The 57,671-nt window shown below is 44.9% G+C and carries 52 protein-coding genes, 1 pseudogene and 1 other annotated feature (1 of these 54 running past the window's edge); of the genes and pseudogenes, 8 read left to right on the top strand and 45 right to left on the bottom strand.

All coding sequences use genetic code 11. The features are described 5' to 3' along the window. Positions 1-156 precede the first annotated feature (156 nt). Positions 157-2,571: a phenylalanine--tRNA ligase subunit beta gene (gene pheT / locus Q3W56_RS15770; protein ID WP_302896136.1), complete on the bottom strand. Its 2,415-nt coding sequence runs from the start codon at positions 2,569-2,571 to the stop codon at positions 157-159. Between the two features lie 15 nt (positions 2,572-2,586). Next, entirely contained in the window at positions 2,587-3,621 is a 1,035-nt protein-coding gene (gene pheS / locus Q3W56_RS15775; RefSeq protein WP_019715311.1) for a phenylalanine--tRNA ligase subunit alpha, read from the bottom strand. A gap of 80 nt (positions 3,622-3,701) precedes the next feature. On the opposite strand from pheS, the gene Q3W56_RS15780 reads away from it, so the two are divergent. Beyond that, positions 3,702-3,950 (top strand): hypothetical protein, encoded by a 249-nt coding sequence (locus Q3W56_RS15780; protein WP_302896137.1) that lies wholly within the window; start codon positions 3,702-3,704, stop codon positions 3,948-3,950. A 24-nt stretch (positions 3,951-3,974) separates the two neighbouring features. On the opposite strand, the gene Q3W56_RS15785 is transcribed toward Q3W56_RS15780, so the two are convergent. Next, positions 3,975-4,721 carry a TrmH family RNA methyltransferase gene (locus Q3W56_RS15785; protein ID WP_302896138.1) on the bottom strand — a complete coding sequence of 249 codons (747 nt, stop codon included), beginning with the start codon at positions 4,719-4,721 and terminating at the stop codon, positions 3,975-3,977. A gap of 118 nt (positions 4,722-4,839) precedes the next feature. Here Q3W56_RS15785 and sspI point away from each other — a divergent pair, with 118 nt between their 5' ends. The 4 genes from sspI to Q3W56_RS15810 all read left to right on the top strand — a co-directional run bounded on the left by sspI (position 4,840) and on the right by Q3W56_RS15810 (position 9,630). Then, positions 4,840-5,055, top strand: a complete 216-nt coding sequence (sspI, locus tag Q3W56_RS15790) for a small acid-soluble spore protein SspI (protein WP_302896139.1) — start codon at positions 4,840-4,842, stop codon at positions 5,053-5,055. A gap of 456 nt (positions 5,056-5,511) precedes the next feature. Then, positions 5,512-6,372, top strand: coding sequence for a glycerophosphodiester phosphodiesterase (locus Q3W56_RS15795; RefSeq protein ID WP_302896140.1), 861 nt, complete (start codon positions 5,512-5,514; stop codon positions 6,370-6,372). Positions 6,373-6,886: 514 nt separating this feature from the next. After that, positions 6,887-8,299, top strand: coding sequence for a glycolate oxidase subunit GlcD (gene glcD / locus Q3W56_RS15805; RefSeq protein WP_019715316.1), 1,413 nt, complete (start codon positions 6,887-6,889; stop codon positions 8,297-8,299). Beyond that, the gene (locus tag Q3W56_RS15810) at positions 8,296-9,630 is read left to right on the top strand and encodes a (Fe-S)-binding protein (protein ID WP_302896141.1); all 1,335 of its coding nucleotides are present in this window, start codon (positions 8,296-8,298) and stop codon (positions 9,628-9,630) included. Before glcD ends, Q3W56_RS15810 begins: the two co-directional genes overlap by 4 nt. Positions 9,631-9,666: 36 nt before the next feature. Here Q3W56_RS15810 and Q3W56_RS15815 read toward each other — a convergent pair whose 3' ends face one another. The 14 genes from Q3W56_RS15815 to Q3W56_RS15880 form a co-directional block, all read right to left on the bottom strand. Continuing rightward, complete coding sequence (locus Q3W56_RS15815; RefSeq protein ID WP_302896142.1) at positions 9,667-10,047, bottom strand: VOC family protein; 381 nt, start codon at positions 10,045-10,047, stop codon at positions 9,667-9,669. Positions 10,048-10,080: 33 nt separating this feature from the next. Then, on the bottom strand, positions 10,081-11,877 hold the full coding sequence (gene cstA / locus Q3W56_RS15820; RefSeq protein WP_302896143.1) for a carbon starvation protein CstA: 1,797 nt from the start codon (positions 11,875-11,877) through the stop codon (positions 10,081-10,083). A gap of 111 nt (positions 11,878-11,988) precedes the next feature. Continuing rightward, positions 11,989-12,273, bottom strand: coding sequence for a DUF4097 family beta strand repeat-containing protein (locus Q3W56_RS15825; RefSeq protein WP_483298535.1), 285 nt, complete (start codon positions 12,271-12,273; stop codon positions 11,989-11,991). Positions 12,274-12,496: 223 nt separating this feature from the next. After that, on the bottom strand, positions 12,497-13,999 hold the full coding sequence (abfA, locus tag Q3W56_RS15830) for an alpha-L-arabinofuranosidase AbfA (RefSeq protein WP_302896144.1): 1,503 nt from the start codon (positions 13,997-13,999) through the stop codon (positions 12,497-12,499). 18 nt (positions 14,000-14,017) lie between these two features. Further along, the gene (gene araQ, locus Q3W56_RS15835) at positions 14,018-14,863 is read right to left on the bottom strand and encodes an arabinooligosaccharides ABC transporter permease AraQ (protein WP_026014494.1); all 846 of its coding nucleotides are present in this window, start codon (positions 14,861-14,863) and stop codon (positions 14,018-14,020) included. Beyond that, positions 14,864-15,805, bottom strand: coding sequence for an arabinooligosaccharides ABC transporter permease AraP (gene araP / locus Q3W56_RS15840; RefSeq protein ID WP_302896145.1), 942 nt, complete (start codon positions 15,803-15,805; stop codon positions 14,864-14,866). Between the two features lie 35 nt (positions 15,806-15,840). Further along, a complete protein-coding gene (araN, locus tag Q3W56_RS15845; protein WP_302896146.1) occupies positions 15,841-17,142 on the bottom strand; it encodes an arabinooligosaccharides ABC transporter substrate-binding protein AraN in 1,302 nt (433 codons plus the stop codon). A 30-nt stretch (positions 17,143-17,172) separates the two neighbouring features. Beyond that, a complete protein-coding gene (gene egsA / locus Q3W56_RS15850) occupies positions 17,173-18,357 on the bottom strand; it encodes a sn-glycerol-1-phosphate dehydrogenase (protein ID WP_302896147.1) in 1,185 nt (394 codons plus the stop codon). Then, on the bottom strand, positions 18,354-19,172 hold the full coding sequence (araL, locus tag Q3W56_RS15855; protein WP_302896181.1) for a sugar-phosphatase AraL: 819 nt from the start codon (positions 19,170-19,172) through the stop codon (positions 18,354-18,356). The genes egsA and araL overlap by 4 nt, the downstream gene beginning before the upstream one ends. After that, on the bottom strand, positions 19,150-19,839 hold the full coding sequence (gene araD, locus Q3W56_RS15860; protein ID WP_302896148.1) for an L-ribulose-5-phosphate 4-epimerase: 690 nt from the start codon (positions 19,837-19,839) through the stop codon (positions 19,150-19,152). The genes araL and araD overlap by 23 nt, the downstream gene beginning before the upstream one ends. Before the next feature lie 13 nt (positions 19,840-19,852). Continuing rightward, positions 19,853-21,538, bottom strand: coding sequence for a ribulokinase (gene araB / locus Q3W56_RS15865; RefSeq protein ID WP_302896149.1), 1,686 nt, complete (start codon positions 21,536-21,538; stop codon positions 19,853-19,855). A gap of 15 nt (positions 21,539-21,553) precedes the next feature. Then, on the bottom strand, positions 21,554-23,044 hold the full coding sequence (gene araA / locus Q3W56_RS15870) for an L-arabinose isomerase (RefSeq protein WP_302896150.1): 1,491 nt from the start codon (positions 23,042-23,044) through the stop codon (positions 21,554-21,556). Positions 23,045-23,360: 316 nt separating this feature from the next. Then, the gene (gene abnA / locus Q3W56_RS15875) at positions 23,361-24,329 is read right to left on the bottom strand and encodes an arabinan endo-1,5-alpha-L-arabinosidase AbnA (RefSeq protein ID WP_302896182.1); all 969 of its coding nucleotides are present in this window, start codon (positions 24,327-24,329) and stop codon (positions 23,361-23,363) included. 155 nt (positions 24,330-24,484) lie between these two features. Then, the gene (locus Q3W56_RS15880; RefSeq protein ID WP_302896151.1) at positions 24,485-25,570 is read right to left on the bottom strand and encodes a M42 family metallopeptidase; all 1,086 of its coding nucleotides are present in this window, start codon (positions 25,568-25,570) and stop codon (positions 24,485-24,487) included. A gap of 183 nt (positions 25,571-25,753) precedes the next feature. Here Q3W56_RS15880 and ysdB point away from each other — a divergent pair, with 183 nt between their 5' ends. Next, a complete protein-coding gene (gene ysdB, locus Q3W56_RS15885; protein ID WP_302896152.1) occupies positions 25,754-26,146 on the top strand; it encodes a sigma W pathway protein YsdB in 393 nt (130 codons plus the stop codon). Positions 26,147-26,162: 16 nt separating this feature from the next. On the opposite strand, the gene Q3W56_RS15890 is transcribed toward ysdB, so the two are convergent. The 8 genes from Q3W56_RS15890 to lytS all read right to left on the bottom strand — a co-directional run bounded on the left by Q3W56_RS15890 (position 26,163) and on the right by lytS (position 32,070). Then, positions 26,163-26,432, bottom strand: a complete 270-nt coding sequence (locus Q3W56_RS15890) for a DUF1294 domain-containing protein (protein WP_302896153.1) — start codon at positions 26,430-26,432, stop codon at positions 26,163-26,165. A gap of 55 nt (positions 26,433-26,487) precedes the next feature. Further along, the gene (rplT, locus tag Q3W56_RS15895; protein WP_003222420.1) at positions 26,488-26,847 is read right to left on the bottom strand and encodes a 50S ribosomal protein L20; all 360 of its coding nucleotides are present in this window, start codon (positions 26,845-26,847) and stop codon (positions 26,488-26,490) included. A 31-nt stretch (positions 26,848-26,878) separates the two neighbouring features. After that, on the bottom strand, positions 26,879-27,079 hold the full coding sequence (gene rpmI, locus Q3W56_RS15900; RefSeq protein ID WP_003222418.1) for a 50S ribosomal protein L35: 201 nt from the start codon (positions 27,077-27,079) through the stop codon (positions 26,879-26,881). 12 nt (positions 27,080-27,091) lie between these two features. Then, positions 27,092-27,613, bottom strand: coding sequence for a translation initiation factor IF-3 (infC, locus tag Q3W56_RS15905; protein WP_010886591.1), 522 nt, complete (start codon positions 27,611-27,613; stop codon positions 27,092-27,094). 58 nt (positions 27,614-27,671) lie between these two features. Further along, positions 27,672-27,802 (bottom strand) — a sequence feature (ribosomal protein L20 leader region). Positions 27,803-28,295: 493 nt separating this feature from the next. Next, a complete protein-coding gene (lrgB, locus tag Q3W56_RS15910) occupies positions 28,296-28,991 on the bottom strand; it encodes an antiholin-like protein LrgB (protein ID WP_302896154.1) in 696 nt (231 codons plus the stop codon). A gap of 20 nt (positions 28,992-29,011) precedes the next feature. Next, on the bottom strand, positions 29,012-29,452 hold the full coding sequence (lrgA, locus tag Q3W56_RS15915; RefSeq protein ID WP_302896155.1) for an antiholin-like murein hydrolase modulator LrgA: 441 nt from the start codon (positions 29,450-29,452) through the stop codon (positions 29,012-29,014). A 133-nt stretch (positions 29,453-29,585) separates the two neighbouring features. Next, positions 29,586-30,311: a two-component system response regulator LytT gene (gene lytT / locus Q3W56_RS15920; RefSeq protein ID WP_302896156.1), complete on the bottom strand. Its 726-nt coding sequence runs from the start codon at positions 30,309-30,311 to the stop codon at positions 29,586-29,588. After that, a complete protein-coding gene (gene lytS, locus Q3W56_RS15925) occupies positions 30,289-32,070 on the bottom strand; it encodes a two-component system sensor histidine kinase LytS (RefSeq protein ID WP_302896157.1) in 1,782 nt (593 codons plus the stop codon). Before lytS ends, lytT begins: the two co-directional genes overlap by 23 nt. Before the next feature lie 165 nt (positions 32,071-32,235). Between lytS and Q3W56_RS15930 the strand changes: the two genes are divergently transcribed. Continuing rightward, positions 32,236-33,018: an HAD family hydrolase gene (locus Q3W56_RS15930; protein WP_302896158.1), complete on the top strand. Its 783-nt coding sequence runs from the start codon at positions 32,236-32,238 to the stop codon at positions 33,016-33,018. 39 nt (positions 33,019-33,057) lie between these two features. Here Q3W56_RS15930 and thrS read toward each other — a convergent pair whose 3' ends face one another. The 18 genes and pseudogenes from thrS to Q3W56_RS16020 all read right to left on the bottom strand — a co-directional run bounded on the left by thrS (position 33,058) and on the right by Q3W56_RS16020 (position 54,267). Continuing rightward, a complete protein-coding gene (gene thrS / locus Q3W56_RS15935) occupies positions 33,058-34,989 on the bottom strand; it encodes a threonine--tRNA ligase (protein WP_302896159.1) in 1,932 nt (643 codons plus the stop codon). A gap of 398 nt (positions 34,990-35,387) precedes the next feature. After that, positions 35,388-36,233, bottom strand: coding sequence for a putative sporulation protein YtxC (gene ytxC / locus Q3W56_RS15940; protein ID WP_302896160.1), 846 nt, complete (start codon positions 36,231-36,233; stop codon positions 35,388-35,390). Positions 36,234-36,311: 78 nt separating this feature from the next. Beyond that, positions 36,312-36,953 carry a TVP38/TMEM64 family protein gene (locus Q3W56_RS15945; protein ID WP_302896161.1) on the bottom strand — a complete coding sequence of 214 codons (642 nt, stop codon included), beginning with the start codon at positions 36,951-36,953 and terminating at the stop codon, positions 36,312-36,314. A gap of 34 nt (positions 36,954-36,987) precedes the next feature. Then, on the bottom strand, positions 36,988-37,923 hold the full coding sequence (gene dnaI, locus Q3W56_RS15950) for a primosomal protein DnaI (protein ID WP_302896162.1): 936 nt from the start codon (positions 37,921-37,923) through the stop codon (positions 36,988-36,990). Positions 37,924-37,950: 27 nt separating this feature from the next. Next, positions 37,951-39,372 (bottom strand): replicative helicase loading/DNA remodeling protein DnaB, encoded by a 1,422-nt coding sequence (dnaB, locus tag Q3W56_RS15955; protein WP_302896163.1) that lies wholly within the window; start codon positions 39,370-39,372, stop codon positions 37,951-37,953. Positions 39,373-39,486: 114 nt separating this feature from the next. Further along, on the bottom strand, positions 39,487-39,945 hold the full coding sequence (gene nrdR, locus Q3W56_RS15960; protein WP_019715345.1) for a transcriptional regulator NrdR: 459 nt from the start codon (positions 39,943-39,945) through the stop codon (positions 39,487-39,489). A gap of 272 nt (positions 39,946-40,217) precedes the next feature. Beyond that, positions 40,218-40,598: an adenosylmethionine decarboxylase gene (gene speD / locus Q3W56_RS15965; RefSeq protein WP_003223584.1), complete on the bottom strand. Its 381-nt coding sequence runs from the start codon at positions 40,596-40,598 to the stop codon at positions 40,218-40,220. Positions 40,599-40,835: 237 nt separating this feature from the next. Further along, positions 40,836-41,858, bottom strand: a complete 1,023-nt coding sequence (locus Q3W56_RS15970) for a glyceraldehyde-3-phosphate dehydrogenase (protein ID WP_302896164.1) — start codon at positions 41,856-41,858, stop codon at positions 40,836-40,838. 266 nt (positions 41,859-42,124) lie between these two features. Further along, positions 42,125-42,718 carry a dephospho-CoA kinase gene (gene coaE, locus Q3W56_RS15975; protein WP_302896165.1) on the bottom strand — a complete coding sequence of 198 codons (594 nt, stop codon included), beginning with the start codon at positions 42,716-42,718 and terminating at the stop codon, positions 42,125-42,127. A gap of 21 nt (positions 42,719-42,739) precedes the next feature. Further along, positions 42,740-43,390, bottom strand: a pseudogene (gene ytaF, locus Q3W56_RS15980) (sporulation membrane protein YtaF); the annotation flags it as partial. Between the two features lie 148 nt (positions 43,391-43,538). Further along, positions 43,539-44,369: a DNA-formamidopyrimidine glycosylase gene (mutM, locus tag Q3W56_RS15985; protein ID WP_019715348.1), complete on the bottom strand. Its 831-nt coding sequence runs from the start codon at positions 44,367-44,369 to the stop codon at positions 43,539-43,541. A 22-nt stretch (positions 44,370-44,391) separates the two neighbouring features. Further along, positions 44,392-47,034, bottom strand: coding sequence for a DNA polymerase I (gene polA / locus Q3W56_RS15990; protein WP_302896166.1), 2,643 nt, complete (start codon positions 47,032-47,034; stop codon positions 44,392-44,394). A 242-nt stretch (positions 47,035-47,276) separates the two neighbouring features. Beyond that, entirely contained in the window at positions 47,277-49,016 is a 1,740-nt protein-coding gene (phoR, locus tag Q3W56_RS15995; protein ID WP_302896167.1) for a sensory box histidine kinase PhoR, read from the bottom strand. Further along, positions 49,009-49,731 (bottom strand): two-component system response regulator PhoP, encoded by a 723-nt coding sequence (phoP, locus tag Q3W56_RS16000; RefSeq protein ID WP_019715351.1) that lies wholly within the window; start codon positions 49,729-49,731, stop codon positions 49,009-49,011. Before phoP ends, phoR begins: the two co-directional genes overlap by 8 nt. Before the next feature lie 205 nt (positions 49,732-49,936). After that, entirely contained in the window at positions 49,937-50,875 is a 939-nt protein-coding gene (gene mdh, locus Q3W56_RS16005; protein ID WP_003237775.1) for a malate dehydrogenase, read from the bottom strand. A gap of 43 nt (positions 50,876-50,918) precedes the next feature. After that, entirely contained in the window at positions 50,919-52,190 is a 1,272-nt protein-coding gene (gene icd / locus Q3W56_RS16010; protein ID WP_003223557.1) for an NADP-dependent isocitrate dehydrogenase, read from the bottom strand. Positions 52,191-52,354: 164 nt separating this feature from the next. Then, complete coding sequence (gene citZ / locus Q3W56_RS16015; RefSeq protein ID WP_019715352.1) at positions 52,355-53,473, bottom strand: citrate synthase; 1,119 nt, start codon at positions 53,471-53,473, stop codon at positions 52,355-52,357. Positions 53,474-53,802: 329 nt separating this feature from the next. Continuing rightward, a complete protein-coding gene (locus tag Q3W56_RS16020; protein WP_302896168.1) occupies positions 53,803-54,267 on the bottom strand; it encodes a DUF441 domain-containing protein in 465 nt (154 codons plus the stop codon). Positions 54,268-54,361: 94 nt separating this feature from the next. Here Q3W56_RS16020 and ytvI point away from each other — a divergent pair, with 94 nt between their 5' ends. Further along, positions 54,362-55,477 (top strand): sporulation integral membrane protein YtvI, encoded by a 1,116-nt coding sequence (gene ytvI, locus Q3W56_RS16025; protein ID WP_302896169.1) that lies wholly within the window; start codon positions 54,362-54,364, stop codon positions 55,475-55,477. Between the two features lie 32 nt (positions 55,478-55,509). Here ytvI and Q3W56_RS16030 read toward each other — a convergent pair whose 3' ends face one another. Together Q3W56_RS16030 and pyk are read right to left on the bottom strand one after the other, a co-directional pair. Further along, complete coding sequence (locus Q3W56_RS16030) at positions 55,510-55,893, bottom strand: FxsA family protein (protein ID WP_302896170.1); 384 nt, start codon at positions 55,891-55,893, stop codon at positions 55,510-55,512. A gap of 94 nt (positions 55,894-55,987) precedes the next feature. Further along, positions 55,988-57,671 carry the 3' portion of a pyruvate kinase gene (pyk, locus tag Q3W56_RS16035; RefSeq protein WP_302896171.1) on the bottom strand. The gene runs 74 nt beyond the window's last position, so 1,684 of the gene's 1,758 nt are visible here — the last part of the coding sequence; its start codon lies beyond the right edge, outside the window — the gene reads right to left on this strand; its stop codon occupies positions 55,988-55,990.

Consider the following 57,671-nt stretch of genomic DNA (forward strand, 5'->3'; position numbering starts at 1 on the left):
CTGTTCACGCTGATCTTTTGAGTGTTTGGACAACATGGTAAAACCTCCAAAATCTAGATTCACTCATATTTTAACAAAAAAAGCGTGTCGATGAAGCCACTTATTGTGACTTTGTCGACACGCTGAAGCTTGCAGAGAAATCTGCAAGCTTTTTTATTAGCCTCTCAAAACAGCCTGATATGTGTCTTCTAACGCTTTCAGCACTTTGCTGTGCGCCTTTGTCACTTCTTCTTCAGTCAGTGTCTGTTCAGGGTTGACATATTGAAGTGAGAAAGCGACTGACTTTTTGCCTTCCTCCATATGCTCGCCTTCGTATACGTCAAAGACGGATACTTCTTTCAGAAGCTTGCCGCCAGCCTCTTTAATCACGCTCTCGAGCTGGCCGCTTGTGACGGATTGATCTGTTACAAGCGCGATATCACGTGTCACAGACGGATATTTTGGAATCGCCGTGTAAACAAGCGGCGCTGTATCCGCTGCGAGCAGTGCATGAAGGTCAATCTCAAACACATATGTCTCTTTTATATCCAATTCTTTTTCCACAGAAGGATGGACTTGGCCGATAAAGCCAATAAGTGAACCATTCAATAGAATGTTCGCTGTTCTGCCCGGGTGCAGCTGTTTGCGTTCAGATTGGACAAATTCAATGCTGTCGAGGACGTTCAGTTTGTCTAACAGCCCTTCCACAATTCCTTTGGCGACAAAGAAATCAACCGGTTTTTTCTCGCCCTGCCACAGCTGCTTGCGCCATAATCCGGTAACAGCTCCTGCCACGCGTTCTGTTTCAACAGGTTTTGTATCCTCTTCCTTCGTCAGGAAAACGGAGCCGACTTCGTACAGTGCGACTGAGTCAGTCTGTCTCGCCAGGTTGTAAGAAACGGACTCAAGCAGATTAGGAACAAGACTGTGTCTGAGAATGCTTCTTTCTTCACTCATTGGAAGCGCAAGCACAGTGTTCAATGATTTTTCAATCGCAAACGCTGCCGCTTTCTTCTCGTTTGTCAGTGAGTACGTGATGGCTTGTGACAAGCCTGCGCCTTCAAGAAAACGTCTGACCTTACGGCGTTTTGCCTGATATGGCGTTAATCCGCCTGTTGTTCCCGCTGTCTCAGGAAGCGTGGACGGAATGTTATCGTAGCCGTACAGTCGTGCCGCTTCTTCAATTAAATCCTCTTCGATTGTAATGTCACCGCGGCGTGATGGTACTGTTACAACGAGAAGTTCATTCGCTTCACCGACAGTAAAACCGAGACGCTTATAAATGCTGATGAGTTCTTCTTTGCTGATTGTCAGGCCGAGAACGCTGCTCACTTTGTCAGCAGATACATGAATGTTATTTGCTTCGATTGTCAGGTGATCATCCTCAACCGTGCCAGTGAGCACTTCACCGCCAGCATACAGATGGATCAGCTGTGCAGCCCGTTCTGCTGCAAGACGTACACGAGCCGGATCAATGCCTTTTTCAAATCTTACACTTGATTCACTTCTCAAACCAAGGTCTTTGGAAGCCTTGCGAACTGTCTGTCCATTGAAATACGCAGCCTCCAGCAAAATCGTTTTCGTGTCTTCCTGAACTTCTGACTCTGCTCCTCCCATGACACCGGCAACGGCTTGCGCTTTCGTTCCGTTCGTAATGACAAGGTGATCGGCAGAAAGCTTTCGTTCTTGATCATCAAGGGTTACGATCGTTTCATTTTCAGCTGCTTTTCTTACTACAACTTCCTTCGAGCCGAATCTGTCATAATCAAACGCGTGAAGCGGCTGTCCGTATTCCAGCAGGACAAAGTTTGTGATGTCGACGACGTTGTTGTGCGGGCGAATGCCTGCATTCATCAGCTTTGTCTGCATCCAAAGCGGTGATGGAGCGATCGTAACGTTTTTAATGATTTTTGCAGTGTACAGCGGGTTCGCTTCTTGATCTTCGACTTTGACAGCGATGTAATCAGACGCTTGTTCTGAAGCAGCCGGATAATCCGTTTTCGGAAGTTTTACTTCTGTATCTAAAATCGCTGCAACCTCGTAAGCAACACCAAGCATGTTCATGGCATCCGCGCGGTTTGGCGTTAAACCAAGCTCAAGAATCGCATCGTCAAGCTGTAAAGCCGCTAAAGCATCGCTTCCTGTTTCAGCGTCATTCGGGAATACGAAAATACCTTCCGCATACTCTTTCGCCACAAGCTTGCTTTCAATGCCAAGCTCTTGTAAAGAACAGATCATGCCGTTAGATTCTTCACCGCGAAGCTTTGCTTTTTTGATTTTAAAATTGCCCGGAAGCACCGCTCCAACTGTTGCAACTGCGACTTTTTGCCCTTTATCCACATTCGGCGCGCCGCAAATGATTTGTACAGGTGCTTCCGCTCCGATATCCACAAGGCACTTATTCAGCTTATCAGCATTCGGATGCTGCTCGCGCTCCAGCACGTGGCCGATGACAACGCCTTTGATGCCTTCCCCTTTGTATTCAATTCCTTCAACTTCGATACCGGCTCTAGTAATTTTCTCAGCAAGAACAGCCGGGTCCATGCCTTTTATATCAACATAATCCTCTAACCATTTATAAGAAACAAACATCCTAGCATCCTCCTCTTACGCCTGTTTAAACTGCGAAATAAATCTGACATCATTTGTATAGAAGTGGCGGATATCATCAATGCCGTATTTCAGCATCGCGATGCGCTCAACACCCATTCCGAATGCGAAGCCCTGATATTCCTCCGGATCAAAGCCTGCCATTCTCAGTACGTTCGGGTGAACCATGCCAGCGCCGAGGATCTCGATCCAGCCTGTTCCTTTACATACTGAGCAGCCGTTTCCTCCGCACTTAAAGCATGTCACGTCTACTTCTACTGAAGGTTCAGTAAACGGGAAGAAACTTGGGCGGAGTCTGATTTCACGGTCTTGCCCGAACATTTTTTTCGCAACAAGTTCAAGCGTTCCTTTTAAATCACTCATGCTGATATTTTTGTCAACAACAAGCCCTTCAATTTGCATAAATTGGTGAGAGTGCGTCGCATCATCGTTATCGCGGCGGTATACTTTACCCGGACAAATGATTTTAACCGGCCCTTTGCCTCCATGCTTTTCCATGGTTCGTGTTTGCACAGGGGATGTTTGCGTTCTCATCAAAGTTTCCTCTGTGATGTAAAAGCTATCCTGCATATCGCGCGCAGGGTGTTCTTTCGGCAGGTTAAGCGATTCGAAGTTGTAGTAATCCGTTTCAACCTCAGGTCCTTCCTCAACTGTGTAGCCCATACCGATAAATAAATCTTCAATTTCTTCTATGACAACAGTGAGCGGATGGCGGCCTCCGACTGCGACAGGGTTCCCCGGCAGCGTGACGTCGATTGTCTGTCCAGCAAGCTTCTGCTTCATTTCCTCTTCCTCAAGCTTCTCATTTTTGACAGCAATTGCATTGGCGATACGCTCTCTTACTTCATTCGCGAGCGCGCCCATTTTCGGACGTTCCTCAGCAGAAAGTTTGCCCATTCCGCGCAGCACTTCTGTAATCGGCCCTTTTTTTCCGAGATATTGCACCCGAATATCATTGACAACCTTTAATGAGCTTGCCGCTTCTACTTGTTCTAAAGCTTCTTGTTCCAGCTGTTTTAGCTTTTCTTCCATTTTGCATCCTCCTTTTATGTAAACAAACCGTTATATGTCTTTGGAAAACAAAAAAACCCGTCCCTTATACAAGGGACGAGTTGTGGCCGCGGTACCACCCTTATTTCAGACAGACTGATGCTGTCGTCAGCTTCATTGACATAACGGAATCAGATTCCGGTTCACCTTTACGCGCAGTGTGCGCGGTCCCGGCGACAACTCAAGAGGTGAAGACAATTTCCGGCTGCGTTAAAAATGCTCTCAGTCTGCGGCATTTTCTCCCTGGAAGGCAGTTGATCAGAAATCGTGATCCTCTGTCACGGTTTTTCAAATATTATGTTCTATTATAGAGAAATCCAACGCTTCGCGCAACACTATCCTCGCAAGTGATACACGAGGATGGCAGCCGCAATCGCAACGTTCAGTGATTCAGCCTGTCCGTAAAGCGGCACGTACAGGTTCAAATCCGTTTTTTCCAGCAAGGTGGCATCCACCCCTGCCCCTTCATTTCCTACAATGAGCGCAAAGGATTCTGCCTGAGGCATATCCCGGTAAGGCGCTCCGTTTTGCAGCGCCGTACCGTACACTTTTACCCCCTCTGCTTTCAATTCATCCACATACGTATGCAGGTTTCTTCTCACAACAGGAATATGAAAGTGAGAACCTTGCGCGGAGCGAAGCGTTTTTCCGTTAAAGGCGTCCGCAGTCCCGTCGCCGAGCACAACCGCATCCAACCCGGCCGCATCAGCCGTCCGAATCATCGTGCCGAGGTTTCCCGGATCTTGAACAGCGTCAATCAGCAGCACCCGCTGAGGCGACGCCAGTTTTTCCTCAGGCATATGGCACACAGCGGCAATCTGCTGCGGCGTTTCGGTTTCAGTAACAGCTGAAAACGCATCTTCACTCAGCACGTAGCACTGGATGCTCACATCAAGATCTGAGGGAATTTTCGTCTCATCCTTTACAAGGATTTCTTTTACTGTTCCCGGGCTCTTGAGCGCCTCTTCAACAAGATGTTCTCCCTCTATCAGGAATGTATTCGTTTTTGTTCGTTCTTTTTTCGTGTGAAGCTTTTTCCAATCCTTCACTTTTTGGTTTTTTGCCGATTCTATTTGTTTCACTGTCTGTGTGGCTCTCCTTTTTTTAACATGATGTTATTATATCGCAAGAACAGCACATAATAAACCAGGTGCAAGGTTAGAATATACGTATAACTTTTTAGAAAAAGGAGCGTTTCACATGGATTTTAATTTACGTCACGCCGTCATTGCCAATGTAACCGGCAATAATCAGGAGCAGCTTGAACATACAATTGTGGATGCGATTCAAAGCGGTGAAGAAAAAATGCTTCCAGGCCTCGGCGTTTTATTCGAAGTTATCTGGCAGCACGCATCCGAAAGTGAGAAAAACGAAATGCTAAAAACGCTTGAAGGCGGATTAAAACCCGTCCAATAAGACTCATGAAACCGGGTGACAGCGCCCGGTTTTTTCTTTTAAAACTGATGAGAAAGTTTTTCATGTTTTTACACATGTTATCAAAGACTTTTATTCGATATATACTTTTCACTAAAAAATGTCAACCTAATGAAGGAAATAGATGATACATAAAAAATAGACGAAAGGTTTCTAACCGGATGATCACCGTTTCTTTGAAGTGCCTGCGATAAGACATACAAAAACGAAGGCGGAAAACGAATTATACGCCTTATATTATAAATCTATATGACGCCTGGACCGAGCAATAGACAAAATTGCTTGTACACGCTGATATATCCAAAAAAGATCTCTGCTAAAGGGTCTTTTTTGTTTATCAGGAAATTTTATGAAAATAAAAGACTGCTGAAACATAATCTTAACAAAGCAACCCTATAATTTGGCAAGAGAGAAGCAAATAAAAGGGGAGTGGATGATGTGTCAGCTTTATTAAAGAAATTAATGTTCTCTTCATTGATCGGGATTTCCATCGGATCAGCTCTGTTTGCACCGAATGCGGAGGCAGCAGAGCCGGCGGCCAAGCCTAAAAAAGCCGATATCATTGCTCACAGAGGCGCTTCAGGATATGCGCCGGAAAACACGATGGCCGCCTTTGAAAAGGCGCTTCAGATGAAAGCAGATTATATCGAACTGGATGTTCAAATGTCCAAGGATGGAGAGCTTGTCATCATCCATGATACAACCGTAAACCGTACGACAGATATTAACTCAGTGCTGCCGGTTTCCGTAAAGAACTTGACGCTTGCCGAGCTGCGCAAGCTTGATGCAGGCAGCTTTTTCGCTCCGCAGTTCACTGGGGAACGCATTCCGACATTTGAAGAAGTGCTTGACCGGTATAAAGGCAAGATCGGACTGCTGATCGAATTGAAAGAGCCTGCACGCTATCCGGGAATCGAGGAAAAAGTATCAGCAGCATTGAAAGAGCGGAGTATGGATAAGCCTAAAAACGGTAAAATCATTGTGCAATCGTTTGATTTTAACTCTGTTTACAAAATTCATCAGCTTCTTCCATCGATGCCGACAGGTGTTCTAACGTCAAAAGCTGCGGACTTAACAGATGCAAAACTCAAAGAATTTTCAGGTTACGCCAAATACGTGAACACCAACTTAAAGAATGTGACCGCTGATCCTACGCTTGTGCCGAGAATTCATGCGCTCGGCATGAAAATTACCCCTTGGACCGTCCGCTCCCGTGATGAAGTGTCTCCGCTTTTAAAAGCTGGCGTGGACGGAATTGTGACAGACTTTCCTGATTATGTTCCGAAAAAAGTACGCTAGAGACTAAAAAATAAAGCCCGCAGTTCCCTCTGCAGGCTTTTTCATTCATTAATGAAACTGAGCTAATAGCTGCTGCAACGCGGTTATCATTCCATCGGTTAGTGGACACCTGGGCAAATTGTATGAGATTGAGGAGGTGCTCTGCGGTACTGAGAATGGATGATGTTCCCCGTTCCGCTCTAACCTGAATGGTTGGCATTGATAACAGCAGTTCCGTTCGAATACATGTTCAGCCACTCCCCTGTAACAAAGCCGACGACTATCATAGTGATCTACGATGTATACGGATTGGCGATATAAACGATAAGTCCTTGAAACAAACAACAAAAAGACATGCATTATTGCGTTACCAAAGTCGTCTAAGGCTGTCACAGTAAATGGCGCTTTATTTTTTAGATCAAGATACAAAATAGAGAGAGTTTTCGTTTCTTTTTTGTATGTTACTCTATGGAAGCTTTTCTATTATTCTTTTACAATAGAATGAAAGCGCTTTTTTGAAAGAGGGGTGGGTAAAATGATTACCAAAAGTGTAAAAGAACAGCTGATCCGAATTGTCGGACCGGAAAACCTTGATGACTCCAATGCCGGCCGTCTCGTCTATTCATATGATGCGACGCCTCAGTTTCAGTCTATGCCTGATGCCGTGATTGCACCGAGGAATACAGATGAAGTATCAAGAATTTTAGCAATTTGCAGCGAACATCAAGTGCCGATCGTTCCAAGAGGATCAGGGACAAACCTGTGCGGCGGCACGTGCCCGACTGAAGGCGGACTAGTTCTTCTCTTTAAGCATATGAACCGGATTCTTGAGATTGATGAAGAAAATTTGACCGCCACAGTCCAGCCGGGCGTCATTACGCTGGATATGATCCGCGCAGTTGAAAGCAAAGGTTTGTTTTATCCTCCTGATCCGAGTTCTATGAAAATATCGACCATAGGCGGAAACATCAATGAAAATTCTGGTGGGCTCCGCGGATTAAAATACGGCGTCACCCGCGACTATGTTATTGGACTGGAGATTGTGCTCGCAAACGGAGACATCATCCGCACAGGCGGAAAACTCGCAAAGGATGTGGCCGGATATGATCTCACCCGCCTTTTTGTCGGCTCAGAAGGAACACTCGGCATCGTGACAGAAGCCATTGTCAAACTCGTTCCAAAGCCGGAAACAAAGAAGACGCTGCTTGCTCTTTATGAAAATATCGATGCAGCTGCTCAAACAGTATCTGACATTATTGCCGCAAAAATTATACCCGCCACACTGGAATTCCTCGACCAGCCTACACTCTTGGTCATTGAGGATTATGCCAACATCGGACTTCCGACAAACGCAAAGGCCGTTCTGTTAATTGAGCAAGACGGGCCTCTTGAAACCGTTGCACGAGATATGGAAAAGATTGAGGAGATCTGCAAAAAAGGCGATGCTGTTTCCGTTCAGGCCGCCCAAACCGAGGAGGAAGCATTTGCCCTGACTGAAGCCCGGCGTTCTGCACTTTCTGCCCTTGCCCGTCTCAAACCGACAACCATATTAGAAGACGCGACTGTTCCTCGCTCAGAAATCGCCAATATGGTTAAAGCGATTAATGTTATTGCTGCTAAATATAATATTTCCATTTGTACCTTTGGCCACGCTGGAGATGGGAACCTTCACCCGACGTGCACGACAGACATAAGAAATAAGGATGAGATGGAACGTGTCGAACAGGCTTTTGCCGAGATTTTTGAGAAAGCGATTGAACTTGGCGGCACGATTACCGGAGAGCATGGGGTCGGGGCCATGAAAGCGCCCTACTTGGAGATGAAGCTAAAAAAAGAAGGGATTGCCGCGATGAAAGCGATGAAATCGGCATTTGATCCCCGTAACATATTAAATCCGGGCAAAGTGTTTGCGAAAGACGCCAGAAAACGTGTGGTGACGGAAAGTTGACAACAAATAAAGAAAAGAAACAGATCCAAGATGAGTTCAAAGAGCGTATGGATGAAGGCGAGCTTTTGAATTGTATACGCTGTGGCTTCTGTCTTCCTTCCTGCCCGACCTATATTGAATCGGGGTTTCAGGAAACTCACTCTCCGCGCGGGCGCATCGCCTTAATGAAAGCCGTAGCTGACGGTATGATTGAACCGGATGAAGATGTCGAACGTTCGCTGTCACTTTGTCTCGGCTGCCGCGCCTGTGAACCTGTATGCCCGTCAGGCGTGAAATACGGACAGCTGCTTGAGGAAGCCAGAGATATTATCCACCAAAATAAAAAACACCCGCTCGGCGCACGTGTCTTGCGAAAGGCGGCTTTTCATGAGCTGTTTCCGTATCATAATCGTATGCGCTCAGCAGTAAGCCTTATCGGTTTGTATCAGCGGTCAGGACTGCAAACCGCCGTGCGTAAAACTGGTATGCTTCGCGTCCTGCCTGAGCACTTGCGGACGATGGAAGCTGTTCTACCTAATGTTCCTAAAAGTAAAGACATGAAGCATCGGCCGCGTTTACTGCCGTCAATTAGCCCCATGAAAAAACGGGTCGCCTTTTTTTCTGGCTGCTTAATGGATACAATGTTTTTACCGACCAACAATGCCACACTGAAGCTGCTGCAGTTGGCAGGCTGCGACATTGTCATCCCGCCTGAACAGGTTTGCTGTGGGGCACTGCATGGGCACAGCGGTGAAAAAAACGCGGGGAAGGAGCTCGCGAAACAAAATATCGCTGCTTTTGAAGCGTTAGACGTTGATGCTGTCATTACAAACGCAGGAGGTTGCGGAGCCTTTCTCACTGAATATGATCATTTGCTGAAGGATGACCCTGAGTGGTCGGAGCGGGCCGCTGCATTTGTTCAAAAGCTGAAAGATTTTTCATCCGTATTGGTCGAACTCGATTTTCATCAAATGGACTTAGCGCTCGAGGCGCCGCAGATCATTACCTATCAAGATTCATGCCATCTAAGAAATGTGATGCATACGTCACTTGAGCCCCGACAGCTTCTTCAAAGCATTAAGGGGGCTGAATTTAGAGAAATGAAGAAAGCAGACAGCTGCTGCGGATCAGCGGGAATTTATAACATCGTAGAAGCTGAAATGTCTATGAAAATACTGGACAGTAAAATGGCTGCCGTCAAAGAAACTGAAGCGATCGTCATTGTGACAGCAAATCCCGGTTGCCTGCTGCAGATGAAGCTCGGCATTGAGCGTGAAGGACTAAGCGGTAAAGTCAAAGCCGTTCATCTAGCTGATTTGCTGCTGGAAGCAACAGGACACAAAACATCATAAGAAAGCCCAAAACAGAAATTGTTTTGGGCTTGTTCTTTATTCCATCGGACTGCAAATCTCAATATAATGTCCATCCGGGTCAGCGATATAGGCGACTGTCTGCCCCCATGGCTTCACTTTTGGCTCCCCAATAATCGCGACACCTTTTTCTCTTACCCTTTTCATAACCTCTTCTACGTTTTCAGTGACAAATCCGATCTCAAATGTGTTTGAAGCAGATGTATCTGGAATGTCTAGCCGCGTGATTTCTCTGGCACTTTCTCGCGTATTAAGCGCCAATATCGTAGATCCTGTTTCAAATTCGACATACGTTCCATGTTCAGCACGAATCGGCAGTCCTAAAATATCCCGATAAAAATGAATGGCCCGCTTGCTGTCTGATACATATAGAATAAGATATTTCATTGATAGATTCATTCCCAATCCTCCTCAACATTTTCATTAGCTTTTCTATCCCGGGATTGAGGCTTCCATTCTTAAGCTCGGATCTCTCCACATCTGCACCCATTTTTTCACAGCCGCCACGATAATGATGAAGCCTAACAGCAGCATGAGGATCGATAATACGCCATTCAATACACTGTAGCCTGCTGCTTCAGGATTGAGATACACATTGCGCACCATCCAATAGCCTGCATAATTGACAGTGACATATAAATACGCAAGCGGGATAAGGCAGGTAAGAATGTAACGGCGTTTATCAGCGATTTTCAGCACGATAGTCGCTCCGATAATCAGCCCAACTGAAGCCATCAGCTGGTTGGACACACCAAACAGCGCCCAAATGGAACCAATATCCCCTGAATACAGCAAATAGCCCCACATCAAGCAGGCAAGCGCGCTGGCAAATACAGATCCCGGAATCCAGTCTGTTTTCTTCAGCGGTTTATACACCTCTCCGAAGAAATCCTGGATCAAATAACGTGCGACCCGTGTGCCGGCGTCAATTGCTGTTAAAATAAATACCGCTTCAAACATAATGACAAATTGGAAAAAATATGAGGCCAAATGGCTGAAAAACGGCATTCCGGTAAAAATATAAGTCATTCCCACCGCAAGTGTGACAGCTCCCCCTGTTCTTCCTTCTAAGTCCAAACCGATTTCCCTGCTTAATTCAGGCAAATGGACGACATCCATCCCAAGCGTACGGAAAACCTCAGGTGTACTGTTAATCGCAAAGTAATCTGCAGGCTGCAAGGCGGTCGCTGCAATCAGCGCCATGATGCCGACAAGACACTCGACAAGCATTGCACCAAACGCAACCGGCTTCATATCACTCCATTTATTCAGCATTTTCGGCGTCGTACCTGAACCGACAAAGGCATGGAACCCCGAGATCGCACCGCAGGCGATGGTTATTGATATGAACGGCCAAACAGGCCCTGCCAGCACCGGTCCGCCGCCTTTTACGAATTCCGTAAACGCAGGAAACGGGATGGACGGATTGACCACAAACACTCCTGCAATCAAAGCGATAAAAACACCGATTTTCATAAAGCTGCTTAAATAATCACGCGGTGCTAGCAGCAGCCAAACGGGAAGCGCCGCTGCAAAGAACGCATATACAGGGAGCGTTATTGCAAGCGTTTTCGTATCTAGCGTTAAAAAGTCACCGAGCGTGGTAGTCTGCACCCATGGGCCGATAAAAACTCCTGCCATTAAAAAGAGAAAGCCGATCGTTGACGCAAGCTTTAAATTTCCTGTTTTCTTATAAAATAAGCCCACGCCCATCGCAATCGGAATCGTAATCCCTACCGCAAAGGTTCCCCATGGATTGCGTTCAAGCGCGTGCAGCACAACCATTGACAGGCCCGCCATCGTAATCGTGATAATAAACAGCATGGACAGTCCCGTGCAAAAGCCGGCAACAGGGCCGAGCTCGTCCTTCGCTACTTCTGACAGTGATTTACCATTTTTACGCATCGAGGCAAACAGCACAACAATATCATGGACGGCTCCCCCTATTACCGCCCCGATTAACAGCCATAACGACCCCGGCAAATAGCCGAACTGCGCCGCCAGGATCGGTCCGACCAACGGCCCAGCCGCTGCGATTGCCGCGAAATGATGGCCGAACGAAACCCATTTATTTGTAGGCACATAATCTTTTCCATCCTCAAGCGCGTGAGCAGGCGTCGGCTCGTCATCATTCACTTTGAGTACCTTCACCATCATAAATGTTCCGTATAAACGATAGGCGATAGCCAAAATACACATTGACGCTATCACAATTGTAACCGCATTCATTTTCTCCCAACCCCTTTGCTGTTTTTCATAAATATATCATAATTTCATGGTGAAAAGCGGTCATTTTTTCCTATACAAAAAAGCCGGCTGGAATGGGCCGGCTTGAGACAGTTAGTTTAGTTCAATGTCTCCAGATGTTGTACGAACTTTTAAACGGTTTGAGGTCCCGCTATCACCTACATAACCTACAATACGGTTCTCTGATTTTTCTTTATACAGGATTTGATCGAGATTGACCGCGGCATCACCTGAGTCAGCCTGAAAATCCACTGCCAAAGATGCAGGTTCTTTCTGATACTCTACTGACACACTTCCGCTCGTAGTGACGAAGCCGATCTCTTCGTTCTGGTGATCCTGAAGAAGATCAATATCCTCGGAAGTTGTCTTATAGGTCACCTTATTAACTGTTGTGTGGCTGCTTTTTATTGATCCGCTCGTTGTCTTTACCTTACCTTGGCCGAAGGAATTTAATCAGCTTGAACATCTTGCTCGTTGTTGATAGCGTCAGCTCGTTTTCAATGCATGTATGCTTCGGCTGCTACTGAACATTACAAGGTACTGAATCATATCTACCGAGAAAAAAACCGGAGAGAGCTCTCCGGTCCGGTTTTGTTTCGCTTTATGACTGTTTTTTCAGGCGGATCACATTCCAGGAAAGCGGCGTGAAATGCGCGGTTAAGCCGTTTTCGCTGACAGACGATGTTCCGTTCGAATGCGGGACGACATTTTTTCTGTTATGCTGGTTTGTCGCTTTGATATCCTGATGCTCGAGTACAATGTGCTCTGCGATTTGATAAGATTCAAAACCTCTGAGCGAAATCTCTGTCTCCATCTGCTCCTCAGCTTTGTTTACCGCAAAAATCGTGAGGGTTTCTTCCTCTTCGGAATACACAACAGCGGCATCAACATATGGCACATCCGTAAAATCAGTGCAGTCGTACTTCGGCGAAGAAATAAGCGGCTTCAGTGACTCACCTCTTCCGTAAACAGAAGCATGCATGTACGGATAGAAAATCGGCTGTCTCCAGGCTTCTCCGCCTTTTTCCGTCATGATCGGCGCGATGACATTTACAAGCTGTGCAAGACACGCGATTTTCACACGGTCTGCGTGCTGCAGCATCGTAATGAGGAGGGAACCGACCAGTAAGGCATCTTCAAAATTATAAATATCCTCTAAAATCGGACGCGCAGTTATCCACGGCTCAACTTTTTTATCCGCCTCATTTGAATGATACCAGACGTTCCATTCATCGAGAGAGAGATTGATGGTTTTCTTGCTGCGTGTTTTTGCTTTTACATAATCACATGTTGCAGCGACAGATTTAATAAAATGATCCAGATCCATGGAACGGGCCAAGTAGTTTGGCAGATTGTTATCCCGGTTTCCGTAATACGTGTGGAGAGAAATATAGTCGACATGCTCATACGTATGCTCCAGTACCTTTGCTTCCCAATCGATAAAGGTTGGCATGCCGCTGTTTGAGCTGCCGCAGGCAACAAGTTCAATTGATGGGTCAACCCATTTCATGACCTTTGCCGTCTCCGCGGCAAGCCGCCCGTATTCGTCAGCTGTTTTGTGGCCGATCTGCCACGGGCCGTCCATTTCGTTACCCAGACACCATGTCTTAATTCCATATGGCTGTTCATAGCCATGTGATCTTCTTAAATCACTCCAGTAAGAGCCTTTCGGGTGGTTGCAGTATTCAACGAGATTGCGGGCTGCGTCTATGCCTCTTGTGCCAAGGTTTACGGCCATGTTGACCTCAGTGTTCACCTTTTTTGCCCAAGATAAAAATTCATTTGTTCCCACTTCATTCGTTTCTGTCGTTTGCCATGCCAAGTCAAGGCGTCTCGGGCGGTTTTCGACAGGTCCGACACCGTCCTCCCAGTTATATCCGGATAAAAAGTTTCCGCCCGGATAGCGGATAATCGGAACCTGTAATTCTTTGATCAGCGACTGGACATCCTTTCTAAACCCGTCTTTATCTGCTTCAGGGTGGTCAGGCTCATAGATGCCTTCATATACCGCTCGCCCCATATGTTCGATAAACGAGCCGTAAATCCGCTTGTCTACTTCACCGATTTTATATTCTTTGTCTACAATCATTCGCGCTTTTTTCATCACACGTTTCCTCCTCTATTAACCTTTGACTCCTCCTACCGTTAGGCCGGAGATAAAGTATTTTTGGAAAAACAAGAAAATGATAATGACTGGCAAAATTGCAAATACTGAGCCGGATATCAGCATGTCATAGTTGTTGCCGTAAGGGCTCAACAAGCTGGACAGCCCAATTGGAAGCGTAAACATTTCTTTCGAACGAAGCACAATCAACGGCCACAAGAAGTTGTTCCAGCTGTTTAAGGACTGGAGGATAATCATTGCGCCGAAAGCCGGTTTCATCAGCGGCGCCATAATCCGGAAAAAGATGCCGAATTCCGTACAGCCGTCCATCCTTGCAGAGTCCAGCAAATCTTTTGGAAGACCGAGGGCATACTGCCTGAAAAAGAAAACAGCTACCGGCGAAACGATGAATGGCAGGATGACACCCGTATACGAATCGATCAAGTTCAATCCGACGGTCAGCTTAAACAACGGAAGCATCATTACTTCAAGCGGGACCATCATAATAATCAGCACAAGAACAAAGATGATATTTCTGCCCTTGAATTCATAAACCGCAAGTCCGTACCCAATCATCGAAGAAAAAAACAGAGTGAGCACGGTCGTGAAAATCCCAAGCACAAGACTGTTAAAAAACCATTTGAAATAAATACTGCCGCCATTAAACAGAAATGTGTAGTTATCTAAACTCATCACTTTTGGATCAATATCAACATTCAGCCCTATACGCAAAAGCTCAGATGACGGCTTTAATGATCCTAAAAGCAAACAGAAAATCGGAAAAATATACAATAGGCTCAGCATGATAAAAAACAGGGTAAGCGCGATTTTGTAAACGCTGTACTGAGGACTGTGCCGCAACATTTATCCCTCCCCCTTAAACGAGCCTGACAGCTTTAACGAAATCAGGCTGACAACAAGTATCACAATCAAAAGCACTATGCCGATGGCCGCTCCGTATCCCATTTCGTTGTAGGCAAGCCCCTGTTGGTACAAATATCCGACAAGCGTCAAGCCGATATTACCCGGGGAATTATTTTGCCAAAGGACGTAGCTTTCCTCAAACATCCTGAATCCGCCGATGATGCTGATGGTGAGCACATAAACCGATACAGGCTTGAGAAATGGCAGCGTAATGTGCCGGAATTTTTTCATCGTATTCGCGCCGTCAATATCGGCGGCTTCGTACAGCTCTTTCGGCACATTTTGCAAACCGGCCATAAAGTAAAGGATGTTGATTCCCATCCATCTCCACGAAGCAAGCAGCACCATTAAAAACATGCCGGTATGTTCATTGTTCATCCAGTTCTGAGGTGAAAAGCCGAGTTTGATTAAGATGGAATTGGCCAGCGACGTTTCCATTTCCCCGAAGATCAGCCGAAAAATGATCCCCGCCACAATGGTAGAAGTCAATGCCGGAATGAATAGCGCTGATTTGAAAATATTTCTGAATTTGACCAGTTTTGAATTCAGGAATATAGCCAGCAGCAATGGGACTGGAATCAGCACAATCAGTGTCCAAAAGGTGTATTCCAATGTATTCCAAAGGGCGGTATAGAACGTCGGATTGTTTAGCGCAGTGTAATTGGACAATCCGACAAACGTCACCTCTCCCGGCAATATTCTTTGAAAGCTCATGATGAAGACGCTAATGATGGGGTATAAAAAAAATACGAGAAAGGATAAAACAAATGGCGCAGTAAACAAATAGGGCGCCGCTTTTTTCGAATAAAATAAATCTCGCCAGCCTGATTGTTTCTCAGCTGAAGGAACGGGATGAACCGTTCCCGTTTTCACAGGTTTCATGAGAACCTCCCCGCTTTCACTTTTTGAATGAGATTCTATTTCTGTTTCAGTTCACCTGCCGCTCTGTCCAAGGCTTGCTTAGGCGTTTTCTGCTGAGATTTAAGTGCGTCGAATAATACACTTCTGTTGACAAGGTCTGAAGCCTTGGCAAAATCCTCATGCAAATAAATTGGATTGATTTCATCCTTGATATCGAGCAGCATAGTAAAAATGCCTGTACCGTTTTGGAAGTAATCCGTGTATTTGTTTTTCTCCTTCAATTCCTGAGAGCTCCAGACATCCCAGCGAAGCGGGTCAAACCCGAGTACGCTCCAAAGCTTTTTGTTTCCTTCTTTAGAGCCCTTCGCATAGGCCAAAAACTCTTTTGCTAACTCAACATGCTTGGATTGCTTCGGAACAACAGTTGCCGTACCGCCCAAACCTGCCGAACGGTCGCCCCCCTCTTCCCAAGCCGGAAGCGGCCGGATGGCAATCTTTCCTTTTAAATCAGGCATATAATCTAAAAACCTTCCCATATACCAAATCGGCATCAGAACAGACGCTGCTCCGCCTTGGTTCATAAAGCCGTAATATTCTTCACTATGATGCCCGCCGCCTGGTGCGGCAATCATCGTTTTATCATTAATCATGTCCTTTAAAAATTGAATTGTTTTTACATTGGTGTCATTATTGAGGATCAGTTTGCCGTTTTGATCAAAATAACCTGAATTTTGCTGAGAAATCATGGATAAGAACGTTGTGGAATCATTGGTTTCCACCGTTCCCATCGGCTTTCCGGTCACTTTGCGCACTTTCTGCCCGGCTTTATGGTAATCATCCCATGTTTTGATATCATCAGGATTGACACCGGCTTTTTTCATCACATCCATGTTATAAAACATAACTGTCGTTCCTACATGCGTGTCCAGCCCGTACAGCTTGCCGTTTTTGCTGTACAGGGTAAGCCGCGCCTCAACGAATTTATCGCGGTCCTTTTCAATCAGCGGAGTCAAATCGGCAAGCGGTATGTCAGAGCCCTTCAAAAAGTTTGAAAAACGGGCCAATTCGACATCGGCAATATCAGGGACGCCTTCTCCCGCGATTAAGGAGATAGACAAGTTATCGTGCATTTGTCCATATGGATAAACAACCGTATTCAGTTTAATTTTGCGGTCAGGATATTTTTTGTTCCATTCCTTCACCATTTCTGCATAAAACTGCTCATGAAGACCGTTAAATGTCCAAAAGGTCAGCTCGGTTTCACCCGATTTCCCGGATGATCGTTCTGCTGAACACCCAGCAATGAATAATGTCAGCAGCATCATGAGCGCAAGAAAACAGGCAGTCATTTTTTTCATTTGCGTTACCCCTTCCATTCGAGGTGCGGGCTATTCATATAGACCATGATTGATCAGCGTTTTGTTTTCATTGATAATTCTTAATCCGGTGCAGCGGTCTCTTAAGGTGTGCGCGTGTCTAAAGGCATTCTTGACGGAATCCTGCCCGACACCGATTTCGTCAAAATACGCAGGGCCTCCGGCTGATCTCAGCCATCCGGCCAGCACTTCTCCTTCGGGAAGCGTTTCATAAGCTGTTTGAATAGCATGCCGCCGGCGCGGAGAAAATTCGTTCAGCACGTCATCCTGAGCGAGCTTTCTGTATGTGTCAGTTAATAACACAGCGGCACAGCCCACCTTTGCCCCGTGAAGAATCTGAGGCCGGTTTTTCTTCATTAATTCCATCTCAATCCAATGGGAAATGTGATGCTCTCCGCCAGATGCAGGGCGGGAATGATCTAAAGCCAGCATCACAAGACCCGATACAATTAAAGATTCCATTAAAACCTGTATGCCTGTTTCCGTTTTCATCGCAATGTCTTCTGTGTGTGCGATACAGGCATCAAGTGCCTCCTGAACGATCTTAGCCCCTGCTGGAGAATAAGGCTCGCCGGCAAGATGGCGGGATATCTCCCAATCAGCTAAAGACGTGATTTTACCGAGCATGTCGCCAAATCCAGCCGCCACCATTGACTGGGGTGCTGCTTTTAATAGATCCAGATCAGCGAACAGCGCAGCCGGCGCCTTCGTTTGGATGGTTGTCTTCGTACCGTATAAAATAAGCGGTGCCCCGGCTGATGTAAATCCGTCTACAGATGGAGCAGTCGGATAGGAAATAAACGGCAAATCTCTTTGAAATGCTGCAAAGCGTACGATATCGTGAATCGTGCCCGAACCGACTGCGATCATGACATCTGTTGTTTTTTTCGTATGGATCAGTGCATGAATGAGCGATTGTTCATCGGCCACTACATCTCCGGCTTCATTTTCCGGAATAATCAGGCATTTGGCCTGGAACCCTTCTTGATTCAAGCGGTCTTCCAAATCAATTCCTGCAATGCGATGTGTATTCGTGTCACAAACTAGCACGATCTGTTTGTCATTTTTTCTTTTTACATACTCTAAAAGCGAATCGGCTGCTTGTTTTCCGAGAGCAATTTCTTCCATTTCGATAGGAAACGTCTTTTCTCCGGCTTGTTCAAAAGCACGCTGAACGTCAGCTGCGATACGATTCATAACAGAATCCCCTCCTCAGCTAATTTGGTTATATCCTTAATAGACTCTAGCACATAATCCGGTGTGTACAAACGCTGTTCACCCGGTTTCGCAGAACCAGTAAGCACTAAGGCGCTTTTCATGCCATAAAGCTTTCCCATCGCAATGTCAGATTCAATGCTGTCTCCGATAATCATGCATTCATGTGCGGAAAGCCCCATTGCTGTACATGCAGCCTCCGCCATCAGCCATGACGGCTTTCCGACAACAAGCTCCGTTTTCGCTTGAGCTGAAGCCTCTATCGCCCCAATCATTCCGGCCACATCGATGGCATTGCCGTCTTCATTTGGAAAAGAGCGGTCTTTGTTCGTAGCAATGATACGAGCTCCGCCCGCGGCCGCTTGAAAGGCTTGATTTAAATCTTCGTACGTGAGCGTTTCATGAAGGGAGATCACGAGCCAATCCGCTTCCTTCGGTTCGTTCGCGTGCTGGACGCCGGCCAGCCTCAGCTCGTCAACCAATCCTTGTTCTCCAAGCACCCACACCGTTGCAAAACGATAATGTTTTTTCAGAAAAGCTGCAGTGACACTTGACGACAAAACAATATCACTTACATCCGCCTCTATCCCCGCGCCCAGAAGTTTTTTTCTGCACATGGCACGGGAAATATTCCCCCGATTGCTCAAGAAAACAATTTTCTTCCCCATTTCTCGAAGTGTATTGATCGCTTCTCTTGCCCCTTCAATCAATTCATTTCCTCTGAATACAGTACCGTCCAAGTCAATCAGAATACCGGCCGGTGACACAGCGGAATCATGACTGGCCATAATACGCATTTGCTCCGTGTTTTCGATAAAAATGTTTTTCATGAAGGACTGTATTAATGGGATTTACATCCTTGTTCAGCATAATTGAATGATAGGCCATTTCCGCAACGGTTTCTAATACAACGGCGTTATGAATGGCATTTAAGGCGTCCGTTCCCCAGCAGAACGGGCCGTGATTATTCACGAGCACACCCGGAACCTGTTCGTAGTTATGATGCTGAAAGGTTTCCGCTATGACTTTTCCTGTATTCAGTTCGTAGTCATGAATGATTTCTTCATCGTACATTTCTCTTGTACACGGAATCGCACTGTCAAAGTAATCGGCATGGGTCGTACCTAAAGCCGGTATATCTCTTCCCGATTGCGCCCAGCTTGTTGCCCATTGAGAATGGGTATGGACAATTCCCCCGATGTTCGGGAACGCTTTGTACAAATATACATGAGTAGGTGTATCTGATGAAGGCTTGAGCGAGCCTTCGACGACCTCTCCTTCAAGATTCAAAACAACCAAGTCATCAGCTGTCAGGTCGCTGTATTCAACTCCGCTTGGTTTAATGACTATTCTTTCTTTTTCACGGTCAATACCGCTGACATTTCCCCACGTAAAGGTTACCAGCTGATGCTCTTGAAGCTTCAAGTTGGCAGCCAGCACTTCTTTTTTTAATGTTTCAAGCATGCTCCATCACCCTTTATGAATTCTTTTTGACGGCAGATGAAAATTGAAGATTTTTAATTGTTTTCAGACGTTTCATGACATGGTTTTCTTTTCCGAAATAGTGAACCAGCTCTTTATATTCAGCGTACAATTTTTCATACACCGCGGCGTTTTCGGCGTTCGGCGTATAAGATATATCTTTCAGTTTTCCCATGTGCGCCGCCGCCTCTTTGATGTCGTCGTACCCGCCGTTTTCTTTACCGGCGGCAAGGGCGCCGAAAATGGCAGATCCTAAGGCAGGGGCTTGCGGGGAACCAGAGATTTTAATGTCCATGTTTGTCACATCAGCATAAATCTGCATGACAAACGGGTTTTTCTCAGCAATTCCGCCGGCTGCGTACAGCTCCTCAATCGGAACCCCGCTTTCTTTGAACGTTTCGATAATCATCCGGGTTCCGTAAGCTGTCGCTTCAACTAATGCTCTATAAATCTCTTCAGGCTTCGTCAGCAGCGTCATGCCAAGCAGCATTCCAGTTAAATTAGCATCAACAAGGGTTGACCGGTTTCCATTCCACCAATCTAAAGCAAGCAGTCCGCTTTCACCTGGCGCTTGAAGGTTTGCCTTCTCACTCAGCAGCTCATGAATGCTAATGTTTTTTTCCTCTGCTTCCTCTCGATACGCTTGCGGGACACATGTTCTTACAAACCAGTCAAAATGATCGCCTACACAGGACTGCCCGGCTTCATATCCCGCGTAGCCCGGGAGAATTCCGTTGTCCACGACACCGCACATACCCGGCACGATATGTACCTCTTCGCCCAGAAGAACATGGCACGTTGAAGTTCCCATAATCATCAGCATTTTCCCTGGCTCTGTGATGCCGACCGCTGGCACGGAAACATGAGCATCAACATTGGCAACCGCAACAGCCGTACCCGGAAGAAGGCCTGTCAGCTGTGCCATTTTTTCAGTCAGTCCGCCGGCTTTTTCCCCTACTGAATGAATAGAACCTGCTAATTTGTCGTTTGTAATCGTTTTCATTAAAGGATTTAATTTGCCAAAGAAATCATCTGACGGATATCCCGCTTTTTCACTCCAAATTGCTTTATACCCTGCAGTACAGTTGCTTCGCTTAAGCGAGCCGCACAGCTGGTACACGATCCAGTCTGCAGCCTCGATAATCCGGTCAGCCGCCTCATAAATGTGAGGCGCTTCTTCTACAATCTGCATGACCTTCGGAATCATCCATTCTGATGAAATTTTTCCCCCGTACCGCTGTAGAAAAGCTTCTCCTTCTTCTTCCGCGATTTGATTGAGCCGGTCAGCATGTTTTTGGGCCGCATGATGCTTCCAGAGCTTCACATAGCTGTGCGGCTCCTCTTCATATTCCGGCAGCATGCATAACGGCTGCCCTGTACGGTCAACTGGCAAGATCGTACATGCCGTAAAATCAATACCGATCCCGATAATGTCTTTCGGTTGAACGTCCGTCTGGTCGAGTAAAGACGGAATGGTTGTTTCCAAGACTTCGAGATAATCAGCCGGGTCCTGCAGCGCCCAGTCCCGCGGCAGCTTATGACCCGTTTTTGGAAGCACGGTATCAATGACCGCATGCCTGTATTCTTTCACAGCAGACGCCAGTTCCTCCCCTGTTTCGACATGAACGAGCACCGCTCTTCCTGATAAAGTTCCAAAATCAACCCCTATTGTGTAAGTCAAGTGATATCCCCCTCTCTACTTTTGAAGCCGGTAAAGCGCCTCGTTCCATTTTAATTCGTGTTTCAGCTTGTGAATTGTCGTATCACGGGAAATGAGAACGCTTTCGATCCCCGCCATTTCCGCCCAATCAAGCATTTGCTCCGCTGTCAGTTCATAAGACAAGCAGGTATGGTGTGCCCCGCCGGCTAAAATCCATGCCTCAGCCGCTGTTTTCAATGACGGCTCTGGCTTCCAGAGAACACGGGCCACCGGCAAATTCGGCATGTCTTTTTCAATTTCCTGTCCGTTGACCTCATTCAAAACAAGACGGAAACGCCCCCCAATATCAACAAGGCTTGCTTGAATGGCTGAACCGCTGATGCCGTTAAATACAAAACGTGCAGGATCCTCTTTTCCACCGATGGAAAGCGGATGAACCTCAATTTTCGGCTGATCCAAGGCGACAGTCGGACACACTTCAAGCATGTGCGAGCCCAGAATCATTTCATTTCCCGGTTCAAAATGATACGTATAATCTTCCATGAAGGACGTTCTTTTTCCTTCAGCCATGATTTTCATCATCCGTACAAGAGCCGCTGTCTTCCAATCTCCTTCACCTGCGAACCCGTAGCCTTTCTCCATCAGGCGCTGAACAGCAAGCCCCGGAAGCTGTTTCATTCCGTGCAGCACTTCAAACGATGTCGTAAAAGCTGAGTATCCGCCTTGTTCAAGAAAAGCAGTTAAGCCAAGTTCGATTTTCGCCTGTTCTTTAATGGACGCTACCTTTGCTTCGTCACGTTTTGTTTCCTCGCTGATGACATAAAGCCTGTCATACTCCGCATAAAGCGTGTCAACCTCGTCGTCCGTAATTCGGTTCATCACTTCAACAAGGTCTCCGATCCCATATCCGTCAACCTGCCAGCCAAATTGAATATGCGCTCCCACCTTGTCTCCGTCCGTTACCGCGACGTGACGCATGTTATCTCCGAATCTGGCAACCTTAATATGTCTGCTTTCATTTAATGCAGCCGCCGTATCCATCCACTGGGATATTTCTTTCTTCACTTCTTCATCATCCCAATAGCCGGCAACGACTTTTCGGTTCAGCCCCATTCTCGAGTTGATGTAACCGTACTCACGATCGCCATGTGCGGATTGGTTGCTGTTCATAAAATCCATGTCAATCGTACCCCATGGGATATCGCGATTATATTGTGTATGCAGATGCATAAGCGGTTTTTGATAAGAGGAAAGACCCTCAATCCACATTTTTGCTGGAGAAAATGTGTGCATCCATGTAATGATGCCGGCGCATGTCTCACTGTACTCCGCTTCTCTTAACAGCTGTCTGATGGTTTCCGGTGAAGTGACGACAGGCTTGTGAGTGATGTTATATCTGGAAGAAACTCCGCTGAGTCCCTCACAAATGCTTTTCGCATGCTGATCTACCAGTTCCAACGTCTCTTCCCCATATAGGTGCTGGCTCCCTGTTACAAACCAGAATTCATAATTCTTTGTCTGAAGCATGTAAACTGCCCCTTTCTTCCTATAGTAAAACGCTTTCAATTACCCAAACAGATACGGACTAATAACAACAAATAAACCATTAACAATTAATTTGTACGAACAACTTCATTATATTAGTAGGTTTATTTACTGTCAATCATTTTTGTATTCTTTTACAAAAAGAAATGATTGGTTACAAGGTTTTCAGGTGAAAAAACGTGTTCTTACATCTATGATTGCTCCGTCAATTCATCTTCCGATTCCGCTTTCCATTAGAAAAAGCCCTGATGTATCAGGGCTAAACAAAGAGAATAAGATGTGAACGGTTGGCTTTATCTTAATAAGACGGCCAGCCTGAACTCCAATTCAAATCATTGATTAACATCTTTGGAGTTCCGTTGTCTTTTGCATCATAAGCATGACGCACGAGTATGTTCCCGTTTACGATATCCTGTCCGCCCGGCCCTTTCCACTGTTCATTGCCGGCATCAAGAATCGTACCTCCTCCATCCATCATGCTTCTACCGCTTCTGTCTACATAAGGACCTGTAATATTTTTCGATCTGCCATAAGCAATTTTGTACGTACTATTTACGCCTTCACAGCATTTATCGAATGAAACCATTAAGTAATAGTAGCCATTATGGTATGTTAATGTAGGGGCTTCCAGAGCGCCGCCGTTATTTGGTCTAGCTGCTATTGAATATAATGAGCCAGTGGGTTTCATTGTATCTTTATTTAATCTTGTTAATTTAATGCCACTCCAGAATGAACCAAATGCCAGCCAAGGGTTTCCATCTTTATCAATGGTTAATTCAGGATCAATGGCATTGTAATTATTGGCACTTGTTGACCGAGTAACAAGTCCCTCATCCTTCCAGCTGCCTGAACTGAGACTTGTAGTTGAAGCAAGCCCAATTAAAGAGGTATTGCTGCCAAATGAAGAAACTGAATAGTAAAGCCAGTACTTTCCGTTGTAGTATTTGACATCCGGTGCCCATTGGTTTCGTTCGTAATTAGGCACATATTGCTTCCACCAAGATAAAGGACTAGTGAAAATTGACCTTTGAACCCTCCATACTCCGTTGCTGTCCGCTTTTAGAACACGTAATCCGTTTTCCTCAGCAAGGCCTGTCCCAAAAGCGTACCAAGTATTCCCTTCTTTTGCCATTGTCGGATCATGCAGAAGCTCGTTCGATGCCCCCCAAAAAGCCGCTGATGCCGGTAAAGCGGACAACATTACAGCACCAGCTGTTAAAGCTGCACAAGAAAAACGTAATAATCCAGAAAACGCTTTCTTTTTCATATTCATCATATCCTCCTTTTTTTGGGATATAGAAAACTTGTCTATCATCCAGACTAGCACAAATTTTCTATATATATCCTTATTGTAGAGTTGCTTATTGAATTTGTACAGACAAAAAAAAAGAATCCGCCTTTTATAGCGGATTCTGATGGATTTTATTCATATGTGATTTGGTCAACTGTCTTTCGGTCTAATTTCTTAATCACTTCTGTAATTAATTTGACCGTGTTTTCATAATCATCACGATGCAGCATGGCTGCGTGTGTATGAATGTAGCGGGTTGCAATGGTGATAGAAAGTGCAGGAACACCATTTGCCGTCAAATGGATGGCTCCGGAATCTGTTCCGCCGCCGGCAATGGCATCAAATTGGTACGGAATGCCCGCTTCCTCTGCGGTAGCGACAACTGCATCGCGCAAACCTTTGTGAGAGACCATAGATGCATCGTAAACGATAATCTGCGGGCCTTTGCCCATTTTGCTTTGCGCTTCCTTTTCAGAAATACCAGGCGTGTCTCCTGCTATACCTACATCAACACCAAACGCAATATCAGGCTGAATGGTGTGGGCAGCCGTTTTCGCTCCCCTCAGGCCAACTTCCTCCTGCACGGTTCCCACGCCATACACAATGTTTGGATGATCTGTGTTTTGTAAATTTTTTAACACATCAATGGCAATCGCACAGCCTATGCGGTTGTCCCAGGCCTTCGCCAGCAAGAATTTTTCATTGTTCATGACCGTAAATTCAAAATGAGGAACGATCATATCTCCTGGGAGTACACCCCACTCCAAGGCTTCTTCTCGGCTTGATGCTCCAATATCAATAAACATGTCTTTTATCTCTACTGATTTTTTTCTCGCTTCAGGAGATAAAATATGCGGCGGCTTAGAGCCGATAACTCCTGTAATCTCTCCTTTTTTCGTGACGATGGTAACACGCTGGGCCAGCATAACCTGAGCCCACCAGCCGCCAACGGTTTGGAAACGGATAAAGCCTTTATCAGTGATTTGCGTCACCATAAAACCGACTTCGTCCAAATGTCCGGCAATCATAATTTTCGGGCCGTTTTGCGCACCTGTTTTTTTGGCAATTAAACTGCCCAGCCGATCTGTTGTCACCTCATCAGCAAATGGTTCTATGTATGATTTCATCACTTGCCTTACTTCTCTCTCATTGCCCGGTATGCCTTTTGCATCTGTTAAATCTTTCAGCATGGTCAATGTTTTGTCTAATTTTGCCATATTCTAAAACCTCCTTCATCAGTCCTGCCTTCTTATTATACAAAACCTGGCGCTAACCATACGACTATTTCACTTGAAAATTGGGTATATGTTTTTAGAACTTTCTTTTAGAAAAAGTGAAACCTTTTTCTATGCTCTTCGTATTACATCAGATCATCACAATAAGGGAGGTGCCTTCACACAATGTTTGTCATGGTTTTAAGGATCATATTGCTTGCACTTTTTGCTTATTGTATCTATGCCGCAGTCAAATATGTCGCAAATCCAAAAAGAAGGCTTAAGCTGGCCCAATCAAAAGAACATTTTTATATTATTGATGAACAGAACAATACCCGAAAGAACTTTCAGCTGACGTATAAAGGCGTGCTTTTCGAAGGAGAAAAGCATATTCCTGCCAAAGATCATCCGCTGTTTATCCACACCATCTTTGTCTGGACAGAATCTCCTGAGAAGCTGAAACATTTCTCTGAAGAAGATTTTGAGAACATTGAAGAAAGAGTGCTGGAACGCTATCCGAATTGTAAAATTGACTGGGACCAGCCCATTAAACTCGCAAAAAAAGCAGAAGAGCGCTAAAACGCTTCTCTGCTTTTTATAAATCAAACGGGCTGTAAGAAAGACCGATTAAAATCGCTTCAATTACCAGAAGAAACGGCACTCCGTACTTAAAAGACATGTGTTTCGTTTTATGTCTGAAGGTTTGCATGCCAAGCCAGACACCGAGCGCTCCAAACACGATCGCTATTAGCCACAGCCGATCTTCAGAAATTCTCCATTTGTGCTGCTGCGCTTTTCGTTTGTCAATGCCCATTACCCAAAAACCGCATAGATTAATCAGCACCAAATACAAAGCAATAACCATGTTGCCTCATCCTTTATATAAAAAAGCCGCTCTGCTGGAGAGCGGCTCTATATGATTACTTGTTTAATTGAGCTTTAGCAGCATCAGCAAGCTGATTGAATGCAGTAAGATCGTTTACAGCAAGATCAGCAAGCATTTTACGGTTTACTTCGATACCAGAAAGCTTAAGACCGTGCATTAAACGGCTGTAAGAAAGACCGTTCATACGAGCAGCTGCGTTGATACGAGTGATCCAAAGCTTACGGAAATCACGTTTTTTCTGACGACGGTCACGGAAAGCATAGTTTCCAGATTTCATGACCTGCTGGTTAGCTACTTTGTATAATGTATGTTTTGAACCGAAATAACCTTTTGCTAATTTAAGAACCTTTTTACGACGCTTACGTGTAACAGTTCCGCCTTTTACTCTTGGCATTGAATTTCCCTCCTAATTGTTCCTTGTCCGATTACTTGATGTTAGCAAGCATTTGTTTGATACGCTTGAAGTCTCCTGCGCTTACAACAGCACTCTTGCGAAGCTTACGCTTTTGCTTTTGAGATTTGTTGGCGAATAAGTGACTTGTGTATGCATGAGAACGTTTCAACTTCCCAGAACCTGTCTTTTTAAAACGTTTAGCAGATCCGCGGTGAGTTTTCATTTTTGGCATGGGATTTCCTCCTTATTGCTTTTCGTTTTTCGGCGCGAGCATTAAGAACATGCTGCGGCCGTCCATTTTTGGTTTTGTTTCGACAGTCGCAACCTCAGCACATGCTTCAGAAAAACGGTCTAACACACGCTGGCCGATTTCTTTATGAGTAATTGCGCGTCCTTTAAAGCGGATAGAAGCTTTCACTTTATCGCCTTTTTCAAGGAATTTAATCGCATTGCGCAATTTCGTGTTAAAGTCATGCTCATCGATTGTCGGACTTAACCGAACTTCTTTTAAGTTAATGATTTTTTGATTCTTGCGTGCTTCTTTTTCCTTTTTCTGCTGCTCAAATCGGAACTTACCGTAGTCCATGATTCGGCAGACAGGCGGTTTTGCATTCGCTGCAACTAACACAAGGTCAAGATTTGCGCGGCCGGCGATTTCAAGTGCTTCCTGACGGGACTTGATTCCAAGCTGGTCGCCATTTTGTCCGATTAGACGGACCTCACGTGCACGGATACCCTCATTAACCAATTGATCTTTGCTAATAATGAGCCACCTCCATAGTTTCTTCGAATTGATTCACAACTCATTTTGACTGCATTCTGCAGGCAAACAAAAAGTGTGGGCATTATAAAACACCCACACTACGAACATCTGTATCAATAAAAATGTACGGTCAACCTGCCAACTACATGCATGTGTCAATCAGGTGAGAAGCGGGTGCTTCTGCTTGTGATTTATATTCAATTCAATGACTATTCTACACAATACCGGATCTTTAGTCAAGGACGACTTATCCGGAACAACTTTTACATTGTAACATGGGTTTACTATGAGCGCAAGAGAGAAAAAGAAAATCTTTCATTCTCATCCAGGATGTGAAGTTTTTGAACCTGCGGTGATCCATGACCGATCTCCGGAAATGCTCAAAGCAAAGGAAGAAGCCGGACAGCGATAGGCAGCAGTCCAAAAAAGAGCAGGAAGTGAATTCTGAGGAAAAACGGCAATCGCAGGCACAACAGCAGCAGACCGAGGCACCCCCATCTAATAGCAAAAATGAACCATCTTCCGAAACAGGCAGATGATCCCGTTCAACAGCCCGCTTCAGAGCTTCCTGATGGCGATGCGTATGAAGAACGGAAAAAGTCAAGGGGAATAATGGGTAAACAAGGAAATATCCATCCCGAAGGCGCACCATAAAATAAAAAAAGCCAAGGCTTTCAGCCTTAGCTTATCCTCCGATTAGCTGCACGAACACAGGGATGACCAGAACCGTTACCACTCCTACGACGACAACCGCAATACTTGCCATCGCAGCTTCAACTTCTCCCATTTCGATTCCGACGGCTACACCGAGTGCATGTCCGGACGTTCCGAGAGCCAATCCTTTAGAAATAGGATTCTTTACTTTAAACACCTTCAGAAACAATGCTCCGAGCGCGTAAACAATAACAGCGTTAAAGATGACCGCAAAGGCAGTGATGTCGCTGATGCCGCCAATGTCTTTTGATAGAGGAAGCGCAATTGCCGTTGTAGCCGCCTGCGGAAGCATGCTTTTCATCACTGCCGCATCGAGGTGAATGCCTTTTGCGAGCAAATAAACAATCGTGACAGAGCAGATAGAACCGACAATAATGGAGGACATGATTTGCCACCAGTATTTTTTCAGCTTATCTCTTTGTTTGTACAGAGGAATTGCAAAAGCGATCGTCGCCGGTTCAAGGAAAAACTTAATGATTTCTCCCCCGTTATTATAATCCGCATATGTAAAACCGCCGATTTTTAGAAATGCGATCCCTAGCACCATGGCAACAAACAAAGGAGTGAAAAGGAAGAATCCTTTCGTTTTTTTAAATAAAAAGGTGCCGATGCCGAATGCAGCAAGCGATACGACAATTCCGAAATAAGGACTCATTGTGCTTTCCATCTGATGAACCTCCTGTTTCCTTAATGGTGAACGAGTTCTTTATTGTTCTGCGGGCTTTGCACTGTTTTTGCTTTCATCTCCGCTGCGGATTTGCGTTTTCCGCTGAGCGAAAGAATCAGCTGAGAAAACAATCCTGTAGCCCCTAGCAAAATGATCGTTGCGAGCAGAATGACAAGAACAATTTGCAGACCGAATTGCTGCATGACACCTAGCGAATTCATAACTGATATACCTGACGGGACAAATAAAAACCCGATCAGAGAGGTTAAAGACGTTCCGAGTGTTTCTACTTGTTCCAATTTAATGACTTTCAAACATAATAGAAGAAATAATAAGACCAACCCTACAACCGATGCCGGGATAGGTATTGGGACAATAGCGGCAATCATATTCGAAACCAGCATAATGACGGCAAAAATAAATGCTTGTGTTAAAAATCCGTACACTTTTTTAGCACTCATTTTCTTCACCTCTTTCTCTTTGGTACCCCCATTATAAATAAGAATCCCTTAATATAAAGCGCTTACAAGATAACATGCAAAATAGCGAGGCTGAGTTGCAGAAACAAATGGCTGAAATGCAAAAAGCCGCCCATCAAATATGGAGCAGCTTTTTCAATTCCTTCGCATATGTCCGGCTGACCGGTATTTTTGATCCGTCTTTCATGATCAGATTGTACGTTGAATTAAACCACGGCTGAATCTCTTTAATATATTCGGTATTGACGACAAAGCTTCGGTGGACGCGGATAAAGTCAGCATCAGGCAGCTTTTTCTCAATCACTACGAGCGAATCGCTGACCGAATAAGATGTATCGAAGGTTTTTACATTGACATGACCATCTTCCGTTCCGGCATAGATAATGTCCTTCGTATCTACGATTACAATTGATTCTCCCACAGATAGCGCGAGTTTATGCTGGCTGGCATGGCTGTTCTGTTCTATTTCAACGATATCCCGATTTACTTTTTTATATTTTTTCAGCGTTTGCTGAATTCTTTCCTCATCAAAAGGCTTAGTTAAATAATCAAGAGCGTCCACCTCAAACGCTTTGAGCGCATATTGGTCATACGCTGTCGCAAATACAACAGCAGGAGGATGCTTCATTTTTTTCAATCGCTGTGCGATATCAAAACCGTTTTCTCCGGATAAATCAACGTCTAAAAACAGCAAATCAGGTTTTTGATCCATCATTTGGTCAAAAGCAGATTCGATATTTTCCGCTTCATTGACTTCTATTTCCTCATTGGCCCGCTTGAGCAAGTAAGCCAGTTCATCTCTTGCCAGCATCTCATCATCAACTATTAACACCTTGAGCATGTTCTTCTCCCTCTTTCATCTGTTGCATTGGCACTTGAAAGGAAACCTCTGTCCCTTTCTGAACCTCACTCCTGATATTCAGGGCAGCCTGCTGTCCGAATAAACCGACCAGCCGCTGATTTAGGTTATAAAGCGCTGTACCGGTTCCCTCCTTTGAAGGAAACGGTTTCTTTCCCAACTTCGGCAGGATGTCCGGCGGAATTCCCCGTCCGTTATCCGTCACCTTCATATAGACGAATGTATCATCAGATAAGACACAGACCGTCACTTTGCACATGTCTTGTTTGTTCGGAAACGCATGCCTAAGCGCGTTTTCCACAAGCACCTGTAAAACAAACGGTGGGATTTTAATTTGCTCCAGCCTGCTGTCGATATTTAGCTCAATCTTATATTTCCCGGGAAAACGCGCCTGTTCTAATGACAAATAGGCGTGAAGGTGGTTCAGCTCCTTTGAGAGCGGAATCAGCAGCTGTCTCGCTCCTTGAAGGTTTGAACGAAAATAAACACTGAGCTGCAATAAGAGCTTACGTGTTTTTTCAACATCCGTGCGGCATAACGCAGAAATCGTATTGATCGCATTAAATAAAAAATGCGGATTCACCTGAGCTTGAAGCGCTTTGATTTCAGCATCCTTGAGAAGCTTGCTCTGCAGCTCTGCTTCCCCAAGCTCAAGCTGTGTGGAAAACAGCATGGCCAGTCCTTCAGCAAGCTCCTCCTCTACTTGGCTCAGGCCAGCCGGGTTTTTAAAATACATTTTTAAGGTGCCGATTGTATTGCCGTTTGATGTCAGCGGCAGGACAATTGCCGCATGCAAAGGACATTCAGAATGCGTGCATTCAATCTCTTCCTGGGAAATCGCCTTCATGATTTGCCCTGTTTTAATCACCTTTTTGGACAAACCGGTGATCAAGCTTTTGGATGGGATGTGGTGATCCATTCCCGCGCCGACATGCGCAAGGATCTTCTCATTGTCAGTGAGGGACACCGCATCTGTTCCGGTCAGCTTATGAATTATAGCCGCCACACTTTTACAGGAGTTTTCATTTAGACCTTGGCGAAAAAATGGAAGCGTCTGGTCAGCAATTGTCAGCACTCTGTGTGTCTCAAGCGCCCTTGCCTGCTCTTCCTTGCGAATGATCGCTTGAATAATCGACAGGAAAATAAAACTGCCTGTTCCGTTGATGAGTATCATCGGAATCCCGATCATGCTGACAAGCGCCCAAGCGTCACTTAATGGCTTCGCCATCAGCAAAATAATCACCATCTGCAGTGACTCCATGCCGATTCCCACAAGAGCGGCGATACGCGGTGTCGGCATTCGGTACCGCTTCATAAAATACCTGCCGATCAAGCCTGCAAGAACACCAGCTAAAACGGATGATACCGCACAGCTTAGGGCCGTGCTGCCGCCGAGCGAAAAACGGTGCAGGCCTGCCAGTATACCGATCCCCGCCCCTACAAATGGACCTCCGAGAAGGCCTCCAATTTCCACGCCCAAAATACGGGTATTCGCAATCGAGCCCGACGGATCTATCGCAAACACCCAGTCATTGTTTACAATCATATTTTTTTGAATTTCGATGCCTGTATAATTGCTGATAATGCTGAAGAGAGAAAAAATAGAGATTAAAACCGCTTTTCCTTTATAGCCGTCCTGATTTTGAAGAGCTTGTCTAAAAAGCTTTGTATGGGCAAGAATGAAACCCAATATAACGATAATCCCTACCCTCTCAAGCATCATAATCATTAAATGAATCATGCCTGTCACCTGTTCTTTCCGTTTATTCTAACATGTTTTCGTTTCACGGCTGACTGTTTTTTTAAAATCGTCTGAAAACATATTTCGCATGGCTTTTATCTATTGTAAAATAAAACATGAGCCTTTTGGCAGAAAGATTTTGAATCTGAAGCAGAGGAGAAGATCATGAAAGCTGTATTTTTTGATTTAGACGATACACTACTTTGGGATGAAAAAAGCGTCAGAACAACATTTGCAGAAACTTGTGTGCAGGCGGAGAAAAAATATGGCCTTAACCCGCGAGCATTCGAAGCAGCTGTCCGCGAAGCGGCGAGAGAATTGTACATGTCTTATGAGACGTATCCATATACAGTGATGATCGGCATTAACCCGTTTGAAGGACTTTGGTCCAATTTCTCAGAGCCGATCAGTGAAGGCTTTCAGAAGCTGAACAAAATTGTGCCGGAGTACAGAAAAAACGCATGGACAAACGGACTGAAAGCGCTTGGCATCGATGATCCGGCATACGGCGAATATTTAGGAGAGTTTTTTGCGGCAGAACGCAGAAAACGCCCATTTGTATATGATGAAACATTTGCTGTACTCGATCAATTAAAAGGCAAATATGAATTGCTGCTTTTGACAAACGGCGATCCGAGTCTGCAAAAGGAGAAGCTCGCCGGCGTGCCTGAACTCGCCCCTTATTTCAATGAAATCGTCATCTCCGGCGCTTTCGGAAAAGGGAAACCGGATGTTTCCATTTTTGAGCACTGCCTTAAGCTGATGAATATTGAAAAAGACGATGCAATCATGGTCGGCGATAATTTGAATACTGATATTTTAGGCGCTTCAAAAGCCGGAATCAAAACCGTTTGGATTAATCGGACAGATAAGAAAAACGAAACCGATGTGACGCCTGATTACATCATCAGCAGCCTTCATGATTTGTTTCCTATATTAGAGAAATAAAAAAAGCATGATCTCTTCAATGAGATCATGCCCTTTATGTTATTTTTTCGCTTCAGCTACTGCCTTTTTCACAAAATCATCAAGCGAAATGGTTTCAGAGTTCTGCTCTCTGTACTTACGGACGTTTACCGCTCCGTTTTCTGCTTCTTGGTCACCGACCACAAGCATGTAAGGGATTTTTTGCATTTGCGCTTCACGGATTTTGTAGCCGATTTTTTCATCGCGGCTGTCGACTTCTACACGCAGGCCTTCACGCTGCAGGCGTTCCTGCACTTTTTTCGCGTAGTCTAAATGCACAGCCGGAGACACCGGAATGACTTGGAACTGAACCGGTGCAAGCCATGTTGGCAGCGCGCCTTTGTGTTCTTCGATTAAGAAGGCAACAAAGCGTTCCATTGTAGATACGACACCTCTGTGAATAACAACCGGACGGTGCTGCTTGCCGTCTTCACCGATATAGGTCAGATCGAAACGTTCAGGCAATAAGAAGTCAAGCTGAACCGTAGACAATGTTTCTTCTTTGCCGATCGCTGTTTTCACCTGAACATCAAGTTTAGGGCCGTAGAATGCCGCTTCGCCTTCTGCTTCGTAATAGTCATGGCCGATTTCGTCCATTGCCTCTTTCAGCATGGATTGCGCTTTGTTCCACATTTCATCGTCATCAAAATATTTCTCTGTGTCTTCCGGATCACGGTAAGACAGACGGAATGTATAATCACTTAAACCGAAATCTTCATAGACATCCTGGATTAAACGGACTGTACGGATAAACTCATCCTTAATTTGATCCGGGCGCACAAAGATGTGTGCATCATTTAACGTCATGCCGCGTACACGTTGAAGCCCTGACAGCGCACCTGACATTTCATAGCGGTGCATCGTTCCCAGCTCCGCAATACGGATTGGTAGCTCCCGGTAGCTGTGAATGTCTTGTTTGTAAATCATCATATGGTGCGGACAGTTCATCGGACGCAATACAAGTGTTTCATTGTCCATTTCCATCGGAGGGAACATCCCTTCTTGATAATGATCCCAGTGTCCTGATGTTTCATACAGCTCTTTGCTTCCAAGCACAGGTGTGTATACATGCTCATACCCGAGGCTGATTTCTTTATCGACAATGTATCGCTCGATGACGCGGCGGATTGTCGCGCCTTTTGGCAGCCAAAGCGGCAGACCTTGTCCGACTTTTTGAGAGTTCGCAAACAGCTTTAATTCTTTGCCAAGCTTTCTGTGGTCACGCTCTTTCGCTTCTTCAAGCATGCGAAGATGCTCTTCAAGATCAGCTTTTTTGAAGAAAGCTGTGCCGTATACACGCTGAAGCATTTGGTTATTGCTGTCACCGCGCCAGTATGCTCCTGCAAGGCTTAACAGCTTAAACTCTTTGATTTTTCCTGTTGAAGGAACGTGAACGCCGCGGCACAGGTCAAAGAATTCGCCTTGCTCGTAGATCGAAACGGTTTCTCCTTCAGGAATTGCATCCAATAGTTCCAGCTTCAGGTCGTCGCCGATTTCTGCAAAACGGGCTTTCGCTTCTTCACGGCTGACTTCTTTGCGAACGATCGGAAGGTTCGCATTGACGATTTTTTTCATTTCCTTCTCGATTTTCGGCAGATCCTCAGGTGTAATCGCTTCTTCCATTTCTACATCGTAGTAAAAACCATTTTCGATGACCGGACCGACACCGAACTTGACATCTTTATAAATGCGTTTAATCGCTTGAGCCAGCAAATGAGCCGTACTGTGGCGCATAATTTGAAGACCTTCTTCTGAGCCTTCTGTAATGATTTCCACTGTACCGTCTTCATTGATCGGTGTTCTCAAATCGATCTCTTTTCCGTTCAGTTTTCCGGCTAATGATTTTTTCTTTAATCCCGGACTGATGGATGCCGCGATATCTTCTGTTGTTGTTCCTTTCGCAAACTCCTTGACTGCTCCATCAGGAAATGTAATTTTCACCATATCTGACATCTATGTCACTCCTTTTTTTGCATATAAAAACCCCGCCCCCTATGAAAGGGACGAGGTTAAATAAACGGAATCGTGGTTCCACCCTTTTTTCCGCAAAAGCCAATACTCCGGCACCTGCGGCTCTATGCTCTGTAACGGGAGTTCCCGTCAGCCATTACTGCTCCTTATTAAAGGGGTTCACAGCTGAAGTTCAAAGGCGGTAAAGTGAATGGTCCATAGCTAGGAAGCTTGCAGCCGGGGCTTCCCTCTCTTTAAGCCGGTATCATTCCTTCGTGTCCTTATCAATACGTGTGTCTTTCTTAATCTCCTATGTATTATAAATTGTTCAATCCAAAAAATCAACAGATCGCATTTCCTTTTTTCAAACCGACAGCCTTATATATACAGGCTGCCGGCCCTTATCCTTCCGAGTGCTTCACGGGTATTTCCGCGTCTGAAAAAGCGTGCAGCGGAAGCAATTCCATTCTCTCTTGAAATACGTTTTGAATGGTCCTTGCCATCATGTGCTCGGGCTGGTCGGTGTAAAGCACCACTTCATCAGGCGCAATGGAAATCAGCGGCGCGAGCAAATGAGAATCAATGTACATAGGATGATCGCGGACAAATCGCCTGTCTATGTATTTCATTTTTTCCCGTTCCGGCACATAGCGCAGTTCCCATAATGTAAATGAACCATCATGGACAATATGCACCTTTTTGATTCGCGGCTGTTTTGCTGTTACATAGTCTCTGAGAGTTTGAATAAAGTTTTGATATTCCTGTTCCATCTTATATTCATCTATCGCCGCTTCCGTAATGTCTCTAAGCTGCTTGTAGTATTGTCCGAGTCGGAAGGTCTGAAAGGAACGAATGGAAAATAAGCCTTCCTCTAAACAGATCGTTTGGAGTTCATCCAAAATTGATTGTTTCCGCGAAAGCTTTAGCGGCTCAAACGGAAGATCGTCCGCTTCTCCTTCAATAATACTGTGTGCGAGCTGAAGGATATGCTGCTGTTCATCCTGGTCCGTGAAGCAGTATGTTCCCTCAATCAATGACAGCATATGCTCGTCTTCTTTGCATTCTAAAAAAAACTTGACCAGAATCGGCTCCATAAAACGCTGAATAGAGAAAGCCGGCTGAGCTTTTTCAATCCCGATTTTCCGTATGCCTTCACGGACAATGATATTGTTCCGATCGTCCGAATGCTGAATGAGATGTAAAAAAGCAGCTGCATCATGGTCATCTTCAAAGATTATTTCAAGCATGTTTGTCCCCCCTTACGGCATCTGTTACAAGTATATGGGGGATGTTTTTAAAATAGACGTAAAGGTCATTGGCAAATCTTAATTTGATTCTTGGAAAAAGTTTTGCATTTTCTTTCTGAAGATGAACGGCAGCGAGATAAACACGATATACAAAGCAAGCACCATAAAGAAAGCGGGCAAATTGCCAGCCAAAAAGCTCGCCCCCAGCACATTAAGCGCAATCGTCCCGGGGATGATTCCCGCGGCCGTCGCCGCAAAATACGGCAGCGCTTTGACATTGGAAAGGCCTGCTGCATAACTGACGAAATCAAAATTGACCGGCAGGATTCTTAAAAGCAAGATATAAAAAAATCCGTTCTCCTCCATCTGTTTCTGAATGGCTTCCAGCTTTTCGTAATGGCCGTTCCTTTTCGCAGCAAACAAACCAGCCGCAAAAAACGAAACAGCTGAGGCGCACATCGAACCGAATAACGTGTAAAGGGTGCCGAGAAGCGGTCCAAACGCAAGTCCGCCCGCTATAGAAATAACAGACACCGGAAATAAAACAAGAGGTCTGACGATGGATATCCCGATAAACATCAGCGGTGCAAAGACCCCGAATGATAATACCCATACCCTGATCTCTTTCGGCGATACATTCAAATACCTTTTATTTCCCCAAAAGATTAAACCTGCAACGGCCAGCACTGCCAGACATTTAAGAGCGGTTATTCGTTTCATACCCTCAGTTCCTTCCCCTTTGAACCGCAGCGGGTTACGGATGGCGGCGGTTTTCTCCGTCAAGGCGGATCGGAGCAGCCAAATATAATATCCGCTCCATTAATCTTGCCGCTTTTACTTCTTCCTTTTCTCCCCTTTGCGAATACGTAAAATGATGCTTCAGCTCGTCAGGTGAGAAATTAGAAGAAAAGAACGTCGGCAGCTGCTGGGACATTCTGTGCTGAAGCACCGTTCCGATGACTTCATCCCTTACCCAGCTCGTCATTGATTCCGCCCCGATGTCATCAAGCATCAATACAGGTGTTGTTTTGACCATATTGAGTTTCTCTTCCAATGAATGGTCTTGAAGCGAATTCTTGAGCTCCCTCACAAATTCGGGTACATATACGATCATGGAGGAATACTCTTTTTCCGCCAGTTCATTGGCAATCGCAGCGAGCATAAACGTTTTTCCTACCCCGAATTTCCCGTATAAATACAGTCCTTTCCCTTTTCCCGTCTCATTATAGCTTTTCAGAAAATCCGTAACATGCTGGAACATCGCGAGCCTGCTAGGATCACTGATATCAACCTGCTGGAATGTCGCTCCGAGAAGGTCCTGCTGGATATACATGCTTTTCATAAGAGACTTTTGTTTTTTCTGCTGATCAAGCTTCCGTTTGACCGGACATTCATAATACTCGATATCAATAGAACGGCCAATGACAACAAGCTTCGGATGGTAGCCCTCCAACAGATTGTTGCAATCTTCATTTTCTGAACAATACGAGCAATTCTTGCTTTGTCCGATATATTCATAAAGCTTATTTAAGCTCTTTTCGACCATATTTTGATCAACCACATCTTCGTTTTCCTTCAAAAATGCCTGAACATCTTGATCCTTCATGACTTTTTCCTTCATTTGTTCAAGACGTTTTTGGAAATCCGGCCTGCCGGTTACGCCCTGCAGGGAACGGCCGATTGGTTCCATCTATTCCTTCACCCCGCTTCTCTGTCTTTAATAGGCAGAGTATTTTTTCAGTTTTTGCATCTCTTCCATCATCTTTTTCTTCTGTTCTTCCAAATCCTGCGGTTGCAGCTTCTGCTGTCCGGATTCTGAATCGGACGCTGTTTCCTTTTCTTTCATCCAGTCAGGAAGTTTTTCTTCGCGAATCACTTTTGAATTGCGTTTCGAAGGCTGATTTGCTTTCCCTTCAGCCCATTCAAGGTATTGGCGATTTTCTTCTATCGCGAGCTTCATCGCTTCTCTGACCGTTTTTACCTTTTTGCGTGCCCAATGCGACGCGATCTTTTGGATATAGTTTTTCGACAGCTTCATGTCGGTTTTTAGCATGACGTAATAAATTAACACATTTGTAACACCTGGCTCGAGCTTCTGTTCAAACATAATTTCTTCTATGATTTTCAGATCAGCTTTGGACGGCTCTGTTCCGTCGGCAATGTCCTGCAGAAGCTTCTTAGGAGAAATCGCCTCAAGCAATGCGATTAGCTTCCCGTCCAGCGAATCCTCTTCCGCCGGTTTTTCGCCTTCACGCAAATGCACCGGCTGTGTTTTTTCCACTAAGTCAGGCAGCTGTCCGTTCCTTTCGATTTGATACCAGTCACTTGCCGCTTTTCTTAAAGCCTCCGTCGTAATGACGTCACGCTCATCAATCGCGCTCATCACGACATTTTGCATCTGCAAAGGATCTATGCCGTACAGATAAGAAAGCTTTTTGATTGTGTCCCGCACCTGCTGAGTCATCGCTTTTCTCGGAATCATCGTCTCAGAAAGTCCCGCTAAAAACAAATCAAAATCAAACACATCCTCTGTTATGGTGTAGGACGGTGCCTGTCCGACAGAAGTATACTCTGTGCCCTGCGCAAGTCTCACCGTTTCCTCCATATCAGCTGTGAGCTTCCATTCACTCGGCTGCAGCGATTGAAACGCATGATTAAACGGCCGCGTAATGTCCTTCGCATCTTCTGAAATAGCCGGGTGCGTGAAAAATTGTTTTAATTGCTGGTATTTTGTTTTTCCGACTCTATTGTACAGAAAAACATTCAGCATTCCGTCTTCAAAAAAATCATTTGGCCTGAGCGGCGGAAGGAGTTCATATATAAAGAGGCGCTCCTGCCGCTCGGATTCCTTCATATATACTTTTAGCAATCCGATGCCTTCGAGCTTCCCCTGTTCCTGATGGATCATTTTTAAGTTAGACTGTGTCATCCCCATCAGCTGTCTATGTGTGGACTCTCCGCCCCACAGACGGTTTTGTTCAAGCTCTCCCCACAATGTCATATAAAGAGAGAATGCAACAGGGCCGATTAAAGGCTGATACAGTTGTGTGATAATTTGTCTGTCTATATCCTGCAGCATCGATCTGCTTTTGACCACATACGGATCTACAGGCAGTACATCTTTCCAATAGTCAGCCATACATTCTCAAACCTTCCGAATTTGTTTCTACCTTTCATTTTACACCGTTTCTCCTATCTATCAAATGCCAATTTTGCACATGAGAAAAGAGCTAGAAGAATCCTCTTAGCTCTTTTAACGCTCTTTCTTTATTAAGTCTTTTAATTCGTCGATAAAGACGTTTATATCTTTAAACTGCCGATAGACGGACGCGAACCGTACATATGCGACTTCATCAACCTTAGCCAGCCGGTCCATCACCATTTCTCCGACGAGCTCGCTTTTCACCTCAGAACAGCCTTGATTGCGAAGTTCTTTTTCAATATCAAAGCACATGTCTTCAAGCGTTTTGAGTGAAACAGGTCTTTTTTCGCATGCTTTTATGAGGCCTCGCAGCATTTTTTCTCTGCTGAATTCCTCACGCACACCTTCTTTTTTCACGACGATGAGCGGGGTCTCCTCCACTTTCTCAAAGGTCGTAAACCGGTAGTGGCAGGATTCACATTCGCGTCTTCGGCGAATCGATTTTCCGTCATCCACAGGCCGTGAATCGAGGACTCTCGTTCCGTTATGCTGGCATGAAGGACATTTCAATAAAATCAGCTCCCAACTATTTCGTTCCCTGCAATGTATGTTCGGCAGCCTCCGCCTTTTAAAAATAGATGTGAATGCATCTGTCGGGAGAGCCGTTGTATAGAGCTGTGTCTACAGCATCTGGTGGTTTGTGAAAATCTCTTTCTTATTTTACAAAAAAAATGAAAAAAGAAAAAGCTTGACCACCTTGTTTCTTTATAAAAATAAAAGGAGCATAAGCTAAAAAGCGCATAATGGCTTTCTAGCTTCAGCTCCCTTTGTGTTCGTGTTTACTATAGTACTTTCGCTTGCGCCTGTTTAATTTGCACAGGCCCCATGCCTCTTGGTATTTCAATGTTTTCTCTTGTATCAGCATGTAATGCCTCTGCGATGTAGTCAGCAGCGACATTAGGATCTAAGTCTCCACAAGTATAAACATCAATGCTCGCATATCCGTGCTCAGGAAAACTGTGAATTGTTAAGTGTGATTCAGAAATAATCACAACTCCGCTTACGCCTTGCGGTGCAAACTTGTGAAATGCAACCTCGCGCACCTCAGCACCTGATTTTAGAGCAGCATTTACAAACGTTTTTTCAATAAAATCCATGTCATTCAGCTTATCAAAATCGCATCCCCATAGCTCGGAGATAACGTGACGCCCCATTGTTTCCATAGTCATGGACCCCCCTTAACAAGAATTAAAAAGTGAAATTCCAACAACTGGGTCGGCCATTTACCACGGGGGAAAGTTAGTCCGGAGAGGTCCTAACCCTTTAAGTAATTCCGAAACAGTCTCAAGCAAGAAGTTCACGAAAAATAGTATACTGTGTTTAAGTCTAATTTGCAAGGTGCGTTTTTTCAAAATATGCTGTTAAGGGTTTTTTCTTCAAAATGCGTCCATGACCTTATTTTATACAGCAGACGGATGTTTCATGCGCGCAGCTACATGGTGGATCAGATCAACAACTCTGCATGAGTAGCCCCATTCGTTGTCATACCATGCGAGCACCTTTACTTTACTGTCTTCCATTACCATTGTCGTAAGCCCGTCAATGACCGCTGAATGCGGATTTGTATTATAGTCAGTGGAAACGAGCGGTTCATCTGAATAATCAAGAACGCCGTACATCGAAGTTTTGGCAGCCCGTTTAAATGCCTCGTTTACCTCTTCAGCCGTTACATCAGTTTTGAGATCGACAACGAGATCAACCAGTGAGACGTTCGGAACGGGGACGCGCAAGGCAAGGCCGTGAAGCTTTCCTTTCAGATGCGGGAGCACGAGCGAAAGCGCCTTTGCCGCTCCTGTTGTCGTCGGAATAATGGATTCACCGCATGCCCGCGCCCGGCGCAAATCTTTATGCGGATTATCAATATTTTTTTGGTCATTCGTATATGCGTGGACTGTGGTCATCAGCCCGCTCTCAATGCCAAATGCTTCATCCAGCACTTTTACAACAGGCGCAAGGCAGTTTGTCGTGCATGACGCATTTGAAATAATGACATGGCGGTCGGCGTCAAATTGGTCCTCATTTACCCCCATCACAATGGTAACGTCTTCATTTTTTCCCGGAGCTGTCAGAATAACTTTTTTCGTGCCCGCTTCTATATGACCCATCGCTTTATCTTTTGAATTAAACTTCCCTGTCGCTTCGACGACAATGTCAATATCATATTCCCGCCAAGGCAGCTGTTTTGGATCACGGCTGTTTAATAAAAGCACTTTCTTTCCATTCACGATTAGGCTGTCTTCACCAACCACAACCTCTTTGTCGTACCTGCCGTGATTTGTGTCATACTTTATTAAATGAGCCAGCGTTTCTGCGGAATAGCTGGCGTTAATGGCCACTACTTGAATTTGATCATCTAACATTGCTTTTCTAAAAACCATTCTCCCGATTCTTCCAAACCCGTTGATCGCTACTTTTACCTTCATGTTGGACACCCCTTATCAATTATGCCATTCTAATTTACCTTCATTTGTAATTAGTATAACACATTAAAATGGATTCGCCAGTACATATTGATAAAATCAACGATTACAACGCTAATTTATGATGCATTATATGTTTTCTTGCACACAATTTAGGTGTAAGAACCAAAAAACAGCCAGCGTCCCGCACTGACTGCTTTCATTTCTTATGACTCCTGTTTTACATGACAAAAAACACCGTTCATACGACATACGAACGGTGTTTTTGTTTATGCCCAGTTTGTGATGACTTTATCAAGCTGCTGTTTGGTCTCTGTAAGCGTGCCGCTGTTATCAATGACTTGATCTGCTCTTGCTGTTTTTTCCTCTAAGGGCATTTGAGCACAAATACGGCTGATCGCTTCTTCTTCCGTCAGCTGATTGCGCTTCATGAGACGTTCCAGCTGAAGCTCTTTGGTTACACTGACCACAATAATTTTATCAACTAAAGATTCCAATTTGCTTTCAAACAATAGCGGGATATCTAATACAACAAAGGCCTCGCGATTTGCTATCGCTTCATCACGGCGATTGAGCATTTCCTGCCTGACTGCGGGATGGACAATTGCATTTAAAGCAAGACGCTTTGGTTCATTTGTGAATACCAGTGCCCCAAGCTTTTTTCGATCTATATCACCGTTTGGGAGCAGAATGTCTTCACCGAATTCGTCAATGATTTGCCGGTAGGCCGGCATCCCTTTTTCTACCGCTTGTTTGGCAATGATATCTGCATCTATAACTGTTATTCCTTTTTCAATCAGCATATTGGCTACCGTACTTTTGCCGCTAGCTATTCCTCCCGTTAAACCAATGACTAAGGTCAAGTGCTCAACTCCTTTTTACATTTACAATTTCCAGAGCCCAATCGTGATCAGCAGAAGCCCCGGCAAAAACGCCATCTTATCAATCCATTTCCACTTAGACAGAAAATGGCCGGCATTGATTCCGATTGATACAAACAGCGAGCTCATGATTGCCACGGCAATGCTCATCACAATCGGTGAAAAACCGAGAATGGCTGCGCCAATACCTGCTCCGAAGGCATCAATCGATAAGGCAAATCCCAACAAGACCGCCTCAATACCATTGATCACACCCGATTTGTCGATATCCGCACTCATGGGTTTTCTTAAAATATGAATCACAATCCCTAATGACCGAACCTCTAAATTAAGCAGCGTTTTTTCATGCAATAAGTATTCCTTGTCTTTTGCCGGTTTGAAAAATTGATACAGAACCCACGCACCGATTCCGACCAATATCAAACCGCCAAGCTTCTCCGTCACATAAACAGGTAAAAACTTCGTGAGAAAGCTTCCGATCAGCATGGATATAAACATGACGGCACCGGAACAGCAGGCGATAACCAAAATCGCTTTAAACGGGATTTTCATTTTTCTCAATCCATACGTAAAACCGACTGAAAAACTGTCCAAGCTGACAGCCAACGCCAGCAGCAGTATAGAAACCATTTGCATATCCGTTTCTTCCTTTCTGTTGGTGCTCTTGTATCAGATGTAAAATGCCCGGGATTCATCACAATCATATATATGGGAAAGTGAAAAATCCGTGTTTCGAAAATGGCATCCTCTATTACAGAGTTACTGATATATGCACCGACAGCTTGGACAAAGAAGCATTATGCTACTTTTTTTTCTGGCACTTCGCACAAAAATGCGTGCCCCTGCCACCTACGACAATTTTTGAAATCATTGTTCCGCAATTTTTGCACGGCTCGTCTTTTTTCCCGTACACAAAATGCTGCAGCTGGAACATTCCGATTTCCCCTTGGGAGTTGATATACGAACGGACTGTGCTGCCGCCTGCATCAATCGCTTCCTGCAGGGTGTTTTTGATTTCAGCATGAAGTGTTTTGATTGTTTTGTCTGACAATTGATTTGCCTTCGTCTCAGGATGGACACCCGCTCTGAACAGCGCCTCGTCCACATAAATGTTCCCGAGTCCGACAACTGTTTTCTGATCCAGCAGGGCGGTTTTGACAGCACGGTTTGTTTTAGCAAGCCGTTCTTTTAAATATGCGCTCGTAAATTCTTCTGCATCCGGCTCCGGCCCTAATTGAGAAAGAGGGAGCTCACCCGCTTCCTCTCCCGGTTTAAATAAGTGCATGGTTCCAAACTTCCGCACATCCCTGTAACGAAGCTGGGTGCCGTCTGACATCGTGAATATGACATGGACGTGTTTATCGTCTGGCTCCTCCGCTTGATGAAGCCCGTATTTCCCTTCCATTCGAAGATGGGAAACCATGACAAAATGGTCTAAATGAAACAGCAAAAACTTTCCCCGTCTTCCGATAGACTGTATCGTTTCTCCTGCTAAATTTCGCGCAAATTCCTCCGGTTCGGCAGGCCGTTTGATGATATTTGGCCATCTGATCTCTACCGATTTGATTGTTTTTCCCTTTACAAGCCCGGTCAGAGTGCGCCGGACCGTTTCAACTTCTGGTAATTCCGGCACATCCATCACTTCCTATCTCTGTTTATTTCGCATCGTACCAAGATGGGCCTGACGCAAAGTCCACCTTTAACGGCACATCTAATGCAAGCGCATGTTCCATCACTTCAGGAACAAGCTTTTCAAGAATTTTAATTTCTTCCTGCGGCGCTTCAAAAATTAATTCATCGTGTACTTGAAGCAGAAGTCTTGCTTTCAGTTGTTGTTCTTTCAGCTTGGCAGCCATATCAATCATAGCTTTTTTTATAATATCAGCTGCGCTTCCTTGAATCGGCGTATTCATTGCCGTCCGCTCCGCAAAACTGCGGATATTAAAGTTTCGGCTCGTCAGCTCAGGCATGTAGCGGCGGCGATGCATAAGCGTTGTCACGTATCCTTTTTGCTTCGCGTCCTGAACTGAATCTTCCATGTACGCTTTTACGCCTTGGAAGCTTTCCAAATAGCGGTCAATGAATGCGCCTGCTTCCTTCCGGGTAATGCCGAGGTTCTGTGACAACCCGTAATCGCTGATGCCGTACACGATGCCAAAGTTGACCGCTTTCGCCTGGCGTCTCATCGCAGATGTCACTTCATCCTCGGCAACATGGAACACATCCATTGCCGTTTTCGTATGAATATCCATATCATTTGTAAAAGCTTCGATAAGATTTTGATCCTTAGAAATATGGGCAAGCACCCGCAGCTCGATTTGTGAGTAGTCGGCGGCAAAAATAAGCCAGTCTTTTTCAGACGGAACAAAAGCTTGGCGGATTTTACGCCCTTCTTCAAGTCTGATCGGAATGTTTTGCAGATTCGGATCAGTCGAGCTAAGACGGCCTGTTTGCGTTAAAGCCTGGTTAAAGCGCGTGTGCACCTTATGGGAATCCGGTCTCGTCACCTTTAAAAGCCCTTCGATATATGTCGATTGAAGCTTGCCAATTTGTCTGTATTGCAAAATATAGTCGACAATATCATGCTTGTCAGCCAGCTTTTCAAGCACATCAGCAGACGTTGAATAGCCTGTTTTTGTTTTTTTCACGACAGGCAGGCCGATTTTTTCAAACAAGATGACGCCGAGCTGTTTCGGAGAATTGATATTAAACGGCTCTCCCGCAATCTCATGGATTTTTTCTTCATATCCCTTCAGCTTCGCACCCAGTTCTTCGCCCATTCGTTTTAAACGATCAACATCGACCTTAACGCCAGTTGATTCCATTTCGCCAAGAATAAGCGCAAGCGGCATTTCGAGCTCTTCAAACAGTTCAAGCTGATCGTTGTTCTCCAGCTCCTGAACAAGCTTTTCCCGGAGGCTTTGAATGGCTAACGCTTTTCGTACAAGGTGCTCAGACAGTACATCTTCTGACGGCACCGCCCGTTTTGCTCCTTTGCCGTAAACCGATTCGTCGCTAGATACAATATGCAGTCCGTAATCCTTGGCCACACTTGCAACGTCATCATATGAATTGCCCGGATTGATGATATAAGCCGCGAGAAGCGTATCAAACTCCGCTCCTTTCAGCTCAATGCCCTGCCAGCGCAAAGCGACAACAGCCCGCTTGCTATCGAAAAGCCATTTTTTCTGCTCATCATTTTCCGCCCATTCTTTAAACACCTCAGACTCCACGGCAATGTCTTGCGGAATAAAATAAGATCCCGTTTCATTTACGATTGAAAATCCAAGAATCGGCACTTCATGATAATTATCGCCAATCTGTTCAACAACAAAGGCAGATGGGGAAACCAACATATCGCTAGTCACGTCTGTGACGGTTTTTACACTTATTTCATCTAACACCTGTTCCTGCTCTGCTTCTTCACTGTCTTCACCAAGACGTTCAAGAAGCGTGTTGAATCCAAGATCTTTATAGATGGAAATGACCTGTTCACGATTAAAGCCTTGATATTTCAAGCCGGAAACGGATACATCAATCGGCGCATCCGTCATGATCGTCGCAAGCTCCTTGCTCATCAATGCCTGATCCTTAAATTCCTCAAGTTTTTCCTTCAGTTTCTTTCCGCTCACCTCGTCAATGGACTCCAGCAGCTTTTCCACGGAATCGAACTGTTTTAAGAGCTTAATCGCTGTCTTTTCTCCTACGCCGGGCACACCTGGAATATTATCCGATGAATCGCCCATCAGACCCTTCATGTCAATGATTTGTTCAGGCGTAAGCCCGTATTTCTCTTTGACGTGCTCCGGTGTGTAAAATTCAACATCGGTAATTCCTTTTCTCGTAATGGCAACCGTTGTTTTGTCTGTTGCCAGCTGGGTTAAATCCTTATCTCCTGAGAAAACCTTTACTTCAAATCCGTCTTTTTCAGCCGATTTGGCCAGTGTGCCAATGATATCATCGGCCTCATATTGTTCCAGTTCGTAGCGGCTGATCTGATAGGCATCCAGCAGCTCGCGGATAAACGGCATTTGTTCAGAAAGTTCAGGCGGGGTTTTCTGTCTGCCGCCTTTATATTCTTTAAATGTGCCGTGACGAAATGTTGTTTTCCCGGCATCAAATGCAACCAGCATGTGCGTCGGTTTTTCATCCTCAAGCATCTTCATTAAAATCATCGCAAAACCGTATACGGCATTCGTATGAATACCTTTATCATTGCTTAACAGCGGCAATGCAAAAAACGCCCGGTAAGCTAGACTGTTTCCGTCTACAAGCACTAATTTTTTTTGTTCCGTCATTCAATATCCTCCTAAGAAGCATCAGGCTTCCATTCATCTCTTACATAGTCATTAGCTCCTCTTATTTTAACAAAGTTCAATTTGAAAGGAAAATACGCGAACTGAAGAGAAGACACAAAAAAGGACGGGAACACAAAATGGTTCCCGCCGTCAAAATTGGCTCCTTGGATGAAGGGGTTCTACTACATCTTACCAGCATAGGTTTAACAGTGCATGAAGATATTGTTAAACCTTTGTAAACATTAGGAGGACTTTTCAGCGGCCCTTTTCAGTGTCACTGTAAAGACCGTTCCTCGTCCAAGCTCGCTTTTGACATCGATTTTCCCTTCATGAGCCTCTATTAAATGTTTTACGATTGCAAGGCCCAGACCGGTTCCGCCCGAATTCCTGCTTCTGTCTTTATCTACGCGGTAAAAACGTTCAAAGATGCGAGGGATTTCTTCTTTCTGTATTCCGATTCCGGAATCGGCAACTTCAATTTGAATGTCTTTGTCTCTTGGCGTTACATTGATAGCTACAGAGCCCCCTTCAGGCGTGTAGGTTAACGCATTGTTTACGAGATTAAGAAATACCTGTTTCAGCCTGTACGGGTCCCCTGATACGTATAGCGGATCTTTCGGTACATTCAGTTGTAAGGAGATGCCTTTCTCATCCGCCTTATGCTTAAGAAGCGTTTCAATCTCACCAAGCATTTTGGCTGGTTCAAATGTTTCGATGCTGAGCGTAAAATTTTGCTGCTCGATTTTTGAGAGGTCGAGAAGATCCTGAACCAAAGACTGAAGCCTTTCGCTTTCCTTTAGAATAATGGAGAGAAATTCAGAAAGCGCTTCTTTGTCCTCCATCGCTCCGTCCAATAATGTCTCCGTAAACCCTTTAATGGACGTTATCGGCGTTTTTAGCTCATGAGAAACATTAGCCACAAAATCCTTTCTCATCTGCTCTAATTTTTTCGTCTCCGTCATGTCGTGGAAAACGAGCACAATACCTTTCCATTCATCGTCCGGCCCCATAATCGGAACGCCGTCCACTTCAAAATAACGCCGTTCAATTTTGATCGGAAGCCTTAACAGCTTGCATTTCTTTGTCTCCGTCATAAAAATGTCTTCGACAAGCTGAATCACTTCTTCATGTTCAAATGCATCATGATAAAGACGGCGCAGCATCTGATTCGGGTTGATATGAAACTGCTTGGCATAAGACCTGTTTACGAGATTGATAAAACCTCTTCCATCAATCATAATCAGCCCGGAGCCGATATTTTCAATGACTGTCAGCAGCCGGTCCCGCTGCATTTCCTGCGTTCTCGTCATTTCCATCAGATCAACGGCAAGGCTGTTCATCGCCCGGCCGAGCTTATCAGAGCGCCTGATATAGCCGCCGTACGTCCTGGCATCGTAGTTCCCCTTGGATAGTTCTATTGCTACGTTTGTCGCTGCTTCAATCGACCTTTTATAGCGTGAGGTCATACTGGAATAAAAATAAACAATGACGATAAAAGCGGTACAAAGACTGGCCGTCAGCATCCCCCACATTTCGCCTTTCAAGCCGTAGCTTTTTTTAGGGGCAGAAAGCAGCACATACCCTGTTTTTTCACCTTGGCTTCTAAGCGAGAGTCCATAATAAAGCTTGTTATCTGCTTTTGAAAGAACACCCTCATGGCCAGAAACAAGTGCCTGCACCTTTTGAGAATCTGCTGCTCTCCCGTTTGACCCGTACAGCACCTTGCCGTCTGTATCGATAACGGATGCGCTCACATCAAGCGCGCCGCCTGCATCTTTAATGATTTTCTCATTTGCTTGATCATTCAGATTGCCGGCATCAAGAAGCGAAGCCATGTATTTGGCTTCTTTTTCAATGCGTTCCTCTGCTTTCCTTTGATCAGATGTTTCAAAGAGCTGCTGCAAAAACAGCCCGAGGACACTAAACACCAGAATCATACAGACAACGAGTACAGAAAAAAGGCGCACACGGTATTTATTCATTCATTTTTGGCTCCTCCAGTTTATACCCCAATCCCCTAATCGTTTTAATATAGATCGGTTTTTTAGTATTGTTTTCAATTTTGTCGCGGAGATGGCTGATATGTACGTCAACAATTCTCGTATCTCCGGCAAAATCATAATTCCAGACAGCGCTCAACAGAAGATCTCTCGTCAGCACTCTGCCTTTATGTCTGCCCAAATAGAGAAGCAGTTCGAATTCTTTCGGTGTCAGCTCAAGCTGATTTTCTTTAAAGTACGCTTCATAATGATCAGGCAGAATTTTCAGATCGCCAATTACGATCTGACCTTCAATTTCATCGTTTTTCGTTTCACTAGAGGGCGCAGCCATTTCCGAACGCCTTAAAATCGCTTTGACTCTTGCATTTACTTCCCTTGGACTGAACGGCTTGGTCATATAATCATCAGCACCAAGCTCAAGCCCTAATACTTTGTCAAATTCCTCATCCTTCGCTGTCAGCATTAAAATCGGAAACATCAGTTTTTGCTGTCTCAGCTGCTTGCATACTTCGATTCCGTCCAGTTTTGGAAGCATCACATCAAGCACAATCAAATCAGGCTTCTCTGTTTCTGCTTTTTTGAGCGCTTCTTCCCCATCCGAGGCGGTAATGACATTATAGCCTGACCGTTCCAAATTGTACTGTAAAAGAGTAACAATAGATTCTTCATCATCCACAACTAAAATTTTCTTGTTCATGCTGTGCCTCCAGTATTATAATTCCCCGACATCCTATTTCTCTATTTTATGTCATCTTAACATGTTTCATGATTTTATTTTAGCGAAAGCAGGACATTCCGACAATTCGTCTTTTACACCATTTTTAAAAGAAAGAAGTTAATGATAACGCTTTCATTTATAATAAAAAGAGAAAGGCTCTAGCAAGGAAGCCTTTCTCTTTTTATTAAGATAATACTTTCATGACATTTTTGACAGATTCAACTGATTTATTCAGTTGTGCTCTCTCATAGTCTGTCAGCTCAAGTTCAATGATCTGCTCAAGACCGTTGCCGCCTACAATTGTAGGAACACCAAGGTAGATGCCTTCATAGCCGTATTCCCCTTCAAGGTAAGCAATTGTAGGAAGGACGCGGCGCTGATCTTTCAAGATCGCTTCGACCATTTCTGTCAGAGAAGCCGCAGGCGCATAATACGCGCTTCCGTTTCCAAGAAGATTCACGATTTCGCCTCCGCCTTTTCTAGTGCGCTCCACAATTGCGTCAATCCGTTCTTTCGGAATGAGAGTTTCAAGCGGGATACCGCCAGCGTAAGAATAACGCACAAGCGGCACCATATCGTCACCGTGGCCGCCAAGGACGAAACCAGTCACATCTTTCACTGACAGGTTTAATTCCTCTGCGACAAATGTTCTGAATCGTGCGGTATCAAGCACACCGGACTGGCCGATTACGCGCTCTTTAGGGAAACCTGATTCTTTGTACACCGCGTATGTCATTGCATCAACAGGATTTGTCAGCACCACAATGATAGAGTCAGGAGAATATTTCACGATTTCTCGTGTAACGCTTCTCATAATTTTTTCGTTTGTAGAGACTAGATCATCTCTGCTCATACCAGGTTTTCTTGCGATACCGGCTGTAATGACAACAATGTCAGACCCCGCTGTATCCTCGTAATTGGATGTGCCCGTAATTTTTGCGTCAAAACCTTGAACCGGGCTTGCTTCCAACATATCAAGCGCTTTTCCCTTTGTCGGGTTCTCCAATTGCGGAATGTCAACAAGCACTACGTCTGCCAGCTCTTTTTGAGCGATTAAAAATGCAGTTGTCGCTCCGGTAAAACCTGCTCCGATAACAGAAACTTTTTTACGAGTATTTCCCATGTCTCTCTTCTCCTTTATGGCTAGTTTTAGGCTGTTTCCTTGCTTAGTCCATGTTTTTAATCAGTTCTTCTCCGAACTCTGAACATTTCACTTCAGTCGCGCCGTCCATTAATCTGGCAAAATCGTAAGTTACGACTTTAGAAGCGATTGTTTTTTCCATAGATTTGATAACCAAATCAGCCGCTTCGTTCCACCCTAAATGCTCAAGAAGCAGAACGCCTGAAAGAATAACGGAAGATGGGTTTACTTTATCAAGGCCTGCATATTTAGGAGCCGTTCCGTGCGTCGCCTCGAAAATCGCATGTCCTGTTTCATAGTTGATATTCGCTCCAGGTGCAATGCCGATTCCGCCGACTTGCGCAGCAAGAGCATCAGAGATGTAATCTCCATTTAAGTTCATAGTTGCAACGACATCAAATTCGTTCGGGCGCGTTAGAATCTGCTGAAGGAAGATGTCAGCAATGCTGTCTTTGACAATGATTTTGCCTGCTGCTTCCGCTTCGCTTTGCGCTTTGTTGGCAGCGTCTTTTCCTTGTTCTTCAGCAATGCGGTCATATTGAGCCCATGTGAAGACTTTTTCGCCATATTCTCTTTCAGCAAGTTCATAGCCCCAGTTTTTGAAGGCGCCTTCTGTGAACTTCATGATGTTTCCTTTGTGAACAAGTGTTACAGATTTGCGGCCGTGCTCGATCGCATAATCAATGGCTGCTCTGACCAAACGGCTTGTTCCTTCTTCAGAAACAGGCTTAATGCCGATACCTGATGTCTCAGGGAAACGGATTTTGTTGACGTTTAACTCATTTTGCAGGAAGCTGATGAGCTTTTGCACTTCTTCAGAGCCTTTTGCGTACTCGATGCCTGCGTAAATATCTTCTGTATTTTCGCGGAAGATGACCATATCAGTATCTTCAGGGCGTTTTACCGGTGACGGCACTCCTGTAAAGTATCTTACAGGTCTTAAGCAGACGAATAGGTCAAGCTCTTGTCTGAGCGCTACGTTCAAAGATCGGATTCCGCCGCCGACAGGTGTCGTTAACGGGCCTTTAATCGCAATGAAATATTCGCGGATAACATCTAATGTTTCAGCAGGCAGCCACTCACCTGTTTTATTATAAGCCTTTTCTCCGGCATAAACTTCTTTCCACGTGATTTTCTTTTCGCCTTTGTATGCTTTTTCAACTGCTGCTTCCAAAACCTTCGAAGCCGAGTTCCAAATATCAGGACCGGTTCCGTCTCCTTCGATAAACGGGATAATCGGGTTGTTTGGTACGTTTAATACTCCGTTAGAAACTGTAATTTTTTCACCTTGTGCCACAATAAAAACCTCCCAGTATGTAATTCATATTTAGAAAACATTTTATTTTTCTTATATAGAAAACAAAATGATTTTTCTCAACATTCAATATAAAGTGTAAACCACTTTTAATGTTCTGAACAAGAGGCTAACCTCATTAACGCAAGCCAGCCTCCAATGGTTCTTTAGGCTCTTTCTTCAATCGGAACAAATGCTTGTTTATCAGGGCCTGTGTAATCTGCCCGCGGGCGGATCAGCCGGTTATTGTCATACTGCTCAAGAATATGTGCAAGCCAGCCAGACATTCTGCTTATAGCAAAAATCGGCGTGAACAAATCATGGTCAATACCGAGGCTGTGATAAACAGAAGCCGAATAGAAATCAACGTTAGGCGGTAGCTTTTTCTCCGATGTAACGATTTCTTCTATACGAATCGACATCTCATACCATTTGCTTTCGCCTGTCAGGTTTGTCAGGCGCTTGCTCATTTCTTTCAGATGCTTCGCGCGCGGGTCGCCATACTTATACACGCGGTGGCCGAATCCCATGATTTTTTCTTTCTTTTCAAGTTTAGCGCGGATGTACGGCTCAGCGTTTTCCACTTCACCTATTTCTGTCAGCATCTTCATCACGCCTTCATTTGCACCGCCGTGAAGAGGACCCTTCAGTGCGCCGATTGCCGCAGTAATGCCTGAATAGATATCAGAAAGTGTTGCGACGCAGACCCTTGCTGTGAACGTTGACGCGTTCAGCTCATGGTCAGCATGTAAAATCAGCGCTTTGTTGAAAGCTTCAACCTCAATTGGCGAAGGCTCTTCACCGTTTAATGTGTAGAGAAAATTTTCGGCAATGCCGTAGTCTTCTCTTGGTTCTACAGGCTCAAGACCTTTGCGGATTCTGGAAAACGCTGCAACCAGACCAGGCACCTTTGCCTGAAGGCGGATCGCCTTTCTGTAGTTGGCTTCAGGGTTCATGGTATCAGCCTCGCTGTCAAGCAGGCCTAGTAATGAAATTGCTGTCCGAAGAGCAGCCATGGGATGAACATTTTCGAGGGAATAAGATTTGAAGTGCTCAATAATTTCTTGCGGAACGGCAGCTTCCTTTGCAAGCTGCTGCTTTAACTCATCAAGCTCCTTTTTGTTCGGCAGCCTTAAATGCCAAAGCAAATAAATGATTTCTTCAAAACTTGCATTCTCTGTTAAATCATCGATATCATACCCCACATATGTAAGGGTATCGTCAATAATAGAACTAACAGATGATGTTGTTGCTACAACCCCTTCTAGACCGCGTGTCGCTGTCATATATAACATCTCCTTTTCAATGAATTTCCCCTTTAAGAGTGTTGTAAATCATGTGGCTTACTTAAAAAGCATGATGCAAGTATTTCTCTCCCCCTAAAAGAAAATGCTTACATTTCACTGCCTGCTTCTACTGAAACCCTTTGCTTATGAAAGACCATAACAAATTCTTATAAGCTTATTTAAGTTTAAGCCTATTCTTATTATAAACAATAATCAGACATTTGTTAAATGTTTACCTATAATTTTTTTTTTCATTCTGTGATTTTCCCGAAAAAACGCCATTATTTGCGGGTTTTTGCATAAAAAAAGCGGCATTTGGGCCGCTTTTTTTATGAAGTGAACAGTTTTACGATCTGCATGGCTATATAAGCAATCCCCGCTCCAATCAGCGGTCCCACCGCAACTCCGCCAAAAAGCGCGACTGCAAGAATGGTCCCGATCACAAGAGCAGTTGTAATATGTGGGTCATTTTCCAGCAGGGTCAGGCCGTTTTTGGCAATCAGCGCCACTGCAATTCCTGCTCCCAAGGCGATCCAAGCATAGGAAGACCGCACTGCTTCTCCAAGCTGCTTAAATCCGATTTCTCCCGTGGCAATCGGAACAAGAACAGCGATTGTGATAACGGTCACTCCCCAGTTAATGCCTTTTGACTGGATGGTGGGAAATAATTTCTGGTCAAGTCCAACGATTTTGATGATCAATAGGACGGATACAGCAAAGAGCAATGATTGGTTTTTTGCGATAAGTGCAATAGCCAAGAGTATAATTAAAAATAGATTCGCTTGTGTAAACATGCCATCCCTCCATTAAGATGAATGTATTCATATTCAGCCGGAGCGTGAATACATATAAAAAATAGGACATGCTGACGAGAGGAGGACCGATTACGTGAATCAATCTTATATCACTATTTTCTTCAGAACCCTCTTTGTCATATCAACGACCGCAGGATTGATAGCTGCGGCCTATTATTCGTTTCCGTTAACTTATCCGTTCCTGATCGCCCTTATTCTCTCATCAGTGATTCATCCTGTTGTTGACTATTTGGACAAAGTGACAGGATTCCCCCGAACGATAAACGTCTTGGGCGTGCTTGCTTTTTTTCTGCTCGCCGCCTTCGGCTTGCTCACCATACTTGTAGCGGAAATCGTAACGGGAACAGCCTATCTTGCAAAAACACTGCCTCCGCATATCAGCACGTTTATCTCATATTGCGAAAAATTGTTTACGACTCATATCCAGCCGCTCTATAACGAACTGACCCTTTTGTTTCGAGAATTGGAGACCAACCAGCAGGCTTCGATTGTCACTCACATTCAGACACTCGGTGATTCCGCCGCTAAAAATGCCGGACTGCTGCTGTCCCACATCCTAGAAATGATTCCGAGGTTTTTCGCGCTTCTTCCCAATACGGCGGCTGTTCTGATTTTTTCTCTCCTGGCAACATTTTTTATGACAAAGGATTGGCACAAACTGAAAGCGATGCTCGTTTCGTTTTTGCCGGATCGGGTTACAGCTAACAGCAAGGCCATCAGCAACGAATTAAAAAAAGCAATGACCGGTTTTATCAAAGCTCAAGCCGTTCTTGTTTTCATTACGATGGTGATTGTATTTATCGGCCTTTCTCTCTTAAAGGTTGAACATGCTGCAACAATTGCTTTTTTAATCGGACTTGTTGATCTTCTCCCTTATTTGGGGGCGGGCTCGGTATTTGTGCCGTGGATTTTATATTTATCGATTACAGGCCAGCTGCCTCAGGCGATCGGAATCGGCGTGCTGTACCTCGTCGTTCTGATTCAGCGGCAGCTGACAGAGCCTAAAATACTTAGTAAGTCTATTGGGATCGATCCGCTGGCAACGCTCATCGCCCTGTTTGCCGGTTTTAAATTATTCGGATTTTTAGGATTGATTGCCGGGCCGGCTGTTCTCGTCATCATCCAGGCCTTCATCACAACAGGCGCATTAAAGGAAATATGGTCCTACATTACTGTTCAGCAAAAATAAAACAGCAGCCCATGTTGCATGGCTGCCGTTTTTTATTTGATGATGATCCGCTTGTTTTTCGACATCCCTCTCAGCCATTTAAACAGAATCGGCTTACACCAGCTGCGGGTAAACGGGATAAGCAAACAGGCGCCGGCCAAATCTGATAAAAAGCCTGGAAGCATCAGCAATAGACCGCCAATGAAAATGCATAGGCCGTCAGCAATCGCTTCCCCCGGCATTTTGCCATATTGAAGATCACGCTGAACCTTGTAATATACTTCGGTTCCTTGTTTTTTTGCAGCTGCTGCGCCGATAATGCCCGACAGGATCATTAAAAGGACCGTAGGCAAAATGCCGATCAGCTTGCCTGAAAATAGGAATATGCCGATTTCTATTGCCGGAAAAAGAATAAAAAGCAAAAATAAAAATCTCATATCCAAGCCCCCCACACGTGTAACACGCCTCTGTTCAACATTAGGCAAGGTAAAGAGAAAAGGAAGGGAATATCCCTTCCGTTTTCATCTGTAATTAAAGAACGCTCGCATGGCCTTTGTAGACTGCGCCTCTGGAAGCGTCAACTGTAATTTCTTGGCCTTCTGTCAAAATAGATGTTGCATTTTCAAGGCCAACGATTACCGGAATGCCAAGGCTTAATCCGACTACCGCAGCATGGCTTGTCAAACCGCCTTCTTCTGTAATAAGAGCAGACGCTTTTTCAAGAGATGCAATCATATCACGGTCAGTGCTCTTTGTAACAAGTACCGCACCGTCAGTCATTTTTTGCTCAGCTTCTTTTGCATTTTGTGCAATGACAACCGGGCCGAAAGCTGATTTGCGTCCAATGCCTTGGCCTTTAGCGATGATATCGCCGACAGTGTAAACTTTCATTAAATTCGTAGTGCCAGACTCACCGACAGTACCTGCTGTAATGACGATCAGATCGCCGTGTTTTACAATTCCGCTGTTCAATGATTTTTGGACAGCATCCTCAAGCATCTCATCTGTTGTGTTCGCATTCTGGCCGCTTTCTGCGAATACGCCTGATACGAGCGCAAGTTTTCTGGAAACAGAATCGTTTACAGTGACCGCAACAATTGGCGCCTGTGGACGGTATTTGGCGATCATACGCGCTGTATGGCCGCTTTCAGTCGGTGTTACGATCGCAGCAGCACTCAGGTTAATTGCCGTATGTGCGACAGATTGTCCAATTGCGTCTGTAATCGTCATTCCTACTTGATCTCTGCGTTTTGACAGAATTTCTTTATAATTTAAAGCTTCTTCAGAACGTGACGCGATGTTGTGCATCGTTTGAACCGCCTCAACCGGATAGCTTCCGGCAGCTGTTTCACCAGAAAGCATGATCGCATCTGATCCATCGAAGATCGCGTTTGCAACGTCACTTGCTTCCGCACGAGTCGGACGCGGGTTGCGCTGCATGCTGTCAAGCATTTGTGTCGCTGTAATAACAGGTTTTCCTAGCGCGTTGCATTTTTTGATCAGCTCTTTTTGCACGAGCGGTACTTCTTCAGCTGGAATTTCCACACCTAAGTCTCCGCGTGCAACCATTAAGCCGTCAGACACTTCGAGAATCGCATCGATATTGTCAACGCCCTCTTGGTTTTCGATTTTAGGGATGATTTGAATATCCTGAGCGTTGTGCTCTTCAAGAAGCTCACGAATTTCAAGCACGTCCGTGGAACGGCGTATAAAAGATGGCGCGATGAAGTCTACTCCCTGCTCAATACCAAAAACGATGTCTCGTGCATCTTTTTCAGTGATCCCCGGAAGATTGACACTGACGCCCGGTACGTTAACACCTTTTTTATTTTTAAGTGTTCCGTTGTTCATTACTTTTGTTTTGATTTCGCGTTTAGCAGCATCTACATCTAGTACCTCAAGACCGATCAGTCCGTCATCTAACAGAATCGTTGAACCTTTTTCAACGTCGTCAACTAAACCTTCATATGTGACTGAAATTTTATCTGTTGTTCCTAGTACCTCGTCCATTGAAACGATAAGCTCTTTGCCTGTTTCGAGCTCAATGCCGCCGTTTTCCATTGTATGTGTGCGGATTTCAGGACCTTTTGTATCAAGCAGGATACCGACATTTTTGCCAAGCTTTTTGCTTGCTTCGCGGATATTTTTAATTCTTGCACCGTGCTCCTCAAAATCTCCGTGAGAAAAGTTTAGACGAGCCACGTTCATTCCTGAC

Source organism: Bacillus sp. C28GYM-DRY-1 (assembly GCF_030519405.1).
GTDB lineage: Bacteria > Bacillota > Bacilli > Bacillales > Bacillaceae > Bacillus > Bacillus spizizenii_A.

What these genes read in the sequence shown, in the direction of transcription:
- araQ (WP_026014494.1), bottom strand. Translation starts at nt 14,863, where the DNA reads ATGTTGCGGCACAGTCCTCAGTACAGCGTTTACAAAATCGCGCTTACC.
- mdh (WP_003237775.1), bottom strand. Translation starts at nt 50,875, where the DNA reads ATGGGAAATACTCGTAAAAAAGTTTCTGTTATCGGAGCAGGTTTTACC.
- speD (WP_003223584.1), bottom strand. Translation starts at nt 40,598, where the DNA reads ATGGAAACAATGGGGCGTCACGTTATCTCCGAGCTATGGGGATGCGAT.
- lytT (WP_302896156.1), bottom strand. Translation starts at nt 30,311, where the DNA reads ATGCTCAAGGTGTTAATAGTTGATGATGAGATGCTGGCAAGAGATGAA.
- Q3W56_RS16020 (WP_302896168.1), bottom strand. Translation starts at nt 54,267, where the DNA reads ATGTTTACACAAGCGAATCTATTTTTAATTATACTCTTGGCTATTGCA.
- pheS (WP_019715311.1), bottom strand. Translation starts at nt 3,621, where the DNA reads ATGGAAGAAAAGCTAAAACAGCTGGAACAAGAAGCTTTAGAACAAGTA.
- dnaB (WP_302896163.1), bottom strand. Translation starts at nt 39,372, where the DNA reads ATGGCTGACTATTGGAAAGATGTACTGCCTGTAGATCCGTATGTGGTC.
- araA (WP_302896150.1), bottom strand. Translation starts at nt 23,044, where the DNA reads ATGCTTCAGACAAAGAATTATGAATTCTGGTTTGTAACAGGGAGCCAG.
- ysdB (WP_302896152.1), top strand. Translation starts at nt 25,754, where the DNA reads ATGTTTGTCATGGTTTTAAGGATCATATTGCTTGCACTTTTTGCTTAT.
- dnaI (WP_302896162.1), bottom strand. Translation starts at nt 37,923, where the DNA reads ATGGAACCAATCGGCCGTTCCCTGCAGGGCGTAACCGGCAGGCCGGAT.
- Q3W56_RS15970 (WP_302896164.1), bottom strand. Translation starts at nt 41,858, where the DNA reads ATGAAGGTAAAAGTAGCGATCAACGGGTTTGGAAGAATCGGGAGAATG.
- Q3W56_RS15815 (WP_302896142.1), bottom strand. Translation starts at nt 10,047, where the DNA reads ATGAATCTATCAATGAAATATCTTATTCTATATGTATCAGACAGCAAG.
- phoR (WP_302896167.1), bottom strand. Translation starts at nt 49,016, where the DNA reads ATGAATAAATACCGTGTGCGCCTTTTTTCTGTACTCGTTGTCTGTATG.
- ytxC (WP_302896160.1), bottom strand. Translation starts at nt 36,233, where the DNA reads ATGCTTGAAATAATCTTTGAAGATGACCATGATGCAGCTGCTTTTTTA.
- lytS (WP_302896157.1), bottom strand. Translation starts at nt 32,070, where the DNA reads ATGATTCATTTAATGATTATGATGCTTGAGAGGGTAGGGATTATCGTT.
- rplT (WP_003222420.1), bottom strand. Translation starts at nt 26,847, where the DNA reads ATGCCAAGAGTAAAAGGCGGAACTGTTACACGTAAGCGTCGTAAAAAG.
- polA (WP_302896166.1), bottom strand. Translation starts at nt 47,034, where the DNA reads ATGACGGAACAAAAAAAATTAGTGCTTGTAGACGGAAACAGTCTAGCT.
- cstA (WP_302896143.1), bottom strand. Translation starts at nt 11,877, where the DNA reads ATGAATGCGGTTACAATTGTGATAGCGTCAATGTGTATTTTGGCTATC.
- citZ (WP_019715352.1), bottom strand. Translation starts at nt 53,473, where the DNA reads ATGACAGCGACACGCGGTCTAGAAGGGGTTGTAGCAACAACATCATCT.
- araL (WP_302896181.1), bottom strand. Translation starts at nt 19,172, where the DNA reads ATGCGTATTATGGCCAGTCATGATTCCGCTGTGTCACCGGCCGGTATT.
- rpmI (WP_003222418.1), bottom strand. Translation starts at nt 27,079, where the DNA reads ATGCCAAAAATGAAAACTCACCGCGGATCTGCTAAACGTTTTAAAAAG.
- Q3W56_RS15945 (WP_302896161.1), bottom strand. Translation starts at nt 36,953, where the DNA reads ATGAAACGAATAACCGCTCTTAAATGTCTGGCAGTGCTGGCCGTTGCA.
- lrgA (WP_302896155.1), bottom strand. Translation starts at nt 29,452, where the DNA reads ATGAGTGCTAAAAAAGTGTACGGATTTTTAACACAAGCATTTATTTTT.
- egsA (WP_302896147.1), bottom strand. Translation starts at nt 18,357, where the DNA reads ATGAATCGTATCGCAGCTGACGTTCAGCGTGCTTTTGAACAAGCCGGA.
- sspI (WP_302896139.1), top strand. Translation starts at nt 4,840, where the DNA reads ATGGATTTTAATTTACGTCACGCCGTCATTGCCAATGTAACCGGCAAT.
- Q3W56_RS15890 (WP_302896153.1), bottom strand. Translation starts at nt 26,432, where the DNA reads ATGGTTATTGCTTTGTATTTGGTGCTGATTAATCTATGCGGTTTTTGG.
- abnA (WP_302896182.1), bottom strand. Translation starts at nt 24,329, where the DNA reads ATGAAAAAGAAAGCGTTTTCTGGATTATTACGTTTTTCTTGTGCAGCT.
- Q3W56_RS16030 (WP_302896170.1), bottom strand. Translation starts at nt 55,893, where the DNA reads ATGAGATTTTTATTTTTGCTTTTTATTCTTTTTCCGGCAATAGAAATC.
- pheT (WP_302896136.1), bottom strand. Translation starts at nt 2,571, where the DNA reads ATGTTTGTTTCTTATAAATGGTTAGAGGATTATGTTGATATAAAAGGC.
- Q3W56_RS15930 (WP_302896158.1), top strand. Translation starts at nt 32,236, where the DNA reads ATGAAAGCTGTATTTTTTGATTTAGACGATACACTACTTTGGGATGAA.
- thrS (WP_302896159.1), bottom strand. Translation starts at nt 34,989, where the DNA reads ATGTCAGATATGGTGAAAATTACATTTCCTGATGGAGCAGTCAAGGAG.
- araP (WP_302896145.1), bottom strand. Translation starts at nt 15,805, where the DNA reads ATGAAACCTGTGAAAACGGGAACGGTTCATCCCGTTCCTTCAGCTGAG.
- lrgB (WP_302896154.1), bottom strand. Translation starts at nt 28,991, where the DNA reads ATGGAAAGCACAATGAGTCCTTATTTCGGAATTGTCGTATCGCTTGCT.
- phoP (WP_019715351.1), bottom strand. Translation starts at nt 49,731, where the DNA reads ATGAACAAGAAAATTTTAGTTGTGGATGATGAAGAATCTATTGTTACT.
- araD (WP_302896148.1), bottom strand. Translation starts at nt 19,839, where the DNA reads ATGCTTGAAACATTAAAAAAAGAAGTGCTGGCTGCCAACTTGAAGCTT.
- glcD (WP_019715316.1), top strand. Translation starts at nt 6,887, where the DNA reads ATGATTACCAAAAGTGTAAAAGAACAGCTGATCCGAATTGTCGGACCG.
- abfA (WP_302896144.1), bottom strand. Translation starts at nt 13,999, where the DNA reads ATGAAAAAAGCGCGAATGATTGTAGACAAAGAATATAAAATCGGTGAA.
- araN (WP_302896146.1), bottom strand. Translation starts at nt 17,142, where the DNA reads ATGAAAAAAATGACTGCCTGTTTTCTTGCGCTCATGATGCTGCTGACA.
- Q3W56_RS15880 (WP_302896151.1), bottom strand. Translation starts at nt 25,570, where the DNA reads ATGGCAAAATTAGACAAAACATTGACCATGCTGAAAGATTTAACAGAT.